Source organism: Arthrobacter sp. lap29, assembly GCF_032458965.1.
Taxonomy (GTDB): domain Bacteria; phylum Actinomycetota; class Actinomycetes; order Actinomycetales; family Micrococcaceae; genus Specibacter; species Specibacter psychrochitiniphilus.
Genome location: NZ_JAUCEK010000006.1, coordinates 171,444 through 229,114 on the forward strand (window position 1 = coordinate 171,444; position 57,671 = coordinate 229,114).

Sequence of the window (57,671 nt, forward strand, 5' to 3'; positions counted from 1 at the left end):
ATTTTCCCGACACCGGAGACGATGGAAACACTGCAGTGTTGTTTCTGGAGCCAGAAGGCATTCTGGAATCGTTTCCCTTGCCGGGCCGCTTGCGCCGCTGGGTTGTCCACACGGATTCGCTGCTCACGGACGCGGACGCAGCAGACCTTGCACAACTTGTTCGTCAGCGCACGGGGGTGGAACTTGATCCCGGGGCGAACAGTATGCTCAGCGCTTTTGAGGTCCGTACCCGGCTGGCCCGGCGCATGGTCCAGGGCAGGGTGGTGCTGGTCGGAGATGCTGCCCACGAGATCAGTCCCATTGGCGGTCAGGGCATGAATCTGGGGTGGTTGGATGCCGCCGCCGTGGCCCCCATCATCGTCGCTGCCCTGCGGGGTGAGAAAACGGGCAGACGGCTGGCGGAATTTGAGCGGGTCAGGATGGGCGCGGCCCGCACTGCAGCACACCAAGCCCAGCTGAACATGATGCTGGGGCGGAAGTCCCCGGCGCAGTTCTTGCAATTGCGCAACGCAGCCTTGGGAGGGCTGTTCACACTAGGCGTTGTCCAAAACTTTGCTGCCCGGCGCTTCACCATGCACAACATCCGTTGATAGCTGCACGGCCCGGACGCGGCCTGTCGCTTTAACAACAGCCACCGCCACCAAAGTGGTGACAGGGATGGCTAGAACCAGACCAATGGAGCCCACCAGAATCCGTACAATCTCCTCAGCCAGTTCCACTCCAGTCAACGCGAGCAGGAGCTCTTGGTCAAAGAGTGAAACCATTAAGAGCACCGGCAGGGCACTGCCTGCGTAGGCGAAGGCAATGGTGTAGACCGTGGAGGCAATGTGGTCGCGGCCAATTCTCATGGCAGAGGTGAACAACTCCCGGGTACTGGTCTCTGGGGCCAGCTCGTAGAGCTCCCAAACGGCGGAGGACTGGGTGATGGTGACATCATTGAGTACTCCCAATCCGGAGATCACCAGACCACAGAGGATCATGCCGGATAAGGACATGCCCTGGGTCATGTTCAGAAGCTGGTAGCCGTATTCTCCCGAGGTGCCGGTCAGGGCGGCGGCGTCCACCGCCCAAGCTGCCAAACCTGCCGTGACACCCAACCCGAAGAGGGTTCCCAGAAGCGCCGTTGAGGTGCGGGCGGAGAAGCCGTGGGCAAAGTACAGGACACCGAACATGATGGCGCTGGAGCCAGTGAGGGCCACCAGCAGCGGCGGCTGGCCCTGGGCGAGTGCTGGCAGGATGAACCAGGCCAGCACCCCGAACGCTCCTATCAAGCCCACGATGGCTCGCAGTCCTCGCCAGCGGGCTACCGCTACCACCACCACGGCATACAACACCGCCAGTAAACCAATGGGGAAAGTCCGGACAAAATCCATGAAGACGTAGGCGGGGCCGTTTTGTTCAACACCCGTAACAGCCGCCAGGCCGGAGAGATTCAAATATCTGATGGAGTCACCCACGTGGACGCCACGGGATTGCACAATGTCAGGGCTGATGAGCACGGGAACTTCAGCCAGCCCGTCAGCGGCGGTGAAGGCGATGAAGCAGCTACTGCCTAGGCTGCCACCTGCACTGAGTGAGCAATCCTCCGTGACCGTGCGCTGCACAGTTCCAGAATCAATACTGGCCCCTGGCGCTGCGGCATAAGGATTGCCAGCCGCTGCGGGAGAGCCTTCAGTGCTGGGCCACATCAAGGCCATGGCAATAATGGTCAGGATGGCCAGTGGCACCAAGATCCAGCTCAGCAGCACCACAGCCCTGCGGCGCATGGCTTTGCGGCGGCGGAGCTCCGGCCGGCTCAGAGCCGATTCATCAGCGTGCGAATGTGAATGGCCCATGGGCTATGAAAGTCCTTGTGGTTGAGTGCGGTGGTTCATACATGCGGTGCTGAGAAAGCACAGAGAAAGTACAGAGGCGGAGCTGGGCTCCCTCGCGGGCAGCAAGATTTCCGCGGTCGCTAAGCGACCTTGAAAATCCATCCCCGCTCCGGGAGTCCAGCTCCGCCTCCTTAGCCAGCCCGCGCTTTGGTTACTCCCCGAGAACCAGGGTTTCGGTGCCGCGCACCTTGGCCGCACCCACGGAAATCATGGGGTTGACCACGGCACAGAGAGCTTCCATGGAATCGTCCAGTTCCAGCAGCACCGGGTACTGGTGTGTGATCAGCGCCAGCAGATCGTACGCCGACTGCACAGCCTCATCGTGTCCCAGCGTTGGCTCCACGCCGAGGAACACCTCGGAGGCCGTAGCAGCAACTTCCTCAGTGGTCTCAATGTGCCCCTGCGAGTAGCTCAGCGCAAACGCCTGGATCTTGCCTTTTTTGCTTGGGGCAACGGCCGCACCGAAGGCACTGGCAGGCTCGGCCCGCAGAACCAAGGCGCCGTGGGCGCCGGTGAGGTCATCAAGGAACATGCGCTGAACCAGTCCGGGGCTCAGCGGACCTGTGGGATCCCACTGGTTCACGGCCTCGTAGTAACGGCCCACTACCTCAGTCAGTTCCACCGAGCCGGTGGCCAGATCCTGTACCCGGGCCCCGGCTTCTTCCTCGGTACCCTCCCCGAACATGGGCAGCTTCAGTGCGCCGGGGCCCACCTCAACAACCCTGTTCCGCTGCAAAATAGCCAGCCCCATCGCCTCGGCAAACGCCGCGCCCGAGGTGCCGGGGGCAACCTTGGTGCGCAACGCCGTCGTGCTTACCAAACCTGCGGCAAGTGCGCCGTCAGCTTCGCGGCGCAACATGGTGACCAAGGTGGCGCCAACGCCTGCGCGCCGGTGATCCTTGGCAACCTCAACATAAGCCCAGAGGCGTGAGGGGTGCAGCTTGGTGGAATAGACCACCGCGGCCGCGACCGGAATGCCCTGGTCCGTAGCAACGATGGTGCGCCGCCACGGATTGGCATCCTGCGCCGGTACCAGCGCGGCACGGAACGCACCGGCTGGGGCGGAATCGGCGTCTCCCCAGATCTCCAGAAGGGTCAGGTCATCGCCGTCTTGCCACGGCCGGTAACTTAGTTCAGCCATGCTTAGGCACCCAGGAGGCGTGTTGCCAGGTATGCCTGGACCTGGTCCAGGGGTACTCGCTCCTGGCTCATGGTGTCGCGCTCACGGATGGTCACGGCGTTGTCCTCGAGGGTCTCGAAGTCAACAGTGATGCAGAACGGGGTGCCGATCTCGTCCTGGCGGCGGTAACGGCGGCCGATGGCGCCGGCGTCGTCGAACTCGATGTTCCAGTGCTTGCGCAGCGTGTTGGCGAGTTCCTTGGCCTTCGGTGAAAGCTCCTCGTTGCGGGAGAGCGGCAGGACAGCGGCCTTGACGGGGGCCAAGCGCGGGTCCAGCTTCAGCACGGTGCGCTTGTCCACGCCACCCTTGGCGTTGGGGGCCTCGTCCTCCACGTAGGCATCCACCAGGAACGCCATCATGGAGCGGGTCAGGCCGAAGGAGGGCTCGATTACGTAGGGGGTGAAGCGCTCGCCCGTGGCCTGGTTGAAGTAGCTCAGATCCGTGCCGGAGCCCTTGGTGTGTGAGCCCAAGTCATAGTCGGTGCGGTTGGCAACGCCCATGAGCTCACCCCACTTGGAACCTTGGAAGCCGAAGTTGTACTCAAAGTCGATGGTGCCGGCGGAGTAGTGGGCGCGCTCGTCGTCGGGCACGTCAAAGCGGCGCATGTTCTCCGGGTCGATGCCCAAATCGATGAACCAGTCCCAGCACAGCTCAACCCATTCCTTGAACCACTTATCGGCGTCTTCGCCGGGCACAAAGAACTCAATTTCCATCTGTTCGAACTCTCGCGTGCGGAAAATGAAGTTTCCGGGCGTGATCTCGTTGCGGAACGCCTTGCCGATCTGGCCAATGCCGAACGGGGGCTTCTTGCGGCTGGTGGTCAGCACGTTGTTGAAGTTCACAAAGATGCCCTGGGCGGTTTCCGGGCGCATGTAGGCCATGCCGGCGTCGCTCTCCACGGGCCCCAGGAACGTCTTCATCAGGCCGGAGAACAGCTGCGGTTCGGTGAACTGGCCCTTGGTGCCGCAATCCGGGCACACAATCTCTTCCATCCCGTTTTCGGGCTGGCGCTTCTTCTTCGCCGCGAACGCCTCGATGAGGTGGTCCTGACGGTGACGCTTGTGGCACTGGGTGCATTCAACGAGGGGGTCTGTGAACGTGGCAACATGCCCGGAGGCTTCCCACACGGCCTTGGGCAAGATGATGGAGGAATCCAGTCCCACCATGTCCTCGCGGCCGCGCACAAACGACTGCCACCATTCACGCTTGATGTTTTCCTTCAGCTCAACGCCGAGAGGGCCATAATCCCAGGCCGACCGCGAACCGCCGTAAATCTCACCGGCCTGAAAAACAAAGCCGCGACGTTTCGCGAGTGAAATAACCTGGTCTAGCTTGGACTGAGGCGCCACTTATTACTCCTAATACTTACGAGGCCGCTGGGTGCGGTCCGTCCCGCGCTCCACATTACCGGTGGGGGCCCGGTTGGGAGCAATTTTGCTCACTGCGCCACACATCCCCCTTGGTTTGCGCTGCCCTGATGGACGACGGCGGCCCTCAGCTGGAGCGGGGGTCTGGCTGGAGCGGGGTCTGGCTGGAGCGGGTGCTTGGCTGGGTGCCCGGGGCCAGACTCTCGGCGCCTCTTCACGTGCCCCATCAGCCCTTTTCAGTGTGGCGTTGTGCGCTTGACCTCCTTCCTTGGAGAAATATTTATAGAATTTTTCTTCGGGTAACTATTGCGTTTTGATTACTTTGGACTTATCCTGAAGATATGAGTATTCGGGAGGACTTCCCCGGGGACCGGGGCGCTGAAGCCACACAGGATGTGGCCTCGATCCTCGCTGCAATTACTCTTCCTTCCATTGAACCCTTTGGGTCTGACAGTCCAGAGCTTTACGGACTGCAGGGACGCCCTGAGTATCCAGTACCCTTCCCACTGCCCATAACGCAGCTGTCGGTGGCACAGTGCGTCTACAACTCGGGGATGGAAGCCCTGAGCCTAATCAAGCGTCTTGAAGATGCCGTTGCCGGATGTAAGGCAAGGCTGGTAGCGCGGATATCTGGGGCATCAGCCGTTGAGGCCCAACTGCTCCAATTGGATCGGTGGCAGAACGGCGTTGCAGCTTCCTCTGCGGCTACAGAAATGGCTTTGACGCTGGGGATCCCGGAACCAACAGCCGCAGCTTTGGAGCATCACAGCACGGTCTTGGTACAGGAGCATCCAGAGGTACTGGAGGCTCTGGAAGCCGGAATCCTCTCGTGGCGTCACGCCACCATCATCAACGACGAAATCCTGACTCTTCAAGAAACAGCCAGCACCACAGCCGAGGATAAGGCCATGCTAGAGGCCCGGCTGCTGGTGCTCTCCGAAAACACCACGGCGGCATCTTTCCTTGGTAAGGCCCGAAGGGCCAGGGAAAAGATGCATCCGGAAACCATCAGCACCCGTACCAAAGAAGCCTTTGCCAAGCGCAATATCAAATGTGATGCCGGCAAGGACGGCATGTCCTGGCTGACCCTCCACCTGCCAACCATTAGTGCCAGCGCCATTTACACGCGCTGCACCAGTCTGGCCCGCACCATCAAGTCCGACGCCGCAGCAGCACAACGGGTCGCGGACCAAGCCACCGCCGGCAACACCGGAACAAACCAAACCGGAACCACCCAACCCGGGACAAACCAACCAGGGACAAACCAACCAGGGACAAACCAACCCGGGACCGGCCAGGATTGCCGGGAATATAGAACCCTCGAGCAGCTCAGGGCCGATGTTGCCACCCTTCTCTTACTCGGCCAAGAGCTACCCAGCAACAACACCACAACCAACACAGCCACTGTAGGTGCAGCGGGGACTCCGGGCGCGGCAGGTACCGCGGGGACTCCGGGTGCGGCGGGTACCGCGGATACTGCGGGCGCGCCAGGTACCCGCCGGGCTAACACCGGCTCTAGCCAGGAACCGAGTACTGCCGGTAGCCATGGAGTTGGCACTACGGCAACCCAGGAACCGAATACGCAGAAAACTGGCACTTCGGGCCCTCTGGCCACTTATCGTGAGCACGAGGCCGTTTATCTTCAGCAGTTGCATGATCTGGCACGGTCAAGAAGCCTGGTTGATCCACCACTGCCGGAGGCCCTGGTGTTGGTAACGGTTCCCTTCCTGGGATTGCTGGGCCTCACGGATGAACCGGCTGAACTGGCGGGACGTGAAGGAGGGCCAATTCCAGAAGAGATCGCCAGAAAACTACTAAAAAACGCCTCAACGTTCCTGCGAGTTTTGACCGATCCCATTACGGGAGCACCGCTGCCGCTGGAACCACAGCGATACACCCTAAGAGCCGCAGAAAAGGTGGTTCTCCAGGCCCTGGCAGGCGGCTGTTACATACCAAACTGCCCCAACCCCGTCATGGACACCGAGTTGGACCATCTACGGGCCTTTGAATTCGGAGGAGCCTCCACCCTGGCCAATGTACGCCCGGCCTGCAAACGCCACCACATCATGAAGCATCTTAAGGATGACAAAGACCGGCATGGGCGCCGGCGCTCCATCAATGAGCCCGAGAGGAACGGCTTGAAAGTGCGTGGCTGGACACCCAAAGTGAACCCGGACGGCAGAATTGGCTGGATCATGCCCAGCGGCACCTATCAGCCACCCCTGAACAACGATCCCCCTGTGCCGCACTATCCAACATGGCTCAAAAAGATCATCGCCCACTCGCTAACGCGCAGCAGAACTCCTCGAAGCAATGATGCCTAGCCCCACCCGCGGCGAGTCTGGAATTTAGAGGATCGGCACCATCGCTTAGAGGATCGGCACAACCGGCACAACGCAGGCGGGGCTGGCAAAGTTCACCATCTGCACCGGACCCGCCTCTGGAAGACCTCGCTCGTCAAGGACAAAGACGGCTATCTGGTCGGAATGCTGGTTGGCCACATAGAGCTTGTGATTACCTTGGCCGGCTCTCACCACAGCGAAGTGCCGTGGCCATCTGCCTCCGCTGGAGACTTGGCGCAGGAACTCAGGAGGCCTTGCAATGCTCCTTATGTCCGGGTTGGCCGGCAGGCCAGTCACGTCCAACACCACTATTGTGTTGGGTCCCCGTACCGCGGCATAGAGCAACTTACCATCGGCTGAGAGCTCAATGTGGGACGGGAAAAACTCCGTGGAAGCCGCAATCTCTGCGGCCGATTCGGCCAGTGGCACCCTGAACAGCCAGCGCCAAGAATGCCCATCCTCGCCCTGCTCCGCCGTTGGCACAGGCGCATCACCAGAGCGTGCGAGAAGGGCCCGCTGCAACACGTGAAGGTGCCCGTCCAACTCACCGGCAACCAGCAGATAGTCCCCCCGGAGCGCAACATGGCGTGGTCCCGTGCCCGGCGGAAGTTCAGCAGATACTATCCGCACCCGGGAACTGGCCGAATATTCATCCACCCTGTCGGCACCAAGATCACTTACCAAGACGGTTCCCCATGCAGTGGCTGTAACCTGGTGGGCGTGCGATTCTCCCTGCCGCCCGGACACCGGACCCCTGCCGGGGTGGGAAAGGAGTTCTGGAACTTCGGCCGCTGTTCCATCCAACAGGCCGGCAAGGGGCACCACGGCGGCAGTTCCTGATGAGTAGTTCGCTATCCATGCAGCATCGTCAACGATGGCTACGTGGCAGCTATCGGCGCCACCGCTGGAAGCCCTGCCCAAAACTTCCAAGGTCTGCATGTCCAGGGCCACGACGTTGCCATGTGGCAGTTCCTCAACAGCGATCACCATGCCTTTGCCGTTGCCCATCACGGAGTGGCCCACGACAGACTGGTCCACGACGGAGTGGGTCATGACGGAGCGCGCCATGAAGGATGGGTTTGTCACAGCTACTGCTTCCGCCTGACGCTCCCCCACAACACCGTCGGCCAGCAGCTCATAGCGAGCAATCCCCGGTCCTGTTCCGGAGCCTGCCTCGGTATAGCCGCTGACAAGAAGTGATGGGACTGCTGTCATGGAGGGCTCCTCAGACGGTAAAAGGTACGTTTCATCCACGGTATCCCGCCCACCCAAATATGTGGTTGCATGACTCAACATCACAAGGTACTGTGCATTGCATGGTACTCAATGACACTGTCAGCACCAATCTTCGCAAGGGGGTTTTGGAGTATTGCGTACTTGCTTTGATCGGCCGCGGGGAAATGTACGGCTTAGACATTGCCAACGGCCTCCAGCGCCGGGGGCTGCTCACCAGCGAAGGAACGCTCTATCCCCTGTTGGCACGGCTGCGCCGCAACGGACTGGTGGAAACCAGCTGGCGTGAATCCGCCCAAGGCGCACCACGGCGCTACTACACGCTGACAGCCACTGGCCAGGAATCGCTCACTGCCTTTGCCAGCATCTGGGAGACCTTCAGCACCGCCGTCTCCGACACACTCGACTCATCAACCGGAGGAACACCATGAAACACGCCACCGACAGTCCGGAAGTCGGCAACTACCTGGCTGCTCTCGAAGCCCGGCTTACCCACCTGCCCGCCGATCAATCGGAGGAAATCCTGTTCGGTGTGCGCGAGCACATTGCCGAAGCAATGGCACGAGGTTCCCAATCGACGGCCGAGGTAATCGCGTCTCTGGGCAGCCCCGATGATGTGCTCACCGGTTACCTTGCGGACACTCCCCCGCCGGTCCTCCAGCAGCCGATAGCCCCGCCTACGGCGCCACAGAACTACCAATCCTCAACTCTCTGGGTGGTTGCGACAGTCATCCTGCTCCCCTTTGGCGTCTTCCTTGCCGGAATCGGCTACCTGTTCGGATTGGCCGGATTGTGGATGGGGACACGGTGGAAACTCTGGGAAAAAATCATGGGAACGTTGCTCTTCCCCGGCGGGATGCTCGGCGCCTTCTACGCGACCTTCATGCCCTTCTGGGTTGCGCCCGTGTCCGTGCGGGAAGATACTGCCGAAGCCACCATGTCGAACCCTGTATTGCCCGGTATGGGCTTGATCGCTGGGGTGGCCATGATGTGCCTCCCAATTATCGTCGCAGTGTATTTGTTGATGGTCGGCTTGCGCCGCGGCGGCAAACAACCATAAGGCACGCCCGAATAAGCAAGGCCCGAATCATCCCCGCGCACATCCCCGGGGACATCACGTCACCGAACCGCCTAGAGATGCGGCACAATTAACCCATGAGTGCACACGAGATCATTGACATCCCCATCCGCGACGACATGATCCGCCTGGGCCAGCTGCTCAAGCTTGCCAGCCTGGTTGAAGACGGTGTGGAGGCCACCGAGCTCATCAAGAACGGCCTGGTCAAGGTCAACGGTGAGATTGACGACCGCCGCGGCCGCCAGCTCCACCATGGTGACACTGTCACCGTGAACGGAGAAAGCGTCCGCATCACCGCGGGCGGCTAGATTCCGCACGGATCCGGTTGCAGAGGAATCCTGCGATCAACCGATCCGTTGACTAATGGATCCACCGCACGCGCAAACGGCGGGCACCCCAGTAGGGTGCCCGCCGTCGTGCTTGGCGGAACTCCTATGTGACGCTCAGCGCCTAGGACGGATTCAGGACCTTGTACTGCAGGAATTCGCCCACATGCGCAATCTCCTGGGCATTGATGCCGTGATACATGCCCGAATACAGGACTTTAGTGAGCTTTGCGTGCCCATGCATCCAGGTGTTCGTGGCCTCGATGGCGCTCTCGGGGATCACCGGGTCAGCCTGATCGCGGCCCCAGAAAATCTCCGGTTTGCGCGCTGCCACGGCGGCATCGTCAAAGAACGGATCGCCCTCCGCATCAACCACAAATCCGGAGAGTCCCACCACGGCGGCATAATCCGCCGGCCGGTGGCGCAGCAAGGACGTTGCCATGCACATCCCCTGCGAGAAGCCCAACAAGCTCACCGAGGTGTGCTGCTCACGCACCGCATCAAGCCACAGTTCGACGGCGGCCGCGGACTCCGTCACAGCGCTCACCGAATAACTCAGATCGTTGCGCAACGGGAACCATGCGTATCCCGGCCCGGCTGCCAGCGGGGCCCTCACCGAGGCAATGGTGAAGTCGGGCGGCAGTTGAGCTGCCAACGAAAACAAATCGGCCTCATCCGCGCCATAGCCGTGGAATATCACCAGCAGGGGAGTTCGCGCACGCTCATTCTCGGGACGGGACCAAAGGACTGTAGGGGTTTCATTCATGGGCCCATCTTTCCATGCCGTGCGGGCGGGCCTTTCTACATCGGGCAGACCATCTCTCCATGTCGTGCCTTCCACATCGGCCGGCACGGCAAAAAAGTAGGGGGTGGCGCCACCGGCATGTTACCGGGCAGTATTAGGGTGTGAATGATTCATTGCATCAGCATCCGTGGTCCCGCTATGTCGCCTTGGGTGACTCTTTCACCGAAGGCATCGGTGACCCCGAACCGAACAGCCCCGGCGGCTACCGCGGCTGGGCGGACCGTCTTGCCGAGGAGCTCAGCCGCGGATCCGATGATTTCAAGTACGCCAACCTGGCCGTTCGCGGCCGCATGCTGGGCCAGGTTCTCAATGAACAACTTGAGCCTGCGGTTGAGCTCAAACCCGATCTGATCAGCATCTCCGCTGGCGGCAATGACCTGATCCGCCCGGGTTCGGACCCCGATGCCCTGGCCGAGAAGCTTGATCGCGCCGTCGCAAAAATGGCGGCTACCGGCGCCACCGTGCTGCTCTTTAACGGCCCCGACATCCGCGATACCCCGGTCTTGGGCATGGTGCGCGGCCGGGTGGCCATCTATAACGAGAACCTGCGCACCATCGCGGCCCGGCACGACGCCGTTATTGCCGACATGTGGTCTCTGCGTGGGCTGTTGACACCACAAATGTGGGCTGATGACCGCCTGCATTTTGCACCATTGGGGCACCACACTGTCACCATGATGGCCCTAAAGGCGTTGAACGTTCCAAATTCGCTTGTGCCTGAGGTCCCCAAGCCGCTGCCCGTGCAGAAATGGCAGACGGCGCGGGCCGAAGACCTTGTCTGGGCCAAGGCATATCTGATGCCCTGGGTGCTGCGTAGGCTCCGCCACCAATCCTCCGGCGACGGCATCACCGCCAAGCGCCCCACCCCGGGACCCGTGTTCGGGCAAGTCCCCGGAAGCATTCACAGGGAGTAAGCGCTCCACGAGTGGCTAGGCGTCCGGCGCCAGTAATGTGGCTAGGCGTCCGGCGCCAGCTCAGCTCGAGATCCTTGGCCAAACCCACCCTCACCGATCCCGCTGTCCGCTTTTTCGTGTTTGCCGTGCAACTCGTGCCTGCCATGCTTCTCAGGAAAAGCGGCAGAGGTGGAGAACGGTTCGAAGGAATCCTCGGGCGTGGTTACGGGAGCAAGGTGCGCACCCGTGTGTTGTGGCTCCGTAGCTTGCGGATTTGTAGGGTGTGCGTCGGCGTGGTGCCGGCGAAAGAGCAGCGCTGACATTAGCGCACCGAATGCGAAGAAACCTGCTGCCCACCAATACGCCACGCTGTAGCTGTGCACGGCAGCCTGGGCCAGAACCTCGGGCGTGACCGGCAGATGCGAGGCGGCATAAGCCGTGGCTGCCGTGGCCGCAAGAGTGTTCAAAAGCGCCGTCCCAATGGACCCGCCCACCTGCTGGCTCGTGTTCACCATGGCCGATGCCACGCCGGCAAAGTCGCCCTCCACACCGTAAGTTGCTGTCTGGATGGAAGTGGGCATGATCAGACCCAAACCAAAACCGACAATCATCAGCGCGGGCAACAACCCGCCCGCATAGCTGCTCTCCAAGCCCAACCGGGTCAGAGCCACCAAGCCAATGCAGGCCACGATCATACCTGCCGGCACCACAATTTTCGGGCCCAGTTTGGGCAGCAGCAGATTCGTGGCCAGCTGCGCGGCCACAATTAGCGTGCCAATCATGGGCAGAAAACCGATACCCGCTTGTATGGGCGAATAATGCAGGGACGTTTGCACGTAGTAGGTCACGAAGAGGAAGATCCCAAACATGCCGGCACCGGCAATCAGGACAGAGATGAAAGCGGCGCCGCGGTTACGGTCCAGCACAATCTTCAGGGGCAAGAGGGGGTGGACGGCCCGGCGCTGCCAGAGCACAAAAATACATAAAAGCACTGCGGCACCCACAAGCATGCCCCAAGTCAGCGGCGAACCCCAGCCGTGGGTTTCGGCGTTGGAAAAGCCGTAAACAATGGAGAAAAGACCGGCTGAGACGAGGATGGTACCGGGCAAATCCAGCTTGGGCCGGGGTCCCCCGCCGCGGGATTTATCAATGAAAATACTCGCCATGATCACGGCGAAGAAGGCAATGACAACATTGATGTACAAGTTCCAGCGCCAGTTCAAATCTTCCGTGACAAAGCCACCCACAAGAAGCCCAACGGCGCCTCCGGCACCAGCAATGGCACCGAAGACTCCAAAAGCACGCGAACGTTCCTTGGGAATGGTGAACGTGGTGGTCAAAACTGCCAGCGCAGTGGGGGCCAGCATTGCGCCCAGCGCGCCCTGGAGGGAACGGGCAAAAATGAGCATCCCGAAGCTAGTTGAAGCGCCACCGAAAGCAGAAGCCGAAGCGAAGCCAACCAGCCCAATGAGAAACATCCGTTTGCGGCCCACCAGATCAGATAACCGCCCACCCAAGAGCAGCAAGCTGCCAAAAGCGAGCGTGTAGGCCGTGATAACCCATTGACGTTCACCGTCGCTGAAGCCCAGATCATGTTGGGCGGAGGGCAGCGCAATATTAACCACCGTAGTGTCAAGAACCACCATGAGCTGAGCCAGGGCCACGGTGCCTAGGGTCCACCACCGCCGGCTCGAGAGGAGCGCGGTAGCGCTGCCTCCGGTGATGGTGCTTTGCAGGTGTGCCATAGCCGCCACAGTAGAGGAAAAGAATGCGCACAGGGATCCTTTTTCTCTGCGAGTTCGCACTGAAAACACGTTCTGTTCATCCCGGGAGTCAAACGGCGTATCTACCAGCTTTCACGGATAGGATGAGTACGGCAACTATCTCAGCTGCCGTACTCGGAAGAGGTGTCACGTGCCGGTCCTATTCGCGTCCGTTGCAGCGGTCAGTAGCGCCGCTTCTTCATCGTCCTCCTTCAATATCCAACCGTTCTTTGTGCTGATAATAGTGGGCATTGCTCTCTTAAGTACCTTCATCAAGGCTGCCGCCCGCAAGCGGAACAACAAACAAAACAACAATCAGTACCCTAATAATCAGCACACCCCGAATTCCGCCGGCAGAACGGGCGTTGCCCACCCGCAAATGAACGCCCCTTACGTGGGCACCTTGCTCAATGGTGTTCCGATGCGCAACTATGACACTGCGCACGGGCACCAAACCACAGGTTTCGCCAACGAGCGCATGAAGGCCGAGGCAGAGCTGAAACGCCAACTCGATGCCTTGGATGCAGCCCGCCGCAATGGCCAGGTCACCGCCGAACAATACGCGGTGCACCGCGAGGCCATCTTCAAGAACTTCTAGCACTTCAAGAACAAAAAAGTTGCTGGTCTCCCTGAACGGGGGACCAACAACTTTTTTTTGTGCCGCTTCGGCTTTGAGCTACTGGGCCCTGAACAGGGATGCCGCTAGCAGGTCACCCACCGCGTCCACTTCGGTCAAGAAACCGTCATGGCCAATGGGTGAATCAATGCTGGCAACCACAACATTTCCAGGCAGCGCTGCCGCGAGCTCCTCCGATTGGGTGGGGAAATACAACCTGTCGCTGTTGACCGCAGCCACCATGAATTCCACCCCTGAGGCCACTTTCAAGGCCTGTTCCAGGCTCCCCCGGCCACGGCTCGCATCGTGACTCATGAGCGCTTCGGTAATGACAATGTAACTATTCGCGTCAAAACGGCCCACCAACTTGTGCGCCTGGTGGTCCAGATAGCTCTCGATCTGGAACTGTCCCCCCACCTCCGGGGCGAGCCGCACGTGGCTGATGGTGCCGCCGTCGTCCTGGGATTTACGGCCAAACCGTTGACCCATTTCAGGCTCAGACCTGTAGGTGATGTGCGCGATCCGCCGGGCCAGTCCCAGACCTGTGGTGGGGGCAGCGCCGTCGTAATAGTCGCCGCCAACAAAATGCGGATCCTGCCGGATGGCCAGCACCTGGGCCTGGGCGAAGGCAATTTGCTCGGCAGTGCTGGAGGCACAGGAAGCGACGACGGCGCAACGGCGCACCTTTTCGGGGTACATGAGCGCCCACTCCAGTGCACGGGCACCGCCCATGGAACCGCCAATGACCGCATGCCACGAGGTGACGCCCAGGCGCGACGACAACCGGGCCTCGGCCTCGACAGAATCACGGATGGTGATGAAGGGGAACCGGGAACCGTAGGGTTTGCCGTCCTCCGCAATACTGGAGGGGCCGGTGGTTCCGTAACAGCCGCCCAGCATGTTGGCGCACACCACAAAGTACTTATTGGTGTCAATAACGGCGCAGGGGCCAACGAGGCCTTCCCACCAACCATCTTCCTCGGACTCGCCCCTGCTGACGTGCGTGCTTCCGGTCAATGCATGTTGGATCAGCACGGCATTGTCACCGGCGGCGTTCAATGTCCCCCAGCATTCAAAAGCCATGGTCACCGAGGGCAGCACGCCCCCGGCCTCTAGGGGAAGGGCGCCGATCTCGATCGAGCGCAACACACCTCCGCCTTGTCCCACAGCTGCACAGAAGTCCTCACCAACAGGTTGCGCCGCGGCAGCAGCGAACCCCGAGGACAACAAGCCCTTACCCACAGCCCGTCCCACGCGGATCACGCCGATTTTGCGGCGCGGAACCCGGCTTCAAGGTCAGCGATGATGTCTGCAACGTTTTCCAAACCCACCGACAAGCGCACCAGACCCGGCCGTACACCTGCGGCCAGTTGCTGCTCCGGCGTGAGCTGGGCGTGGGTGGTGGAAGCGGGGTGGATGACGAGGGAACGCACATCACCTAAGTTAGCCACCAGCGAGTGCAGCTCCAGGCCGTCAACAAAACGCTTGCCAGCCTCGAGCCCTCCCAAGATGTCAAAACCGATGATGGCACCAGTGCCGTTGGGGCCGTACTTGCGACCGCGCTCAAACCAAGGGCTGGAGGGAATGCCCGCGTAGGCCACAGCCTCCACGTTTTCATTTCCTTCCAGCCACTGTGCCACCGTGACGGCGTTGCTGACGTGCCGTTCCACGCGCAGGCTCAGCGTCTCGATGCCCTGAGCGATCAGGAAGGCGTTGAACGGGGAAATTGCTGCTCCCAGGTCACGCAGCAACTGCACACGAGCCTTGAGAATGTAAGCGAGATTGGCACCTAGTGCGCAGCCCACACCCAAGTCACGGGCATAGACCAGACCGTTGTAGCTTTCATCCGGGGTGTTGAAGCCGGGGAACTTCTCCGGGTTTGCAGCGAAATCAAACTTGCCGCCGTCAACTATTACCCCGCCAATGGCCGTACCGTGCCCGCCGAGGTATTTGGTGGCGGAGTGGATGACAATGTCCGCACCCCATTCCAGCGGGCGGATCAGGTACGGGGTGGCCAGAGTATTGTCCACAATCAGCGGCACACCGGCCTCGTGGGCAATCGCGCTGATGTTTTCCAGGTCAAGGACGTCCTGGCGCGGGTTGGAGACCGTCTCGCCGAAGAAGGCCTTGGTATTGGGCTGCACGGCGGCACGCCACTGATCCAGGTTATCGGGATCGGCAACGAAGGTGACCTCAATGCCGAGCTTCTTCAGCGTGTGGGCCAGCAGGTTGAACGTGCCACCGTACACGCTGGGGCTGGAGACAATATGGTCCCCGGACTCGGCAATGTTCAAGATGGCGAACGTGGTGGCGGCCTGCCCCGAGGCCAGCATCAGCGCACCAACGCCGCCTTCAAGGCTCGCGATGCGGTCTTCAACAACGGACGTGGTGGGATTGCCCAGGCGCGTGTAGATGGGCTCCAACTCGGTCAACGCGAAGCGGGCGGCAGCGCTCTCTGCGGACGGGAAGACGAAAGACGTGGTCTGATAAATGGGGAGGGCACGGGCGCCGGTGGTGGCGTCGGGCTCCTGACCTACGTGGATCTGACGGGTTTCAAATGACCAACCGTTGCTCATGGTTGTTTCCTTCACACTAGAGGCCTACGGCAAAGGCCCTCCACCGCGCCATGCGGGAAGGGCCTGAACGGATATGGCCCGCGCTTGCACCTCAAACCGGATGGTTCGGTGCCAGGTCTTCACCCGGGGCACCCCGCCGCGGAAGGAGGGTTGCCGGTCAGCAAGCCGGGGCTATTCGCTGACACTCATGACCTGCCTCCAGTGTGAAAGAATGCCCAAGATTTCGCAAGAATATGACGAGTTTATGACTTTGTGCGAATATCTGCGTGGAATTTGCGCAAGAGAGAGCTTTAGGGCGAATTAGTCACTGATATTGGAGAGATTTTTCTCCCTACATGGCGCCCGGCAGAGTTTTGGGCGCAAATCGGGATCATTTTCCACTGGCTTGTCCGGGCGGGCCGGTAAGCGAGTGGCTACTTTCCTAGGCCTGCCCGGCGCAGGGCTTCTGCCATGGCTGTACTGGCTGTGTTGGCTGTACTGGCTGTGTTGGTGGTATTAGCCGTATTGGTGGAGGTGCCCGTCCCTCTATCCCGGGGCTGCCCGCCTTGGCGGCCCTGCGATCCCGGATTCCCCTGCCGGCGCTGGCCGCTAGCTCCACTCTTCGGAGCCGGGCTGCCACTCTTGGCCGCCGGGTTGCCACTTTGGGGCGCACTGCGCGCAGGTGAGGGACCTCCGGGCGTGCGGGAGCCGGCGTCGGGCTTGGCGTTCCTCTCCCCGGCTTGATCATCAAGGCGCAGCGTCAAGGAGATGCGTTTGCGCTCGGGCTCAACTTCTAGAACCTTCACCCGCACCACTTGACCGGATTTAACCACGGTGTGCGGGTCCGAAACGAAGCTGTTGCTCATGGCTGAGACGTGGACCAGCCCGTCCTGGTGGACACCAATATCGACGAAGGCTCCGAAGGCGGCCACGTTCGACACGGTGCCTTCTAGAATCATGCCGGGGCGCAGATCGGTGATCTTCTCAATGCCCTCAGCAAAGGTGGCAGTCTCAAAACGGGGCCGGGGATCACGGCCAGGCTTTTGCAACTCGGAGATGATGTCAGCAACCGTGGGCAGACCAAAGTCACCGTCCACGAAGTCGGCCGGGTTCACGCCACCCACGGCCCCAACGCCTCCGGCAATATCGTGGGCCCCTGCACCCACTGCAGCGAGGATTTTACGTGCCACACCGTACGCTTCAGGGTGCACACTGGAGGCATCCAGCGGCTCCGCTCCCCCGGAGATCCGCAGGAACCCGGCACACTGCTCAAAAGCCTTGGGCCCCAACCGCGCCACCTTGAGCAGTTCGCGCCGCTTGCTGAAGGGCCCGTGCTGGTTCCTGTGAGCCACAATATTCTCGCTCAACAAGGGACCCACCCCGGCCACCCTCGCCAACAACGCAGGTGAAGCAGTATTCAGGTCCACCCCCACGGCGTTGACACAGTCTTCTACGACGGCGTCGAGGGAGCGGTCCAGCTTGGCCGGCGTCAGATCATGCTGATACTGCCCCACCCCAATGGATTTGGGTTCGATCTTGACCAGTTCAGCCAGCGGGTCCTGTAGCCGGCGAGCAATCGAGACAGCGCCGCGCAAAGACACATCCATGCCAGGCAGTTCGGCACTAGCCAAGGCGGACGCCGAATAGACGGACGCGCCAGCTTCGGAGACCACCAGCTTGGTGACCTTTCGCTCGGGATTGATCCGCTTGAGCTCAGCCACAAGTTCAGTGGCCAACCTGTCAGTTTCACGGCTCGCCGTGCCGTTGCCAATAGCAATCAACTCAACGTCATACCTTTGCGCCAGTGATACCAGGGTTGCCAGGGATTCGTTCCAGCGATTTACCGGTGCGTGCGGGTAAATGGTATCCGTTGCCGCTACTTTGCCGGTCCCGTCCACGAGCGCCACCTTGGTACCTGTGCGCAGGCCCGGATCAAGGCCCAAGGTGGAGCGGTTTCCGGCCGGGGCGGCGAGCAGAACATCGCGCAGGTTTGCAGCAAAGACCCGCACTGATTCCTCTTCTGCACTCTGGAACAAGCGCACGCGCAGGTCCACCGAGAGGCGGGTCAGGATGCGTGTGCGCCACGCCAGCTTGGCACTGGTCACGAGCCAGGAGTCGGCAGCGCGGCCGGATTCGGCAATGCCAAGTGAGTGGGCCACGGCGTTTTCATACTTGGCGCGGGCCTGCACTTGAGCGTCTGCATCGCGGGTATCACCCTCTGCCAAATCCAGTGAGAGCACACCCTCTTTTTCACCGCGCAACAGGGCCAATACCCGGTGGCTGGGCAGGGTGTGCGGCGGCTGTGCGAAGTCAAAATAGTCCTTGAACTTCTCCCCGTCGGAGCTCTTGCCCGCCTTGACGGAGGACCGCAGCCGGCCAGTTTTCCAGAGCCGTTCACGCAGCTCGCCCACCAAAACCGCGTCCTGACCAGCACGTTCAATCAGGATGGCTCGGGCGCCGGCAAGCGCGTCATCGGCTGTGTCCACACCGCGTCCGGCATCCACGAAGGCGTCAGCCTCTACGGCCGGGAACTTTGAGGGGTCCGCCAGCAGCGCGTCGAGCAAAGGCTCCAGACCCGCTTCCCTAGCCGTATCCGCCTTGGTCTTGCGGGTGGATTTGTACGGCAGGTACAGATCCTCCAGCTCCGATTTTGTGGCGGCAGTCTCCACCGATCGGCGCAGCACCGCGCTAAGTTTGCCCAGCCCGTGGATGGTCTCCAGCACCACCATGCGGCGGGCCTCTAGCTCACGCAGATAACGCAGCCGCTCCTCCAGATCACGCAATTGCGTGTCATCGAGGGTCCCGGTGACTTCTTTTCGGTACCGGGCAATAAAGGGCACGCTCGCGCCGTCGTCCATCAAGCCAATGGCAGCCCGCACTTGGGCGGCGCGCACACCCAACTCGGCGGCAATGGCGGTGGCTATACGCTCGGCCACGGTTGCGGCGGTGGGCAGATTCAAGGGTGCATCAGTCTCAGTCACCTTATCAATTCTGCCCCACCGGCAGAGTTCGCGCAGCACCCCAACATCAGACGTCCCATGTGACTTAGGTAACGCTAAGTCGAGCGGAATGGAACAAAGTGCCAAGATGAACTCATGCGAATGGATCATGTTTCTTACGCCAGTGAATCAGATGGATTGGCTGCCACCACGGAGCGAATCGCGACAGCCCTCGGGGTCACCGCGGTGAAGGGCGGAATACACCCGCGCTTCGGCACCCGCAATATGATCATCCCCCTGACCGATCACCATTATTTGGAAATTGTCGAGTGCCTCAACCACCCGGCCTCGGATAAGGCCCCCTTTGGACAGGCTGTCAAGGCCCGCTCCGCAGCAGGTGGTGGCTGGATGGGTTGGTGCGTCGCCGTTGACGACCTAGCCCCCTTTGAGGATCGACTGGGACGCAGCGCGGTCCCGGGCAACCGCAAATTCCCCGACGGCCAGGAACTTATCTGGCAACAGATCGGCATCAAGGGCCTGATTGCCGACCCCCAAGTCCCCTACATGCTCAAATGGGAGGGCGACCCCACCTTGCACCCTTCCCAGGCCCGTGCCGCCACCGTGCGGTTGTCCTCCTTGACCATTGCCGGCAGCGCCGAACGCGTCACAGAATGGCTCGGCGAACCCGTCGAGGCCCCTCTGGAAGACGTCGCTGTGGAATGGATCGCCCCGCGCGGCACCCCCGGCATCATGTCCGTCACCTTTGAAACGGCTAACGGCCAGGTCACCATCTAGCACTCTCACCATCAAGCACTAAGCCAGCAGGGCCCATCCTCCAGTGAGGGTGGGCCCTGCTGGCGTTTCTCAGTTCGCCCGGCGTACCCACGCGTACCCGGCGCACGGTCCACGGTCCTCGGCGCGCCCACGCGTACCCGGCGCACAGTGCACACAGCACGCCGGGCAGAAAACATCAGCCGCCGAAGCCCAGTGCCGGGCCCAGCGTGAAGGCCGCAATGTCCACCAGCGCGTGGGCTATCACCAACGGCGCTACTCGGCCCCACTTTTTATAAACCCAGCCAAAGAGCAGGCCCATGGCAAAGTTGCCAATGAACGGGCCGAAGCCTTGATAGAGGTGATAGCTTCCCCGCAGCAATGCCGCCAGGAAGATGGCAGCCCACCAGCTTAGCCCAATCTTTGTCAACCTCCCCAGCAGGTAGCCGTTGAGAATCACTTCCTCCAGCACCCCGGCCCGGATGGCTGAGAGGATCAGTACAGGGATAGTCCACCAGTACTGATTCAGGGCGCTGGGGATGATCTCGGTGGTGATGCCCATGGCCCGGCCAGCCGCATACAGCCCTAACGATGGCACCCCAATGATGACCAGCAAGCCCAGCGCACCCAGCGCATCACGGAACGGGTGCCGCCAATCGAGCCCGATCTTTTTGAACACTGACTTGCCCGGCTCGGCCAGCAGATAAAACACCAGCATGACCGGCACCAGGGCAAAGAAGATGCCAAGAATCTGGTACGTAAAGTCAAAGAACTCGCGGTTGCTTTGGACAGTATTCAAGGTAGAAGTGCCTTGGGCTATGGGTGCCCGGCTCATTTTGTCCAGCAACGAGACCACCGAGTACACGGCCGACTGCCCCAGTGAGAGTCCCAGGACCAGCAATACTTCAATGATCAGCCGGCGCCGGGACTTACTCCCCCACTCCGCACCCCCAGCAAAATCCGCACCCCCAGCAAAATCAGGGCTTCCCACAAGTCCAGCGCCCCCGGCACGTGAGGGGGTTGGGGCTGGGACAAAAGGGCCGCCGTCGGAAGCGGGAAGTACGGGACGCTGTTCACTCATATACGTAATGATGCACGGCCCAGAGCATTTGTGCACCCGGACCGCACCCCGGCTGGGATAGGGTCAGCAGATGGGTGCTCCTCGTCAAATCATCATGGTCCGTCACGGCCAGTCGGCGGCTAATGTGGACCAGAGCATTTACAACCGGCTGCCGGATTACCGGATCCCATTGACGGAGCTGGGCGTGGCCCAGGCGAAGGCAACCGGTGAGCATGTGCGCCGGCAATTGGATGGCCAAAAAGTGCGCGTCTATGTCTCACCGTATCTGCGTGCCCATCAAACCCTTGAAGCCATGAATTTGGGGGACCTCGTAGAGACCGTCATGGAAGAGCCGCGGTTGCGGGAGCAGGATTGGGCAAATTTCCAGAACCCCGCAGAGATTGCCGACCAAAAGGAACTCCGCAACGCCTACGGTCACTTCTTCTACCGCTTTCGGGAAGGCGAATCGGGCTCAGATGTTTATGACAGGGTCTCCTCCTTCATGGAAACCCTCTTCCGCCACTGGGCCCGCCCCGACTACGCTCCCAACACGTTACTGGTCACGCACGGGCTGACCATGCGGCTATTTTGCATGCGTTGGTTCCACTGGTCGGTGGAGTATTTTGAGTCACTGAACAATCCCTCCAACGCCGAAACTCGCACCCTCATCAAGGACGGCCAGCGCTACATCCTGGACGCCCCCTTTGCGCAATGGACGGCCGCCGAGCCCACCAAAACAGTCATGGACGCTCCCGAACACATTTGGTGACACAAGTGCCGCAATAGGCCACACTCCACTGGCCTAATTATATTTTTTTGTCCTTCAAAGGGTAACCTTGCCTAAGTACAGGGGCAGACCCCAGTCGCACCTTCGACGGACTCCGGAGCAACACGTGCTCGCAACATTTGTCATTGGGCTTCGTGAAGGCCTCGAAGCCGCTCTCATAGTGGGTATGATCGCAGCATTTCTGCGCCGTAATGGCGTATCCCTTCGGCCAATGTGGCTGGGTGTGGGTGCCGCGGTGCTCCTGAGCGCCCTCACAGGAATTGTGCTGGAACTAGTCTCAGCGGCGCTGCCACAACAGCAGCAAGAAGCCATGGAGACGCTCATTGGCGCCGCGGCCGTGCTGATAGTGACCTACATGATCCTGTGGATGAGCAAGAATTCGCGCTCCATGAAATCCGTTCTCGAGACGCATGCTTGGTCGGCCCTCAAGGGCGGCTCCGTCACTGCACTGGCGCTCATGGCGTTTCTGGCCGTGCTGCGAGAAGGCGTGGAAACCGCCGTCTTCATGGTTGCCGCCTTCCAATCATCCCTGAGCCCGCTGGCAGCCGGATTGGGCGCCGTGCTGGGTTTGGGCATTGCTTGCGGCATTGGCTTCCTGCTCTTTCGCGGCGCCATCAAGCTCAACCTGGCCAAGTTCTTCAAAGCCACCGGCATATTTCTGGTGTTCGTGGCCGCCGGTCTGGTCATGAAATCCCTACGGACCGCGCACGAGGCCGGGTGGCTTAACGTAGGCCAAGGCACCACGATCGATCTCACCTGGCTGGCACCCAACGGCTCCGCCCGGGCCGCAATCCTCACCGGCGTGTTCGGCATCCCGCCGGATCCCCGCGTTGTGGAGCTCTTGGGCTGGGCCCTGTACCTGATCCCCATGCTGGCCTTCATCCTCTGGCCGCGAACCTGGCGACCCAGCCCGGCAGCCCTGCCGCGCGTGTACTTCGCCACTGCCGGAGCCATGGGCATTGCTGCCCTAACCCTCGCCATCGCCGCACCTCTGGCCATCCCCGCGAACCCTCTTGCTACCAGCACGACGGCGGCCATCACCTCCTCCGGTGACCCGGCAGCCACGCTGCGCGTTGCGCAGCAAAGAGACGCTTCCGGTGCCACTCTCGGAGATCTCTTTGCTTCTTGGTCCGCGCCAGCATCCCTCTCCCTCGTAGAAACATCTAGCAACGGCACCGAAATTTCGCATGAACTCACGGGACACGGCACGGAATCTCACGCCGGGCGCACCGTCTCGGTCTTCACGAGCAAGAGCGCACCAGGCCAGAGAACTGCCGGCCTGCGTGCACCCGGCGGCACGGCTGGCCAGAGAACTGCCGGCGAGAGCACCGAATCTGCCACCCTCACGGCCAAGGAACTGGCCACTCTCAACGGCGGCCGCATGCCGGTGGGTATCAGCGCCTCAGCCAACCCGGGCCCGTTCACCGCCTCGTGGAAGCACCAGGGCCAGATCACGCTCTGGATGGCCCAAGGGGTCATAGTGGACGCCGTCAACACTCAGGCCAGCACCCTCACCCTCACCGGGGGCGGGCTTGGCTCACCACGGACCATTGCCGTGCACAACGGGCAAGGCTGGCACGTCCCGGACGCCCAGGTTAGTTCCACCGTGGCGGCACTGAACAGTTACGAATCCGCCGCCTCAGAAAACGTTCTGTGGGCGCGGTATCTGCCAGCGCTCTTGGGCATCACCGCACTCTTCCTGGCCGTCGCAGGTCTGCGAAAGCTCCGGGCAGCAGGTACCAGCACAGCACGCGCTACCAAATCCGAAACCACCCCGCAGCGCTCGGCAGCAGCATCTTGAAAATCAGCATGTTGAAACAGCCGCTGGACGCCATGAAATCGATCCTTTTGTAGACACCACGTTTTAGACCAGCCTTTTGCAACACACCTCATATAGACCACCAGCTTGATCTAAGGACCTCAATGACTTCCTCCCGAATCACCCGCCCCGGAGTTCCTGCCCTCTTCGCCGGAGCGGCAGTGCTAGCGCTTTCGCTGGCAGCATGCGGCGCCGCTCCCTCCTCTGGAAACTCCTCTGAGAACTCCTCTGGAAAATCGGCAGAGAGCACTTCTCAGGAGGGCGCTGCTCCCGTCAGTAATGGCGCAGCCCAGATCAACGTCAGTGTTGAGCAGGTCAACGGTGAAGAACAATGCGTGCCTGACTACGCTTTTGCACCGGCTGGCCCAGTCACCTTCACCGTAATGAACAAGGATGCCTCCGGCGTCAGCGAAGTAGAACTGCTCAGCGACAAGCGAATCCTGGGCGAGCGTGAGAACGTCATCCCCGGCCTGAAGCCTGTCAGTTTCACCGTGACCTTGGCTGGTGGCCAATACCAGCTCTACTGCCCCGGCGCCAGCACAGAGAATGTCCCCTTCACGGTGACCGGTAGTGCTGCCTCAGCCGCAGCCAACGGTGTCAGCGAACTACTCAAAGAAGGCACCAGCGGCTACGCAAAGTACGTAACAGGTCAGGTGGAGAACCTTGTCAGCGCCGTGGCGGCGCTGCAAACCGCAGTGGATGCCGGTGACGTGAACGCCGCCCAAAAAGCCTACGCAGCGGCGCGCCCCTTCTTCGAGAGGATTGAGCCCGTGGCAGAGAGCTTCCCCGATCTGGATCCGGCCCTGGATTTGCGTGTGGCCGATGTTGAACCAGGCACCGAGTGGACAGGTTTCCACCCCCTCGAAAAGGACCTCTTCGAAGCCAAAGCCATCACTGCCTCCACCAAAGCGCTGGCTGCCGGGATCGTGAAGAATGTTCACACGCTGGCATCCCTGACCAAGGAATTGGAAAACACCGGCGCCTACAAGCCCGAGGAACTGGCTAACGGCGCCAGCGGACTGCTCGAGGAGGTCCAGTCCTCCAAAATCACCGGCGAAGAAGAAGCATACTCCAAGCTGGATCTGCTGGACTTCGCCGCCAACATTGAAGGCTCACAGCAGGCATTTGAATACCTTAAGCCCGCCTTGGAAGAGATTGACGGGACCCTGAGCGCCCAAATTGAGGCCCAGTTTGAGAATGTCAACAAGGCCTTGACAGGCTACCAGGATGAGGCGGCCCTGGGCGGCTGGAAGCCCTACACGGACGAGCTCAAGAAGAGCGACGGCGCCAAGCTCACCGCACTGATCCAGGCCTTGCAGGCACCGCTGGCCAAGATCTCGGAAAAGGTAGCCACCGTCTAATGAACGAGCCCACAGCCGCCCCGGACCAACAACCCGCCCAAAAACCTGCACAACAAACACAACAGCCTGAACAGCCTGCTACACAGCAGCTTTCGCGGCGACGATTCTTTGGCGGCTCGGCAGCCGTTGCCGGTGCCGGCGGGCTGGTTTTGGGTGCTGGTGCTGCTGTGGCACTCACTGGCGCCAAGGCACCCACGCCGCCCACCGAGCTTGAACTGGTGGAGCAGCGTTCTGCCCTCACGGAACCTTTCTACGGGGAACACCAAGGCGGGATCGCCACAGCCCCGCAGGACCATCTGGTATTCACCAGCTTTGATCTGACCGCCACAACCGCCGTGGAGTTGCAGCTGGTGCTGGCCAAGTGGTCTGCGGCCATGGCACAAATGACGGCCGGGCGCCCCGTGGGAAAAGTTGAGCCCAGCCGTGAGCACGCCATTCCCGTTGACACGGGTGAGGCTACAGATTTGGGTGCCCACGGACTGACCTTGACACTGGGTTTTGGGCCCTCGCTCTTTGACGAACGGTTTGGGCTGGAGAAGTTCAAGCCCGTGGACTTTGCACAGCTGCCCGCCATGGCCGGGGAATCGCTGGATCCCGCCATGACAGGCGGTGACTTGTGTATCCAGGCCTGTTCCAACGATCCGCAAGTGGCGTACCACGCGGTACGGAACCTGGCACGGATGGCCCGGACGTCCGTGCGAACAAAATGGACTGTCCTGGGCTTTGGCCGCGCCTCGGCCGGGGCGAATCAAACCACGCCGCGAAACCTCATGGGCTTCAAGGACGGCACCCGGAACATCACCAGCGACGACGATTTTGCGCAGCACGTGTGGGTCGGGGACGAGGCCGGACAACCATGGATGGTAGGCGGCAGCTACTTGGTGGCCCGCAAAATCCACATGCTCATTGAGACCTGGGACGAGGACCCCATTGGGGACCAGCAAAGCATCTTTGGCCGCACCAAGGCCGAGGGCGCACCTCTGTCAGGGGCCAAGGAACATGATGTCCCAGACTTCCATGCCGTGCACGGCGGCGCCCCTGCCATTCCAGGTGATTCACACATGGCCCTGGCCGCGCATGAAAACAATGGTGGCACCAAGATCCTGCGCCGCGGCTACAACTTCACCGATGGACTGGACTCCGTAGGCAGGCTCGATGCAGGCCTGATGTTCTTGAGCTTCCAGAAAGACCCGGAACAATTCATCTCGCTGCAGCGCAAGATGGGAAAATCGGACCGGCTCAACGAGTACATCCGGCACGTGGGCTCAGGAGTATTTGCCGTTCCGGCCGGGCTACCCGCCGCGGGTAGCTACTACGGCAAAGAATTCTTCGCCTAGACGGCTCCCGCTCAGCTATTCCCAGATCGACCCGTGAGCTAATGCCTCTTAGACACTTCTAAGCGGCATTAGCTCACGGATCGATTCGTTGGTGCGGGCTGAAACTAGACGTTTACGGGGACGCGGTTGTCCTTTTCCAAGATAGCGGAACCGTCAGCAGCACCCGGGGTAACCTCAGCACCAGCCGAAGAGCCGAAGCCGTGATCGTCGTCGTCCATATTGATTTCATCGAACGGGTCACGGCCGGCTAGGACTTCGCGGGCCTTGTCCATATCAAGCTCGTGGGTCCACTTGCCAATCAGCAAGGTGGCCACGGCGTTGCCGGTGAAGTTGGTGAGTGCGCGGCACTCGGACATGAACTTATCGATCCCCACAATCACGCCCATGCCATCGAGCAGAACCGGCTTGTGAGCGGCCAAACCGGCAGCCAGAGTTGCCAGACCGGCACCGGTGACACCGGCAGCACCCTTGGAGGCAATGACCATGAAGACCAGCAGGCCAATCTGCTCGCCAAGGTTCATCGGCAGGCCCATGGCAGTGGAGATGAACAAGGCACTCATGGTCAAGTAGATGGCGGTACCGTCAAGGTTGAAGGAGTATCCGGTGGGGACGGTGATGCCGACAACGGGCTTGGAAACACCGGCGTGTTCCATCTTGGCCATCAGTCGCGGCAGGGCCGACTCGGAGGAGGAGGTTGCGAAAATGAGCAGGTATTCGCGGCCCAGGTAACGCATCAGGGTGAAGATGTTCAGGCCAGTCACTAGACGCAGGATGGAACCCAAGATCACCACGATGAACAGTGCACACGTCAGGTAGAAGGCACCCATGAGGATGGCCATGGAACCAATGGCGGCCCAGCCCGTGGCACCTACTACTGCGGCAATGGCACCGAAGGCGCCTACCGGAGCCAGCCACATGATCATGGTCATCAGCTTGAACACTACTTTTTGAATGTGCTTGACGCCGTTGAGCACCGGCTCGCCGGCCTTGCCCAGGGACTGCACTGCGAAACCAACCATGAGGGCCAGCACCAGGGTGGGCAGTACGGGGATATCCCCGGGGATCATTTCCATCAAAAACTTCACAGTGGAGTTCTCCTCGGCGCCGCCACCGGCCTTGTAAGGCTGCAAGTGCAAACCGGCTCCCGGGTGGATGATGTTGCCCACCAGCAAACCAATAGCCAGCGCCACGGTGGACATGGTCATGAAGTACAGCAGCGCCAGGCCACCCACCTTGCCCACGGTGGCAGCCTTGGCAATGGAGCCAACACCAATCACCAAGGTGCAGAAAATGATGGGTGCAATGACCATCTTGATCAGCGCAATGAACATGGTCCCGAGCGGCTTCAGTGACTTGCCCACTTCGGGAGCAAGCAGGCCGATCGCCGCACCAAAAACCACCGCGGCGATGACCGCAATGTACAGCCAATGGGTTTTATCCAGCCGGCGTTTTGCCGGCTTGGCCGTGCTGAGGGTCCCTCGTCCTTGAGAGCTCATAGTGACTCCTTGCTTATGCGTTTTTGCTTTGCAGGTCTGCGCGGCTGGTGATTAGCATTGGTAGGTAGGGCGTGGCATCCGCCTCACATAAGATTGCCCCGCAACGTGACTTATCTCACCGTTGTGTTCATATTGGTCGCACGAAAGGTTGTTCATGGTGTGGCGTGGCTGGAGTATTGCCCGCAGGTTGTTCGTTGCCAACCTGATTTTTGTGGTGCTCTTGACCGCCGGGCTGGCCACGGTGATGGTGCACGACGCCGGCTCCCGCACTTATGAGCAGACCAGCGCGCGGCTGCTTGCCGTGGCCACCGCGATCGCCGATTCCCCCGCCGTGATAGCTGCGGCTAAGCAACCCAATCCGAGCGCCACGCTGCAGCCGTATGCAAAGTCCGTGATGGCTGATGCGCACGTAGATTTCGTCACCATGATGAACCCCGCAGGTATCCGGTGGACTCACCCAGATCCTGCAGAGATTGGCAAGAAATATGTGGGATCCATCGCCCAGGCACAGGCCGGAAGCACTTATTTTGAAACTACGGCGGGCACTCTCGGGCCGTCGGTTCGCGTGATTGTTCCCGTCAAGGACACTAACGGGACAGTGCTTGCCATGGTGGCAGCTGGAACCACCGTGGACAATGTCCAAGTGCTGGTAGCCAGCAGGCTCCCCACAGTTCTGGGGCTGGCTGCAGCGCTGTTGATGGCCGGTTCCTTGGCAGCTTGGGCATTGGGCAGATACCTCAAACGCGTCACCCTGGGTTGGGGCCCCGAAGAACTGGGCCAGCTGTTCACGTACTACGAATCCGTGCTCCATTCAGTGCGTGAAGGCTTGGTACTGGTGGATACGCGCGGCACCATAGTGCTCTACAACGACCACGCGGCATTGCTGCTCGGGATCACGGCGCTCGGGAACAAGTCATCAGAGCACACGTCACTACGGCACAAGTCACTAGGGCACACGGCTCCCACTGCCGGGCAGACGCCAGCAGCGCAGCCTAGTTTGAATTCCTTGGGACTGCCGGATTCACTGCGGGAACTGTTGGAAAGTGGCCGTACCGCCACCGATGAGGTTCATCTAGCCGGCGATCGGCTCTTGGTGGTGAGCCAGCGTCCGGCGCTCGCCCCGGGGAACAACGCTCCAGCAGGGACTGTGACAACCTTGCGTGACCACACAGAATTGACGGCCCTGGCGAGCAGCCTCAGCAGTACCCAGACGTTGGTGGAGGCCCTGCGTTCCCAAACCCACGAACATGCAAACCGGCTGCACGCCATCATTTCCTTGATCGAACTGGAGCGGCCCCGTGAAGCCTTGGACTTCGCCACGGCTGAACATCGTGACACCGTGCGCCTGGGCGGGAAGTTTGTCGAAGCACTCGATGAGCCATTCCTGGCCGCGCTGCTGCTGGGCAAACGCGCCCAGGCTGCTGAGCGCGGCGTGAGCCTGGAGCTGACCGCCGCCGGAATACTGCCACCGGACACCTTGGATCCGCGCGAACTGGTCACGCTGCTGGGCAACTTGGTGGACAACGCCATGGACGCCGCCGCTAGTTGTAGCGACAGTCCCACAGTGTGGGTGGATCTGCTGGTGGCCGACGGCGAGCTCACCATTACAGTTGCCGACAACGGTCCCGGCCTGCCCACTACCGATTTGGATATCCTTGGCAGAATAGGCACCACAGATAAATCCTCGGTCTCCCCGGGCGGTCGCGGCTACGGCATGGCACTGATTCGCCGCGCAACCACCGCTCTCGGCGGCACCATCACCGGTGAGAACGACGGCGGTGCCCTCATGACCGCGGTTTTTCCGGTGGACGCCCTTGAAGCCCATTCGTCATCAATGAACGGAACACCATGAGCGTACCTGCCCCCATCAGGGTCCTTGTGGTGGACGATGACGCCATCGCGTTGACCGCGCACGCAGAGTATGTGCGCCGCTTGGACGGTTTTGAGGTGGTGGCCCAAGCCCATGGCATGCAGGCCGCGTTGGCGGCCTTGCATGATCCCGCCATCCCTGCCGTGCAACTGATTCTGTTGGACATGAACCTCACAGATGGGCACGGTCTGGATTTGTTGCGGCGCATTCACGGACTGGGACTGGTCCCGGATGTTGTGGCCATCACGGCGGTGCGCGATGTCCAGGTGGTGCGGTCAGCCATTGCGCTGGGCATTACGGCGTATCTGATCAAGCCATTCACTTTTGCTGCGTTCCGGGAAAAGCTGGAGAATTACCGCAGCTACCACTCTGTTCTGGCGGACAGGACCCAAACCTCCCAGGATGCCATTGACCGGGCACTTTCACAGCTGCGGCCCACAGGGAAATTGGTGTTGCCCAAGGGCATGCTTCCGGAGACGCTTCGAGCAGTAGCTGATTGGCTCCGTTCCCACCAGCATCCAGCATCGGCCACAGAGGCCGCTGCCGAACTAGCCATGTCCCGAGTGACAGCGCGCCGGTATATGGATCATTTGGTGGAAACTGGTTCCGCCAGCAAAGCGCCCCGGCATGGTTCCCCAGGCCGCCCGGAACTGGAATACCACTGGCTACTCCCCCGCTGAGCAACTACTCAACGCTCAAGCGGCGGGGCCACAATCACGTTGGTACCGGCTTCCCGGAACGCTGCAAGCTGCTCATCGGTGATGCGGGCATCAGTGATCAGGTTCCGGAAATCATGCTCTTCCATGGTGGCGAAGCCGCGCTTGCCGATTTTTGAGGCATCCGCCAAAATGTAGGCTTCCGAGGCGCGCCGAGCCATCCTGGAATTCACCGAGGCCTCCCCCTCATCATTGGTGGTGGGACCGGCACCGGGCTCGATCCCGTTGACACCAATGAAGGCAAAATCCAGTGCCACGCGCTGCAAAATACTGTCGGCGTAGGGACCCACCAACTCGTACGAGCGCGGGTTGACGATCCCACCTGTCACCATGATCTTAAAATTGGGGCGGATGGCCAGCTGCGCCGCAATATTGATGGCATTGGTGACAACCGTCAGCGTGGGCCTGTTGGAATGCACCATCAGGTCCTCGCGGGTGGAGAGCACCTGTGCCAGAGCTGTGCTGGTGGTTCCGCCGCACAAACCAATAACAGCGCCCTTGGGAATCAACGCGCTGGCAGCGTGCGCGATCAGCTGCTTTTCTTCCGCATGGTCATCACGGTTGTAGCGCCCCGGCAGGTCATAGGAAACAGAACCACTGGTGGCACCGCCACGGGTTCGTGTCAGCAGCCGCTCATTGGCCAACGAGTCCAGATCGCGGCGGGCCGTGGCCGGGGAGACCCCGAGCTTTCCCACGATCTCATCGACCTCTACATGGCCGTCGGCCGCCAAGATGTCCAAAATGGCTGTGAGCCGTTCAGTTCTGTTCATGTCCACTCCTTGGCGGCCCACAGGCCTTGAGAATTAGCTTTCCGTTGCGGCAATTCCTGCAAACATGCTCAATAGCCGTGAAACTTCCGGGATCAAAGCATCGCGGCCAGCGCCAAGATACTTGCGTGAATCCACCACGGCAGGGTTGTCCTGCAAATATTCTCGCACCGCCCGGGTGAAGAACCCGTTCAGGTGTGTGGAGACATTGATCTTAGTCATGCCTGCCGCAATGGCTGCCACTATGTTCTCATCCGAGACGCCCGATGAGCCGTGCAACACGAGGGGCACGCTCAAGGCGGCCTTCAGCTCCGCTATACGGGTGAGGTTCAAGGCTGCGGAACGTTCGGTCATGGCATGTGAGGAACCCACCGCTACGGCCAGCGCATCCACGCCCGTGGCAGCAACAAAGGCTGCCGCTTCAAGAGGATCGGTCAACACACCGGGGGCATGCGCACCGTCCTTGCCGCCCACCTTGCCCAGCTCAGCCTCAACATATACGCCGCGCTCATGGGCGTAGGCGGCCACACGGGCCGTAACCTCAACGTTTTGCTCATACACAAAGTGTGCGCCGTCATACATGATGGAGCCGAATCCCAAGTCCACGGCCTGGTAGGCCAGGGTTTCATCCTCGGCGTGGTCCAGGTGCACGGACACCGGCACGCTGGCCTTTCGGGCCGCTGCCAGGGTGGCTGCCGCAACGGGTTCCAGCCCACCGTGGAACTTGGCGCAGTTCTCCGAGATCTGCAGGATCAGAGGGCGCCCGGCCCGCTCCGCTCCGGCAATCAGCCCTTCAAGGGTCTCCAGGTGGATCACGTTGAACGCGCCCTGTCCCACCCCTGTTTTGACGGCCAGGTCCATGATCTCGCGGGTGTTTGTCAATGCCATCTTAAAAAGGTCCTTAATGTTCTGTGATGATGAGTTGATCGGCGAGCTCCGCGTACCGTGGGGATATTTCCCCTGCACCGGGCATTAGAACGGCGGCGGCACTCCAGGAGGTGGCCCGGCGCAGGATCTCCCGCAGGTCCAAGACTCCCTGGGCAAGCGCGACGGCGGCCGCACTCACCGCCGCGTCTCCGGCCCCCGTGGGGTTCCCACTCAGGGGTGCTGGCAGTTTCGCTTGCAAAAAAGTACCCGGGCTCTCGGCGCTGAAGGCCAGCATGCCTTCCTCGCCAACACTGACGAGCACCCGTTTGGCACCGAAGTCCATGAGTTTGCGGGCGGCACTAACCAGGTCCTTTTCAGCGACGGCTTCCATGAGCTCGTGGTTATTGGGCTTGAGTAGATCGGCTCCGGCCTTGGCAGCAGCCACAATGCCGGAACCCGAGGTGTCAATGATAGCCGGAACCCCGGCAGCGTGAGCCAGAGCCACCAGTGCCGGATAGAAATCATCCGGCGCAGCTTCCGGGAGGGAACCCGAGCCCACCAGCACGCCCGGCTTGCGGACACCGGTGGATGCTTGGCTGCCAGCCAAGCCATCCACCACCGCCGCAGCCAGACGCTGCCACTCTTGTGCGGTGAGTGCTGGGCCGGACTCGTTGAAAATACTGGTGCAATAATCCGCGGCGGTATCCACCAAGGCGATGCTGCTGCGGGTGGCAGCAGCCACGGGTACCAAGTGGTGCGGTATGCCGGAGGATGCCAGGTCCGCACGGAACCGCTCCCCCGACAGTCCGCCCACCGTGGCGATGGCCAGGGTGGGAAAGCCCAGCTGGTGGGCAACCCGTGAGACGTTTAAGCCTTTTCCGCCGGCCCTGTACAACGGGGTGGGGACACGGTGGGAGGAACCCAATTCCACGCCGTCAACGGTGTAAGTGACATCAACGGCCGGGTTGGGGGTGAGCGTCAGGACCAGGTTGTTCAAATCAGAGTTGTTCACGTCAGAGATGTTTACGTCAGAGTTGTTCACGCCAGGGTTGTTCATGCTGTCCCTTCCTCGGCCGAGGCGGCGTGAAGGCTGCGAGCCTTCAGTGCCGAACCTATGAGGCCGGCGTTCTCGCCCAGGGCTGCGTGTACATAGTGGGGGCGGCGGTGGAACGTCAGGAGTTCATCAACCCGTGCCGCCAACGGTTCAAAGAGTGCCGCGCCAGCCATGGACAAGCCACCACCAAGAACAACTGTTTCGGTACCTAGGATGGATACGCACTGAGCCACACTAAAAGCCAAGGCGTCTATGGCATCAGCCCAGACGGTCTTGGCCGCAAGGTCACCTTCGGCGGCCAGCGCCAAAACATCGCGGGCCCCTGCCACAGGTGTGCCGGTGGCAGCGGTGTAGCGGCGGGCAACAGCCCCTGCCGAGCCCAGGGATTCCATGATGGCCATGCCGCCATCCGGAGAAGGCACCATGGCGTGGCCAATTTCACCTGCGTAGCCGCCACCGGCAATACGTTTGCCATCACACACCACGGCCCCGGCAATTCCCGTGCCAATGACCATGACCAGCACATCCGTCTTGCCCACGGCGGCACCTAGCCGGAATTCAGCTTCACCAGCCATGCCGACGTCGTGCCCGAATCCCACAGGCAGGCCAAGGGCTTGTGTCAGTGTTGCTGTGAAGGGGAAGTTCTTCCAGCCCAAGTTGGCTGAAAACACGCCAATACCGTTCTCTTCATCCACAATGCCGGGCACTGTGACGCCAACGGCGGAGATTTTCAGCTCGGGATGGGCGCTACGGTACTGTCCCGTGAGCTCAACAATCCGGGCGCAAACGCTGGCCCCCGAGCGCTCCCCGTCAAGAGGTGTGGGGTGGCGTTGGAGGTCACGGACCTCAACCTCACCGCCTAGCCCAACCTCACCGCATAGCCCACCCTCACCGCCTAGTCCACCCAGGACAATCCCGGCCTTCATGTCAGTGCCACCAATATCAAAAGCCAGGACGGCATCCTGGACAAGAGAGGTGTTGCCTACACCGCTGTCATCAGCAGCACCAGTTTCTCCAGCGCGGTTCATCAAGGTGTTCATGAATAAGTCTCTTTCGGCGTTCAGTGCGTGCAAACTTGGGAAGGTTGCGGCTCAAAGGGTGGCGGCAAACAGCAGGCACCCCACCTCGGAAGAAGTGGGGTGCCTAACATTTTAGCCGGACACCGGTGTGACTAGTCGTCCAGGATGACCGAGCGTGAGAGGTTACGCGGCAGGTCAGGGTTCATGCCGCGGGCGCGGGCACGTTCCAAGGTGACGCGGTGAATGCGGGCCAGCTCGGCCAGCGGGTGCGTGGTGGTGTTCACGTACAGCGCACCGGTCTTGGCAACGTCGCGGTCCAGGCCTTCGGGCTGGTCGCCGAACATCCAGGTGACACGGTTCGGGGCTGCGATGGAGATGGGGCCGTGGCGGTATTCCTTGGCCGGGTAGGATTCGGTCCAGCCCTGAACGGCTTCGCGCATCTTCAGGCCAGCCTCGTGGGCCAAGCCTACGGTCCAGCCGGTTCCCAAGAAGGTGAACTGCTCAGCGTCAATAAGTTCCTGCTCAACGGGTGCGGTGACGGTGATCTTGGCGTCCTCAACGGCGGCGCTCAGATCCATGCCAACACTTGTCAACAGGTAGCTCAACGCGGTGGTGGCGAAGCGGGTCTGCACCACTGATTGCTCGTCAGCGTAGGGAAGCTCCACCACGGCGTCAGCCAAGGTCATGATCGGTGAGTTGATATCGCCCACCAGTGCAACGGTGTGCACGGTGCCCTTGATCGCGGTGAGGATTTCCAGCACCTCGGTGGTGGTCCCTGAGCGGGTGATGGCGATGACAGCGTCATAGCCGCGCTCGGCACCCAAGAAGGCTTCGGATGCGGCGAAGGCGTCGGTTACACCCTTGCCGGCGGCTTCACGTGCCGTGGCGTAGCTCTGTGCCATGAACCAAGAGGTGCCGCAGCCAATGACAGCAACGCGTGCGCCGTCGGCCGGTAGCAGGTTCTCACTCTTAGCCTGGGCAATTGCTTGGGCCCACACTTCGGGCTGGCTGGTGAGTTCGGCATCCATGAAGGGGCCAAGCTGGGTGTTCTCGCTCATGCTACTTATTTCTCCTCAAATAGGGCCCCGAGGGCAAATTCTCAATACCTTCGGGTATCTTCTGCTGCCTCAACAATAGCACAACTTGATTGCTTACGTCTTGAAAACGTCAGATTCAATCACTAACCATCACGCCGGTTAGTCCTGGCAGGAAGGGCGTGGGTCGCTCAGGGCCAGGGCCTCGCCAGGGCGCGCGCAGCGCCCTCATCAAGCAAAAAAGTGTTGCCGAAACGAGGCGTCACACAAGCGCTGGACTGCTACAGTGTTATGGATAACAGAGTGAGGCGGGCCACAATCCTTAAGCTCACCCTCATCAGCGTCACCACCAACAAGTGCGCAAATTGCCACTTGCACCTGCAACAAAGCTGTTCAAGGAGTTCTTGATGTCATTGACCCGACACCACCGAAAGTGGTTGGGGATGGGAATTGCCGGGGCCGTCATGGCTGGCACCATTGTCCCTATCGCCGCCGCCCTACCTGCCTTCGCGGCTGATGGAACGGCGGTGATTACCTCAGGAACCATGTCCGTCGAGGTTTCTACGGCCTTCCCGCAGGCGCTGAAATACACGCTGGGGACAAAAACCATGACGGGCGCCACCGCCGTCGCCACCAAGATGAAGATCAACGGCGCGGATCAGGCCGTCACCGTGACTTCCAAGGTCAATGTCGATGGCAAGTCGATCGAGTACGCCATTGCCGTTCCCGGTATGGCTGGCGTGAGCATGAAAGCCAAACTCGCTGTTGAGAAGAATGTGCTCACATTCAACATCACCGAGATCACTGAAACCGGGACCGCCAAGGTCGAACGCCTCCAGATCATGGACCAGGACCTCATCACACTGTCCTCAGCTCAGGCCGGGGCGAGCCTTGCCACCGCAGTGGTTTCCGTTGACCGAGCCAAGAGCGGTGACAACATCACCGCGCTGACCGCTGACACTGCTGTTGATGCTGAGGCTAAAACCTCCATGGTGGCTATCGCCAACACCAATGATTTGGCAGCCAGCTTTGAGTCCAACTCAATGTATGACGGTGCCTTTGGGGCCCCGGATAACGGGCTCGCTGGCGCCGACAAGGGCAGGATCTGGCGTCAAGTCAAGGCCGACGGCGCCAACAAGTTGGTAGGCTTCTCCTCCGGTGCCTGGCTGTACCGTGCCAAGAACTCCACCGAAACTGAGCCACTACCCATGGCCAAGGTCATCATCACCGGCGACGTCAACGCCGATGGACAAGTCAATTGGCAAGATGGCGCCATTGCCTCGCGTGATATTCAGATCAAACCTTATGGTTGGGAGGATGTGAAGAACCGTGTAGTTCAGAGCATTCCCTTCAACTTTGCCAGCCAGGCAACCAACCCGTTCCTGCGCACCCTCGATGACGTCAAGCACGTAGCTCTGGCCACTGATGGACTGGGCCAGTACTCCTTGGAGAAGGGCTTCACCTCGGAGGGACACGACTCCGCCAACACCGACTTTGACGGCAACTTCAACGTCCGCGCTGGCGGGCTTGCCGACATGAACACCATGCTGGAGCAGGCCAAGAAGTTCGGTGCCACGTTCACTGTGCACATCAACAACACCGAGGCCTACCCTTCTGCCCATTCATTCAATGAGCAGTTCATTAAGCAACCGCCGCAGAAGAACTGGAACTGGCTGGAACAGGCTTACATCATTGACCAACGCCACGACGTGCTTTCTGGAGATCAGAAATCCCGCCTGGATGGCATGGCCGAATCTGTCAATGACAATCTGACGGCCAACTATGTTGATGTGTATTACGAGTCAGGATGGGTGGGCGAGCGCCTCCAGCGCAACCTCATCGATGCCGGGTACTCGGTTTCTTCTGAGTGGGCTGATTCCTTGGTCCGCAACAACACCTGGTCACACTGGGCTGTGGATGAAAACTACGGTGGCAGCACCAATAAGGGTTGGAACTCAGAAATTCTGCGTTTCTCCCAGAACACCCAACGCGATACGTGGAACCCGGATCCGCGCCTAGGCACACCACACTTGGTGGAGTGGCAGGGCTGGACGGGACAGAACAACTACAACAATTTCCTCAAGAACGTCTGGGACAACAACGTCCCCGCCAAGTTCCTCCAGCAGCAGGAAATCACCACGTGGACACCCGAGGCCATCACCCTCGAGAATAATCTGCGCGTCACGGGCACCACGCTGGAGAATCGCATCATCACTCAGAACGGTGCCAAGGTTCTGGAGGGGCACAATTATTTGCTCCCCTGGTCCAGCGATTTGGTGCAGTTCGGTGAAGAGGCCGTCAATGACACCAACAACCAGACCAAGCTGTACAACTACAGCCGTGATGGCGGCGCCCAGACATGGACTCTGACCCCAGCCTTCGCCACACAGAGCACCTTGAAGCTCTATGAGCTCACCGATCAGGGCCGTAAGTTCCTCAGCGACGTTCCTGTCACAGGCGGCAAGATCAGCCTGTCCCCGAAGGCCAATACCGCCTACGTGCTGGCACCGACCTCGGCACTGGCAACAGTTCCGGCGAACGCTGACGCCGCCTGGGGCTTTGGCACCGGCATCAAGGACCCGGGTTTCAACTCCGGCGCCCTGGCCAATTGGGCACCAACAGGTGATGTCACCGTGAACAACTCTGCCAAGGGCCTGAACAGCGTCAAGTTCGGGGCTGCCGCCTCCAGCATCTCGCAAAAACTGGCTCCCTTGAATAAGGGCACCTACTCTGTCAGTGCCTGGGTTGAGATTGACCCAACCGTGAACAACCAGGAGAAGTTCCCGCGCGGCAAACGTGAAACCACGCTTGAGGCAACGGTTTCGAATAAGCCCGCGGTGAAGAACACCACAAACTCCTCTGCCTTGTTCAACACTGTTGCAGCAGATCAGAAGAACCGCACCTACACTCAACGCGTCCGCGTGCTGATTGACGTGGCGAACAACGGCGATGCACCTACCGTGAAGTTCTCCGCCCCGGCAGGCAGCACCGCCGTCTTGATTGATGATTTCCGGGTCATCAAGACCGAGCATGTCAGTGCCGCTGATGTGGTTTCCGGTTCACCGACCGGTGTGGTGTTGGCTGAAGACTTTGAAAACGTTGACCAGGGCTGGGGCCCGTTTGTGAAGGGCAACGCCGGTGGTATCACCGATCCGCGTACCCACCTGGCCCCAATCCACGCGCCTTACACGCAAAAGGGCTGGAACAACAAGCCCATTGACAACGTCCTTGATGGCCAGTTCAGTTTGCTCTCACACGAGGAAAATGGGGGCCTGGTGTACCGCACCACCCCCGCCACCATGGCCTTTACGCAGGGTCACGACTATGAGATTTCCTTCGATTACCAGTCTGCCAAGGCTGGCGAATACACCTGGGTAGGCGGCTATGACGGGGCAGCAGGGGCAGTACAGACTGTGTCAACTCCTGTCCCGCTCATGCAAACAACTGAGCGTTGGGTGCAGAACTTCACTGCTTCGGCCTGTGGGGATAGCTATGTTGGCTTGTTACGCAGCGGAACCACGGCAGCGGATTTCTCTTTGGATAATCTTCTGATCCGTGACCTGGGTGAGTCCAGCAAAACTCCGGCCTGTGCGCAGCTGTCCCTTGCACAAACCGGACCCATCATTGAGCAGGGAACTGATAACGAGTTCACCACCACGTTGGTCTCCAATGAGCCCGCCGCCGTCGCTAACGCCAAGGTTTCACTGCAGTTGCCGGAGGGCTGGACTGCCACCGCAACAACCCCCGCGACAGCAACCTCCTTGGCTCCGGGCGCATCACTAGTCACCAAGTGGAATGTGGTGGCTCCGGCCACGGCAGATGGCAATTACAACATCAAGGCCACGTCCACTTACACCACCACGGTGGCTCCGATCGGGGCTCGCGTGGCGGAAACCACACTGGGCGCCTACACCATGCCCCACCCGCCCACCGCAGATACCTATGCCTCAGACATGCAGTGGATTGGTACTCCTGATAACGGTTGGGGTCCTGCAGAAAAGGACCTGAGCAACGGCGAGCAGGGAGAAAAGGATGGCAAGGCAATCACGCTGGACGGCAAAACGTACAGCAAGGGCCTCGGCGTTCACGCAGCCTCCAAGATCAAGTACTTTGTGGGTGCACAGTGCTCCGCTTTCACCGCCCTCATCGGCGTTGACGATTTCCAGGGCACCAAGGGCTCGGTCATCTTCAAGGTGCTCGGCGATGGAACGGAACTTTACAATTCCGGCATTATGACAGGCGCAACACCTGCCAAGAACATTGACGTCAAGCTCAACGGCGCCAAATATATTGAGCTGGTTGTTGACCCCAACGGCAGCAACGGCAATGACTGGGCCGACTGGGCCGACGCCATGTTCCGCTGCTCGGATGACTCCCCCGCACTCGAGCTGGCCCCCGTGGTCAACCCGGCCGGTCCGCTGGAGCAGGGCAAGACCTACACCGTCACCGTTGGTGACTTGAAGGCCAACTCTGAGGCAACCTTCTCGCTGGGAACCGCCGAACTGGGCAAGGCAACCGCCAACGCCGCAGGCATGGCAACCTACAGCTACAAGGTTGCCGCGGATGCAACCGAGGGCGAGTCAAGCATCAACGTGGCTGGTACCGACAGCAACGGCAAGGCAGCCACCGGCTCCGTCGCCGTGAGCATTGTTGGCACTCCGCCGGCAGCTCCCACCCAGGACGTCTTCGCAAGCGACCTGGAGTTTGTGGGCACGCCCACCAACGGATGGGGCCCTGTTGAGCGTGACTTGAACAACGGTGAGGACGCCGAAGGCGACGGTGCTCCGATCACGATCGATGCCACCGTCTACAAGAAGGGTCTGGGCGTTCACGCCGATTCCAGTGTTCGCTTCTACTTGGGCGGACAGTGCACCAGTTTCACCGCCATGGTAGGCATCGATGATGCCAAGCTGCCCAAGGCACACCGCGGCAACGTGGTGTTCACCGTGGTTGGCGATGGCGAAACTCTTGCCACGTCCCCGCAGCTGACAGTTGATGACGAGGCGCTTAAGATCACTGCCGATGTCACGGGTAAGAACTACGTGGACCTGAACGTTGCCAAGATCAATGTGGGCGGCACGAATGGCGACGAGTGGGCTGACTGGGCGGATGCCAAGTTCAGCTGTGGCGATGAGGCCCCGGCCTTGACGCTGGTACCCGTTGTTGACGGTGGCAACGCCGTTGCGCAGGGCTCCACGCATAAGGTTACGGTTGGCGACTTGAAGGCTGGCTCCACAGCCACCTTGAAGCTGACCACCGGTGCCGTTGCTGCCTTGGCAGCCGGCGATGACCTCACGGCCGTGGTCAACGCTGATGGTGTGGCTACGTTTAGCTTGGTTATTCCGGCTGACGCTCCTGTTGGCACAGCAACGCTGACTGCCACTGGTACGGATAAGTTCGGCAAGGAAGCAAGCGGAACCGTCAACCTCGCGATCACTGCCAAGGCAGTGGACCCGACGGACCCGCCCACCACTGAACCCCCCGCCACCACGGACCCGACGGATCCGGCCACCACTTCGCCGGCCACTACTCCGCCGGCCACCACGGGACCCACAACTCCGGGTGCACCGGGGGCTACCACCCCGGGTGCAACTACACCTGCCGCAAGCACACCGGGAGCAACCACACCGGGCGCTACCACACCGGGCGCAAGTTCGGGAGCAACCACTGCTCCCGCCGGCGGGGATGAGCTCTCCCACACTGGCGCCAACGGAGTGCTGCCGATCCTCGGCATTGCCTTGCTTGCCCTATTTGGGGGTGCGGGGACCATGTTGGTCCGACGCCGCCGGCGCCATGGTTAGGTTCTAGCCACTGTCACCACGGCAGTAAGCAGTAAGCAGTGAGCAGTGAGCAGTAAGCAGTAAGCAGTAAGCAGTAAGCAGTGACTAAGAAGGGGTGCTGGCTTGAAGAAATTCAAGCCAGCACCCCTTCCTTTTGCGCTCCTCCAAGAAGTGCTGTGAGATGCCGCCATACCAGGTAAGGACAAAAGCAGCCCAACACATCTTGGCCATGCGGTAGAAGGAGCCACTTTTCGCACGCCCATGCTTGAGGCGTGCCCGCTGTGTGCATGAGCCAGTGTGGGCATGAGCCAGTGTGGGCATGAGCCATTTCCTTCCCTCTGGTTGCTCTGCCGCTCGGGCAGTATGCTTCTGCAATGACACACATTACGGGGCGCCAGCGGTGGGCAAGAATTGCTGCCTGGACAGTATCCCTCGGTGCAACGATTTGCGGCATCGTTCTGGTGGCTATGGGGAAGATAAGCATGTGGGTCAGCGACCCTAGTACACCAAATACCTATACAAACCAGAACGTTCAAGTGGGGTTGCTGGGGATTGTTCTCCTCGCCGTTGGTCTGCTCTCGGTCATGGCTGTTCTGATCGCAGAGGGGTACACCCGGCGGGTAGAAACAAAGAATCAATCGCTTGAGCCCCCGCAAACCCATGAGGTTCAGGTGCATGAGTCTTCGATATGATCGGTGATCCCGCTGTACTCACGTCCAGCCCCGCAATGAACAGGCTGGTATTGAACGGGCTGGTATTGACACCGATCAGCCGTGCCTTACCGCTCCGACCACAGCCGGGAAGCGGGCAACGGGTAACAGGCATCACGAACGAGTCTTGCCGTGTATCAATGGGGAAAAATCTGCGGCTTTCACATAGCGGGTTGTTTGAGGGCCAACGCTAGTGAGCGCTGCGCTTCCTGGTGCAGTGCAGGCACCGCGCTGTCCTCAATAATCCCGCGCAGGATCGATAAGGAGTCGGGATGGTTGAAACTCTCCAGTGCACGCACAATTTTCCACTGCATTAGCTCATCATTCGGACTGCCCTGGAGCCTTTTGAGCAGCGCTCGCAGCGCAACCAAGCGATGAGCTTCGGTCGCTGAGGAATAGAAGCACATGAAGCCAACAGCATCAATGACCTCCACTACCTGTGCCCGGGTCCCGCTCTGAATGACCGATGTCATGGTGGGCAAAATTGCGGGGTCCATTCGAGCAAGAATTCGCGCCACAATGTCCCTTGGGAGCGGATAGCTAGATTTTCTGAACGCATCAGTGGATGGCTGCTTGTGTTGATTTCTGCCGATTGTACCTAGCAGTGGAATCAGCATCTGAGCGGCTTCTTCACCACCAGTTTGGAGTGCTTCACAGAGCTCAATCTTGGTGTAAAGCTTGGTTTCGCGCTTGAGCCGATCCGCAAAGAGCCGGTTCGTCGAAGCATCCGGTTGTGCTTTTTGTGCGAGCAGGCGAATGGCAGCGGATCGCTCCAACGGATCCTCAGAGTCCAGCAGTTGAGCCAGGTCCGCCGTTGACAGATGGCTGAATACGTCAAGATCTTCGATACCCAGGAATCCACGATCACGCAATTGACTTCTCGAGCTCTTCATTTGCTCGCCACTCTACCTTGGCCGGGGTATCTAGAACTGGCCAGATCCACCCCTACCATTAGGCTTCCCGCACCTTATACTTCCCGCACCCTAGATTTCCCGCACGCCGGCTCGCCACACACCGGATGTCAGTGGCATGCCGGGGCGGTAGGCAAGATGCGTTGCGGACGGCGCCCGGAGCATGTGCAGATCAGCCCTGTGTCCCACGGCAAGGGTGCCAACAGCCCGCTTCCCATCCTGGTCAAGCCCGGTTTCCCGACCCAATGCCAGTGCTCCCCCATACGTAGCAGCGCGCACAGCCTCATGTACGCTCAGACCCATCTGCAGCACGGCCGTTGCAACGCAGAATGCCAGGGAGGAGGTGTAGGAGGTACCGGGGTTGGCATTGGAAGCGATGGCCACTGGCACCCCGGCATCGAGCAGCTGGCGGGCGGGTGCCAGCGGCGCCCGGGTGGAAAGATCACAGGCTGGCAGCACGGTGGCGACCGTGCCACGCTCACCCGCCCCGCGCCCCGCATTGGCACCGGCCTGCCAGCCTGACCACGACTGCGCAAGCAGGGCCACATCGGAATCGGTCAGAAAATTGACGTGGTCCACGCTTGCGGCCTTGAACTCCACGGCTAGCCCAACCCCGGCTCCGTGGCCCAGCTGATTGCCGTGCACGCGCAGCCCGAGGCCGGCGGCACGGCAGGCGTTGAGCACGGCACGTGACTGCTCTTCCGTGAAGGCGCCGCGCTCACAGAACACATCGGCCCAGGAGACGTAAGGGCGGACGGCGTCGAGCATGTCCGTGCAAACTAGCGCGGTGTACTCATCGGCGTCCATGCCGGCCGGGACCAGGTGGGCACCCAAGTACGTGACCTCGTCCACCACGGTGGAGGCGATCCGGGCGCAGCGGGCTTCGTTATCCACATCCAGACCGTAGCCTGTCTTGGTCTCCAGATAGGTGGTGCCCTGGGAGACTGCCTCGCCAACGCGGCCCAAGCCCATGCGGGTGAGATCGTAGTCGCCTGCGTTGCGGGTGGCTTCCATGGTCACCGCAATGCCTCCGGCACTGTATTTCTCCCCGGCCATACGCGCCTCAAACTCGGCCGTGCGGTCTCCGGCGAAGATCAGATGCGTGTGCGAGTCCACCCAGCCGGGAAGCACCGCCCGGCCCTGGGCATCCGTATGGGTATCCGCCGCGGGCGCCTGCTCGCTGGGACCGATCCATGAGATGCGCTCCCCCTCAAGCACAATGGCGCCGTTGTGCAGCGTACCCAGCTCGCCATCCTGGGTCATTAGTTCGCCAATATTGGAGATCAGTTCGCTCATGTTCTTAGCGTACGGCGCCATGGGGCGGCCCGGGCGCCACGCCCCAGAGCCGCGTCTGGAATAACAGACATCAAGATGGCCGAGCAGGCCACCTGCATTTGCCGCACCGGCTTGCCCCCGGCGAGAATTGAACTTATGACTTTTGTTTCACTCCTGGGCTTTGCCGGACTGTGCCTGATGCTCGCCCTCATTCCCGGACCGGATACCTTCATGGTGCTGCGTATTTCACTGAACCGGGTGGGGGCAGGCATTGCAGCAGCAGCAGGCTCCGGCGTGGGCGCGCTGCTCTGGGCGGCCCTGGTGGGCTTTGGACTGGCCGCCATTTTGGAACAGTCAGCGGAGGTGTTCCGGTGGATTAAGATTGCTGGCGGCATCTACCTGCTGTACTTGGGAGTTTCCTCGTTCCTGAAAGCGCGCAAGGCTGCCAAGGCAGGCCTGGCGGCAGCCCATGATGGTGCGCAACCGCTGGTCTACAGCAAGCGTGCAGGGTTTGGTGCCGGCATGATCTCCACTCTTCTGAACCCCAAAGTTGGCCTGTTTTATCTAGCCGTGGTGCCCCAATTCATCCCCCAGGGCGTGAACACACTGGCCATGGCCATGGTGTTGGGCCTGACCCTGGCCGTGATCGGCTTCCTCTATTTGACTGTCATTGCTTTTGTGGCGAACCGGGCCATGAAGTGGTTGCGCAAGCCCAAGGTCAATTCCATGATCGAGCGGATCAGCAGCGCCATTTTGGGCGTCTTGGGTGTTGGCGTCATGGTTTCCGGCGCCGCCAGTTAAGACCGCCAGTTAAGACCGCCAGTTAGGGCTGGCAGTTAAATCTGCCAGCTACAGCACGCCGGCCCGTTGCGGGCTCAGTTCGCCAGCCAGTTCCTGATCTGCCGCCGGCAGTGTCCCGGTGATCATCGCGGCCGCGAGCGTGGCCAGCGCGGCCGAGGTTTGAATCCCATACCCGCCCTGCCCGGCGAGCCAGAAGAAGTTGGGCACAGCCGCATCGAAGCCCACCACCGGAATGCCATCCGGGGCTTCCGTACGCAGCCCCGTCCACGCCCGGACGACGCCGGTGATCCCCAGGGTGGTCACGGCGTCAATGCGCTCGATCAGTGCCCTAATATCGGCATCCACCACCTGCGCGTCACCCGCCGGAGCAGGCACTGACTCACACGGTGAGATCAGGAGGTTCCCGCCGTCGGGCCTGAAGTAGTAGCTTTCATCGAAGGGCTCCACCATGGGCCCCGCCGGATTCACAGGCCGTGCCGTGGAAACTATGGCCACGCTGCGCCGGTACGGGATCAGGCTCTGAGATGGCACGCCACAGAGCGTGGCCACCTCCTGCGCCCAGGCACCCGCAGCATTGACCACAACTGAGGCCTTGATTTCATGCTCCCCCGCTGTCAGCGTGAACCCCGTGTCATCATGGTGGACCGTGGTCACGGGGGCACTCAAGAGCACGGTGGCACCTGCCGCCAGACCCTGCCGGCGGTAGTACTCCAGCAGGGCCGGCACATCCACCTCCTTGGCGGAGTCATCCAGGGCTGCTGCAAAAAATGTATCGGGGCGCAGATCCGGGCTCAGCGCCATGGCCTGGGTGTGGCCCAACAATTTCAGGCCGGGCTGGCCCGCCAACAGCTCCGCTACCTCAGCGTGGTTGCCCAGCGTGATGAGCGGGCGAGGTATCAGGATGGGCGCCGCCAGCGTGGCTGAAATATCCTCCACCATGGCGATGCTGCGCCGGGTCAACTCTTGAATGACGGCCGGGCCATAATGTGGCTGCATCTGCCGGGCCGAGCGGGCGGAGGTGTGGAACGCCAAGGCCGGCTCCGCTTCCACCAACACCACTGTTCGTGTAGGGGCCAGGGCCCAGGCTAGGGACAACCCGGCAATTCCGCCGCCAATGATCACTACGTCAGCTTTCACCACGTCACTATTTACCCCATTAGCATTCACCACATCAACATCCAGTGCATCAACATTCATTGCGTCAACATCCATGGCGCCATGCTGGCACATCCAGCCATGAAAATTCCACCATCCCACCCGCCATCTCACCAGGGCGTGTCACCAGGGCGTGTCTCACTCCTTAGACTGGTAGGAGTACTTTGATCCCTGTGTGAAGAGAGTCCATGTCTAGTTGTTGCAGTCCCGAAGGCCGTGCGCCGGGCCATGCGGAGCATTCCTCCGCCACGAACCAGGTGTTTTCTCTGAGCGTCCCCGCCAAAACCGGGAACAGCTCATCCACAGATTCCTTTCATGCGCAGCAGGCGAACATCCCGGCAGGCACGTTCGCCATGGGCGATCCCTTTGACGAGGGCTACCCCGCCGACGGTGAAACGCCCGTCCACCAAGTTTTTGTCTCAGACTTCGAAATTGATGTCACCGCCGTCAGCAACGCCGCATTCGCTGCCTTCATTGCAGCCACCGGCTACCGCACGGAGTCGGAAATCTACGGTACTTCTGCCGTTTTTCACCTTGCCGTCCAGGCGGATCAGGCCGATATTCTCGGCACCGCAGCTGGCACTCCCTGGTGGCTAAACGTGCGCGGTGCCAGCTGGGCGCACCCAGCCGGGCCGCTCTCACACTGGCAGGACATCCCGGAACACCCCGTCACCCAGGTCTCGCACACGGATGCCTTGGCATATTGCGCGTGGGCGGGCCGGGTCCTGCCTACCGAGGCACAGTGGGAATATGCTGCCCGCGGCGGATTAGCCCAATCACGGTACCCCTGGGGAAATGAGCTCCACGGGACAGGAGCCGACGGCGAGACCCTGCACCGCTGCAACATTTGGCAGGGCACTTTTCCCACGGAAAACACGTGCGACGACGGATTCCTCACCACCGCTCCCGTGGCCAGTTTCGAACCCAACGGGTACGGCCTGCTCCAGACCAGCGGCAACGTCTGGGAATGGTGCGCGGACTGGTTCTTACCCAAGTACTACAAGAGCTGCCTGGCCGCAGGAACTGTGGAAGATCCGGCGGGCCCCACCATTGGGCGCGGCCGGGTGATGCGCGGCGGCTCCTACTTGTGCCACGATTCTTATTGCAACCGCTACCGGCTAGCGGCCCGCAGCTCCAACTCCCCCGAATCTGCCAGCGGAAACCTCGGATTCAGGACCGTCGCCGCCCAGCACTAATCCAGCCACTAGCGCAGCCACGCGCACACAATCTGCCCCTGCCTTCTTTGGCTCTCCCGCTACGTGGGGATGCCCGGCGGGTCGGGGCGCCGGGACATGTCCAGGAAGTATCCAGCCCACCCTGCCATCACGGCGTTGATCGAATCCTCCGCTACGGAATCCTCCCCCACTGCGGCGAATACGGGGTGTGTGGTGAACCAATGATCCAGCGCCGCCTCGGGGTTGAGCGTCTTGACGTTGATCAGCACGCTGAGCGCGTCCACCCAGGACGCCCCGCTGGCAGCCCAGGACCAGTCCGCAACTTCTCCCAAGCCATGAAGGCGCCCTTGAGCGCTTCTTGAGAGTGCGGCAACGGCAGTTCCGTCCTGAGTGGGACACGGCCAATCTTCTCCAGTGCGTCAAGTACCGCGAGAAGTTCGCTCTCCTGCCAGGGCTCCTGCGGATGGTGACCCGCTACATCGGCCAGTACCAGCGCAACCCAGGTGCCGTCGTCGTACATTCCCAGAAGTCGTACATTCCCAGAAATTCAGGCGCCGGAATGTCTTGTGGCAGGGCCAAAGCGCCGGCGGCTTCGCGGCGGTGCAGCACCGGAGTTGTGGCATTCTCAAGCGCACTGGCAGCCTTCACAAACGCCCGCCGCCCCGAGGCCAGCAACACCCGGTCCGCCGACCCCGGGGAAAACCCGCCTGGGGCAGACACGGCAGCCACCACCGGCTCAGTCAAGATACTCTCGACGCCGTCGCGCACCGTTTGCGGCAGCTGCTCCCAGGTGATGCGCCGGGTCATGGCTGCGCGGCTGAAGTTCGAGAGGTTGGGTTCTGCGCGGCTCAAGCCTGCGGGGCTAGGGTGAGGATGGTTGCGTCATCGGCCACCTCACCGATCTTCTGCTGGTGCATGCGTAATTCATGCAGGAGCCCCAAGGCATCAAGGGTGTTGCGGCTCCGGTCCAGGAACTCGCCCGGTCCGCTGACCAGGCCAAGATCGACTGCGCGCCACGCCCCATCGCTGGCCATCACCAAAAGCTCGGGACGCCCAATCTGGACCACGTGGGCGTGATCAGCCGCTTCCGGCTCCCGCCGCGCCACCCACAACCGGCCCGGGGTGTTACGCAGTTCGCGATCCTGTTGCAGCAGGCGCAGCCGGGCCTGGGCCGTTGCCTCCGGTGGGATGCGGGAATCGGCAAGTTCGGCCCGGATCAGGAGGGTTTCTCCGTCTGGCATTCTGGCAACAACAGTACAATCGGCCAGACTGGCGATCTCAACTCCGCTGCTGTTCAGCTGGGCTACGGAAACGGCAGCGCTGGGAAAGCGCACCTTTTCATTTCCCACGAGTGCCGTTGCCTCATGATCAATCTCTTCCAGCGCACGCGCAAGCACGCCACGAACACCGCTGTCATCGGGTTGCGCGGACCCACGCTGGTGTTCCCCGGTTCCTGCGGAGGCCTGGGCAAATTTCATGCTCAAAAGCTGGGCCAGCCATTGCGGGTCCGAGGCGGATGGCAGGTTCAGAGGTTCTAGGAGCGCTGTGGCGCCGTCAATGATCCACGCGTTGGGGCCGTAGTGGCCACAACTGTCCTCCTGGACATGGGCGCCTCCCTCAGATTGCACACGTGCACGGATGTCCCAAGCGTAAGTCATGGTTTCATGATGCCACGGGTACCCTCACGAGCACGTGACATTAGTTGCCGGATCAACATTGTTTTCCAGCCATTCACCAGTGGCGTCATACGCCTTCATGGCGGCACAGACATCGGATTTGCTCCCCGGCACGGCCTTGATGACAGCGTAAATGGAATTGCCATTGCTATTAGCCTTGGACGGGCCCCGGAAGTTATCGCAGGACAGGTCCGTGCGCAGGTACATGGATCCTGGGTTGGCCCGTAACGCCTGTTCAATGGTGGCCGCATTGGTGGCTGGTTCGAATGCTGTGGCCAGCACAATGACCCCGGTACCATCGCACGCCGGGTAGGAGATGGGCTGGCTCAGGCCCAAGTCCCCTGGCAACTTCAACTCTGGGGCACTGGGAGTCCACCACGAAAGCATTTTTTCTTCCGCAATAACATCATTATTTGCCGAGATGGTGAACGTTGAGGCGTTCAAGGCATAGCTGTAGTTGCCGTTTCGGGCTTGGGCTGAGTTGGAGGTTCGGCTCGCCGGTAGCACTATCGTGGAGCCTGATTTCTTATCCAGACCCAGGTAAGTGGTCTCGCCGTTGATCTCGCAGATCGCAGCACGGAAGGAGTCCGAGGCCCCCACAAACACCACTTTCCCCTGCCACTTGCAATACGCCTTGTCAGCATTGGAGTAGCCGGAGTTATCTACTGTGTTCAGGCGCTGGGGTGCGGACTGCGACTCGGGTTGGCCCTGTTGTGGCGCAGAGTCTTGTTCCCCGGTGGCGTCTTGCATCTGTGACGAGGAGTTGGGCGAGGCGCCCTGGTTCTGGCCGGCCGTGCCAGCAAGCGGCGGCTGGGCCGGGACACCCAAGAGGGTATTTACCGCAAAGACCGCGCCCACAATGATGGCGCCCAGAAGGACGGTTCCAGCCGCGATCCAGGCCGCGATCTTGCCCTTGGACTCTCCGCTGGGCGGGCCAGCGGGTGGCCCGGCAAATGGTCCGCTGGGTGACCCGGCAGGTGGCACATTTGGTGGGGGTGGAACGTTGCTCCCTGACGGCTTTCCGTTCGGGCCCGGCCAGGGTTGTGGTCCACTCATTGCTTGGTCCCCCTCGAGACAGATACTGGCCCCATTCAGTGCCCGTTCACAGGCTACACCCGGGCTCAGACACTCCCCCTGTGCTTGCAGCATTGTGACAGTCCCTCAGAAAAAAACTGCGAGCCGTGACCTCACGAATAGGAAGTCACGGCTCGAAGAGGAAGAACGGGAAAGAGGGTGTGGGTGGGCCCACACACCCGAGGGCCCCGAAGTGCGGCTCGCTTGCGAGCCACACGTTGGCAAAGCGTGGGAGGGTGTGGGTGGGCCCACACACCCGAGGGCCCCGAAGTGCGGCTCGCTTGCGAGCCACACGTCGGGAGGGTGTGGGTGGGCCCACACACCCGAGGGCCCCGAAGTGCGGCTCGCTTGCGAGCCACACGTCGGGAGGGTGTGGGGACTAGCCCTCCACGCCCAGGGTCTTGAGGATCAGCTCGCGCACGCGAGCCGCATCGGCCTGTCCACGGGTCACCTTCATGACGCCACCAACAATCGCACCAACGGCCTGCACCTTGCCGCCACGGATCTTCTCGGCAACATCGGGCTGGGCTGCCAGGGCCTCGTCAATCGCACTCTGCAGGGCGCCGTCGTCGGAGACAACGGCCAGGCCGCGCTTGGCCACGACCTCTGTGGGTGTGCCTTCGCCCTCAAGGACGCCGTCCAGCACCTTGCGGGCCAGCTTGTCATTGATGGCACCCGAGGCGATGAGCTTCTCAATCTCCACCACGACGGCGGGGCTGACGCCCAACGCGGCGGGATCCACGTCTGCCAGCTTGGCGCGGCGTGCGATTTCACCCATCCACCACTTACGGGCCGCAGCTGCTGTTGCGCCAGCGGTGACGGTTTCTTCAATCTCGTCCATGAGTCCGGCGTTGACCACGTCGCGGAATTCCATGTCGGTGTATCCCCAGTCCGCCTGCAGGCGCTTGCGGCGCTCGGCCGGCGGCTCGGGCAGAGTGGCGCGGAGCTCCTCAACCCAGGCGGCGCTGGTGACAATGGGGACCAGATCCGGCTCGGGGAAGTAACGGTAGTCATCAGCATCTGACTTGGGCCGGCCCGAGGTGGTGGACTTGGTGTCCTCATGCCAGTGGCGGGTTTCCTGCGTGATCAGCACACCGGAATCCAAGACGGCGGCGTGGCGCTGGATCTCGAACTTCACGGCGTTTTCGACGGCGCGCAGCGAGTTCACGTTCTTCGTCTCGGTGCGGGTGCCGAACTTTTCCTGCCCGTAGGGGCGCAGGGAGACGTTGGCGTCGCAACGGACATTGCCGCGCTCCATCTTCGCGTCTGAGACACCCAGGTTCTTCACAATCTCGCGGATGGCGGCAACGTAAGCCTTGGCCAGTTCCGGCGCACGTGAACCGGCACCTTCGATAGTCTTGGTCACGATTTCAACCAGGGGCACGCCCGAACGGTTGTAGTCCACGAGGGAGTAATCAGCACCCTGGATGCGTCCCGTGGCACCTCCCATGTGGGTGAGCTTGCCAGCATCTTCTTCCATGTGGGCGCGCTCAATTTCCACGTGGAAGACGGTGCCGTCCTCAAGTTCAATATCGATCCAGCCGTCGTAGCAGATGGGGTCATCGTACTGGGAGGTCTGGAAGTTCTTGGGGGTGTCCGGGTAGAAGTACTGCTTGCGCGCAAACGTGCTGTGCGGGGCAATCTTGCAGTTCAGCGCCAGGCCGATCAGGATCGAGGACTCGACTGCCTTCTTGTTGACCACGGGCAGCACGCCGGGCAGACCCAGGCACACCTCATTGACGTTGGAGTTTGGCTCATCACCAAAGACGTTCGGTGCCGAGGAGAACATCTTGGTCTTGGTGTTCAGCTCAACGTGCACCTCAAAACCAAGGACTGGATCGTACTTTTCCAGGGCTTCGTCGAAGCTCAGAATGGTTTCGTTGCTCATTAGTTTGCCTCCTCGGCTGCGATCTTGGCGGTGGCCTCGACGGCGGTGGATGCCAGTGCCGGGGCTTGGTCCAGCATGGGGCCGCCCCACTTGGTCTCCAACAGGGATTCCAGCACGGCACCAACACGGTAAACGCGGGCGTCCTCGCGGGCCGGGGCCAGCAGCTGGATACCCACGGGCAGGCCGTCTTCATCGGCCAGGCCACCAGGCAGGGTCAAGCCGGGGATGCCGGCCAGGTTAGCCGGAATCGTGGCAATGTCCAGCAGGTACATGGACAGCGGGTCATCAATCTTTTCACCCAGCTTGAACGCCGTGGTGGGCGTGGTGGGCGAGATGAGCACATCCACCTGGGCGAAGGCGGCCTCGAAATCGCGCTGCACCAAAGTGCGCACACGCTGCGCGGAACCATAGTAGGCGTCATAGTAGCCAGCGCTCAGGGCGTAGGTGCCCAAGATGATGCGGCGCTTAACCTCATCGCCGAAACCGGCGGCGCGGGTGGCAGCCATGACACGCTCAATGGTGAGCGGAGCATCGGTGGGCAACGTGCGGTTGCCGAACCGGACGCCGTCGAACTTGGCAAGGTTGGAAGATGCCTCACTGGGCATGATCAGGTAGTAGGCACCGAGGGCGTACTTGAAGTTGGGGCAGGAAACCTCAACGATCTCAGCCCCTGCTTCGCGCAACAAGTCCAGGGATTCGTTGAAGCGGTTTTCAACGCCGGCCTGGAAACCTTCGCCGTGCAGTTCCTTCACCACACCGATCTTCATGCCGGCAACGTTGCCCAAGCGGGCGGCGTCGGCCAGGCCCGTGGAGGGATCCGTCAGGGACGTGGAATCAAGGGGATCGTGCCCGCCAATGACTTCCTGAAGCAAGGCTGCGTCCAAGACGGTGCGGGATACCGGGCCAATCTGGTCCAGCGAGGACGCCATGGCGATGGCACCGTAGCGCGAAACCGCGCCGTACGTGGGCTTGACGCCTACGGTACCGGTGACGGCGCCGGGCTGGCGGATGGAACCGCCAGTGTCAGTGCCCAAGGCCAGGGGTGCTTCGAAGGCTGCCACGGCTGCAGCCGAGCCGCCGCCGGAGCCGCCGGGAATCCGGTCCAGATCCCACGGGTTGCGGGTGATGCCGTACGCGGAGTGCTCGGTGGAGGAACCCATGGCGAATTCGTCAAGGTTCGTCTTGCCCAGCATGGGCATGCGGGCGGCGCGGATCTTCTTGATGACGGTGGCGTCATAGGGGCTCATCCAGCCCTCAAGGATCTTGGAAGCAGCCGTGGTGGGCTGGCCCTTGGTGACAATCAGGTCCTTGATGGCGATGGGCACACCGGCAAGCTCATGGAGCTCTTCGCCGGCGGCGCGGCGGGCGTCGACGTCGGCAGCCACGGCCAGCGCTTCCTCGGCGTTAACGTGCAGGAACGCGTGGATGCCGCGCTCACCGCCGTCGACCTCGGCAATACGGTCAAGGTGAGCCTGAACAAGCTCAACGGAGGTGATCTCGCCTGAGGCGAGTTTGGCGGCCATCACGGCGGCGCTGGAACGGATCAATGCAGATGCACTCATGGATTAGCTCTCCTCCAGAATTGCGGGAACCTTGAAGCGGCCATCGGCGGCATCGGGCGCCCCGGACAGGGCTTCTTCCACGGTAAGCACATGGCCCACTACGTCCTCGCGCATGACATTGGTCAGCGGGATCGGGTGTGAGGTGGCGGGAACATCTGCCCCGGCAGCCTCGCTGACGCTCTTCACTGCATCCACAATCACTGCCAGTTCAGTGGCCATGCTCTCCAGTTCTTCGTCGCTCATCTCGATGTGAGCCAGTTGCGCCAGATGCGCCACGTCGTCACGGTTGATCGCAGCCATGGATCTCCCCTACAAAAGTAAATAAGTGTGTACCCCTAGCTTATCTCCCATGGCGGGCGGCAAATCCCGCCTGGCATTTCCTACTGACGCGTTTCCTGCCCGCGCATTTACTACTGGCGCATGGTCATTCAACGCTCGGAGCAGGGCTCGCTTCCCGGCGCGAGAACGTACTTGAGTTCTGCGCGGACAATGCCAGCAGCACCAGGATATCCACGGGCAGGCCGAACAGATCCCCGCGCAAGGTGACGCAGGTGCCACTGAAGAAACCCAGGGCCGCACCCGCCAACAACAACACGCTCAAGCCCATGACCGTGACCCGAGCCCTATTGCTGCCGCGAAAAACCAGGGCCGAGAGCGCCGCATACAGGAGTATGGAGGCGGCCGTGACGGCCATGGCAATGTTCACGAACAGGGCAGCTAGGGAGGCGTTACCACCGGGAAGTGAGGCCGCTACCTCGCCAATAATGCTGACCCTGTCCCCCAACGCCAGGCTCAAGGTGAGAACACCAACCACTACCCGGATGCTCATGAGGACCACTCCAAGCACAATCGAGAGCGGGCGGCGCCGTTCCCGCGCAGCCACACGCGCCTCCGCACTCTGGTCCGCGGCCAGGGCGGCGCCCGTCACCTTGCCAACGTCCACCACGGGCAGGTTTCCGTCAGTTTCAATGCTGTCCCCGCCACCGTTGCGTGAGTGGTAGCCGGTGGAGAAATCCTCAATAATGCGCACCGATACCTCTGGGTGGCTCTCCGTCAGAGTTGCCACGATGTGATCCCGCTCAACGTCGGTGTCGGAATCGATCTTGTGGGTGATCTGGAGCGTGAAAAGTGAGAAGCCCACAGCCCTATCAAAGGTGCCCGCGGCGAGCCACTGAACCTTATGCCCGCCTGGCAGCAACCAACCATCGGGGCATTTCCAAAACCGCACGTGGTGGCGTTTGGCGGGATTGCCAGCCACTTCCTGCTGATAGGCCAGGTCCTGTTGCCGGCCAAAGAGCAGCAAGGGGCTCACGGGCGCCTTGTGGTAGCTGCGTTTGAACACCGTGGAGGTGATGATGCGCCAGCTTGAGCGCAAGGTCACCGCATCGGCGCGGATCCAGCCGGCACCACTCATAGCCGCGATCAGTTGGGCTTCACTGCCCTCCGCGGCAAGGTTAATGGGGTCCCCCAGCAGCCCGTCACTGGTGCGGGCCCGGCCAATGAAGTAATCAGGGACATAGATGGAGGTCAAAATCTTATGCACCCGTGGCAACACCAGGTAGGCCAAGATGAGCCAGAACAGGACGAAGAACGGCACAAGATACCAGCCCACGTGCAACGATTCACTCAATACCAGCCAGGCCAGCCACAAAGCCGCAATCCCGCTGAAGGCAAAGACGAGGTTGTCCACCAGCGAGTTAAATGAGCTCCGCTGCAGCAGATGGTCATGGCTGCCCACTTTATGCTGGCTGCCCACTAGCGCGGCCGGTACTGGCGCGGCAACAGGTGCGGCCGGTACTGGCGCGGAGTGCTCCCCGGGTCCCATGAGGCCATCCTATAGCGGAGGCTTTTTGGTGGCACCTCCTCATTAAAGCTCCATCCGGTACACACGCAACATCTTGCCGTTTTCCGGGATGGGCCAGTCACGCTCGGGTGCACGGGAAAATCCCAGCCGCTGATACAGGGCATGGGCGCTGGCCCAGTCCTCGCCCGTGGTCAGGCTGAGCGCATTGATCCCGGGCAGGCTTTTGGCATGGGCCAGGATGTATTCCACCATGGCCCGCCCGGCACCACTGCGCTGCACGGCAGGGTCCACCACCAGAAGCCGGAATTCCAGCTCATCGGGCAGCGCTACATCCGCCCATTCATCGCCGCACACCGCTAAGGTGGCTGAGCCAATGACGGCGCCATCCCGCTCTGCCACAATCATCTGCGCCACAGCTGCCCGTTCGGCCACCTGCAAGATCTTGCGCATGTACGGATGGTCCACGTTCTCAAAATACCGGGCACCAAGGTAGGCGTCGGCTGTAATACAAGCGATGGCGTCATAATCGGAAGGAATTGCAGTGCGGATGCTTAAGTTCATGGCGGGAAATTTCTCCGTTTTCTGTGCTGGCGTGACGTATTTTCTCAATTCTCGCTCCCCTACGCCTCGCACTTGACACCAAAAGCACCGCAGACCGGCTTCGGACACAGTCCGGTTCCCCTGTCTTTCCAGCCGGTCTCGTCCGGCTTTCCCTCGTGACTTGCACGGGTATGGTGCCGGGCAGTTTCTGCGGTCCGAGCCTGCCGGGCCCCGGAATCGAGACGGATTGCCGCTTGTTTACGGCTTGTTTACGCGCGCTGCGAAGTGCCAGTGTGCGCTTTATTGGTGCGCAGAGGACGGCCACGCGCCGCGGACGAGGCAGCTCAGCAGCAATGCACGGCCCTCCCGTTACTGGCAGCGTCCGCGGGTGCGTGAATTTCACGCCGTTGAGAGTATTATCACACTTGGGACCATTGAGACAAGTTTGCGTAAAAGCTTTACAAAGAGTTTGTTAGTACAGTTTACTAACATTCATGATCACTCCACGGCCCCGCATCAGGACGGGCCCAGACCGCGCAGGCAGCCTTCCCTCCGACGTCCGCGCCTACAACCTCTCACTAGTGCTGCGCACCCTGCACGCCGCCGGTGCCATGAGCCGCGCCGATCTCTCCCGCGCTATTGGCCTGACCCGTGTCACCATCTCTGACCTTGTCACCGAGCTGATCGCCCGCACTCACGCCGTAGAGCTGGGCCCTTCCGAGGCAATACGCCCCGGCAAGCCCTCCATCCTCGTCGACATCAACCGGCACGGCCTGCAGATCGTTGGCCTGGACCTGACGGAAAACAATGTCCTGCGCGCCGCCGTCATGGACCTGGACGGCACCATCTTGGCCCGCACGGATTGTGCCATCACCTCCGAAAGCGGTGCCGAGCTGACGGCACTCGTTATTGGTCTGGCCCGGGACGCCGTGGCGCTGGCCACCGAGCCGCTGCTGGGAATCGGCGTGGGCAGCCCCGGAATCGTGGACGCTGACGGCGTGGTCATCACCGCTCCCAACCTGGGTTGGGCCAATGTGCCGCTGGGCGCCACCATCCAGGCCGCTACCGGCCTGCCCACCCTTGTCCATAACGATGCCGACGCCGCCCTGCACGGTGAATACACTTTCGGCACTGGCAGTGATGACATGATCCTGGTCCGGGTGGGCCGCGGCGTCGGTTCCAGCATTATGGTGGGCGGGATCCGTGCCAGCGGTGTCCACCACGCCGCAGGAGAAATCGGCCATGTCACAGTAGGTACCGACGGCGGCGCCACGTGCCAGTGTGGCCGCACCGGCTGCCTGGAAACCTGGTTGGCCGTGCCCGCCCTCGAGACGGCCCTCGCCGCCGCGGCGCAAAGCCCGGACCCCGAGGCCGCCGCTCATGCTGTCCTGCGTACCGCCGGCGAACGCCTAGCCATTTCCCTAGCCCCGATCGTGGCGGCCATCGACGTCGCGGAGGTTGTCCTTTGCGGTCCGGCCGCCCTCCTGGACGGGACGCTGATTGAGAGCGTCCGCGAAACACTCGCCCAACGGGTGCTCCCCCTCTACCCACCCCCAACAACTGTTCGACTCGCGGATGAACCCGAAAAAACGGTGCTCCGCGGTACGGCCGTCATGGTTCTGTCCAGTCAGTTGGGAGTGGACTAGGCGCATTCCGCCAGGCACCACACACCTTTGAATAAGCACCACATCGTTCCCTTGCGGCCCACCCGAGGCCCCTTGTCGAAAGAGGAAATTGCATGAAGAAGTATCTGGGGATCGCAGCTATTACCGCTGCAGCATTGACCCTGTCAGCCTGTGGTTCCGGCACTTCCGCCGAGTCCGGGAGTAACCCGTCAGATAACGCCGACCGCTCTATCACCCTGTGGCTCGCAGGAGGGGACACCTCTGATGAGCTGCGCGGCTACTTGAAAGACACCTTCAAGGCCAAGACCGGCGCCACGTTGAAGATTGAAGAACAGGGCTGGGGGGACCTTGTCACCAAGATGACCACGGCACTGCCCGATGCCAACAACACCCCGGATGTGGTGGAAATGGGCAACACCCAGTCCCCCACCTTCACCAACGTCGGAGCCTTTGCCGACCTCTCCGACATGTACGACGAACTCGGCGGCGACAAGCTCCTGCCGTCCTTCGTCGAGGCAGGTTCGGTGGACGGCAAGAAGTTCGCGCTGCCCTACTACTTCGGTTCACGCTACATGTTCACCCGTAAAGACATCTGGACAGAAGCCGGCGTTGCCACGCCCACCACGCTGGATGAGTTCAATGCAGGTATGAAGAGCATTGCTGATAAGAATCCGCGCGAGATCAAGAACTTCTCCGGCTTCTTCCTGGGTGGCCAGGACTGGCGCAACGGCGTTTCCTGGATCTTCGCGAACGGTGGGGATCTGGC

At 61.1% G+C, this 57,671-nt stretch carries 48 protein-coding genes and 1 riboswitch (2 of these 49 cut by a window edge); of the genes, 20 read left to right on the forward strand and 28 right to left on the reverse strand.

The features are described from left to right. A protein-coding gene (locus tag RY113_RS12150) for an NAD(P)/FAD-dependent oxidoreductase (RefSeq protein ID WP_315914762.1) crosses the window boundary here: on the forward strand, window positions 1–590 show its end. 736 nt of this gene lie to the left of the window's left edge; only the last 590 of its 1,326 coding nucleotides appear in the window; its start codon lies beyond the left edge, outside the window; it ends in the stop codon at window positions 588–590. On the opposite strand, the gene RY113_RS12155 is transcribed toward RY113_RS12150, so the two are convergent. From RY113_RS12155 to RY113_RS12165, 3 genes are all read right to left on the reverse strand, one after another. Continuing rightward, window positions 534–1,835 (reverse strand): YibE/F family protein, encoded by a 1,302-nt coding sequence (locus RY113_RS12155; RefSeq protein ID WP_315914763.1) that lies wholly within the window; start codon window positions 1,833–1,835, stop codon window positions 534–536. The two genes, RY113_RS12150 and RY113_RS12155, sit on opposite strands and share 57 nt — an antisense overlap. 190 nt (window positions 1,836–2,025) lie before the next feature. Further along, the gene (locus tag RY113_RS12160) at window positions 2,026–3,015 is read right to left on the reverse strand and encodes a GNAT family N-acetyltransferase (RefSeq protein WP_315914764.1); all 990 of its coding nucleotides are present in this window, start codon (window positions 3,013–3,015) and stop codon (window positions 2,026–2,028) included. 2 nt (window positions 3,016–3,017) lie between these two features. Continuing rightward, window positions 3,018–4,403, reverse strand: a complete 1,386-nt coding sequence (locus RY113_RS12165) for a glycine--tRNA ligase (protein ID WP_110104440.1) — start codon at window positions 4,401–4,403, stop codon at window positions 3,018–3,020. Between the two features lie 359 nt (window positions 4,404–4,762). Between RY113_RS12165 and RY113_RS12170 the strand changes: the two genes are divergently transcribed. After that, complete coding sequence (locus tag RY113_RS12170; RefSeq protein ID WP_315914765.1) at window positions 4,763–6,745, forward strand: DUF222 domain-containing protein; 1,983 nt, start codon at window positions 4,763–4,765, stop codon at window positions 6,743–6,745. A 45-nt stretch (window positions 6,746–6,790) separates the two neighbouring features. Here the strand turns inward: RY113_RS12170 and RY113_RS12175 are convergent, their stop codons facing one another. Continuing rightward, the gene (locus RY113_RS12175) at window positions 6,791–7,978 is read right to left on the reverse strand and encodes a beta-propeller fold lactonase family protein (RefSeq protein ID WP_315914766.1); all 1,188 of its coding nucleotides are present in this window, start codon (window positions 7,976–7,978) and stop codon (window positions 6,791–6,793) included. A gap of 101 nt (window positions 7,979–8,079) precedes the next feature. Here RY113_RS12175 and RY113_RS12180 point away from each other — a divergent pair, with 101 nt between their 5' ends. The 3 genes from RY113_RS12180 to RY113_RS12190 all read left to right on the forward strand — a co-directional run bounded on the left by RY113_RS12180 (window position 8,080) and on the right by RY113_RS12190 (window position 9,382). Beyond that, entirely contained in the window at window positions 8,080–8,427 is a 348-nt protein-coding gene (locus RY113_RS12180) for a PadR family transcriptional regulator (protein WP_179442382.1), read from the forward strand. Beyond that, a complete protein-coding gene (locus RY113_RS12185) occupies window positions 8,424–9,056 on the forward strand; it encodes an HAAS signaling domain-containing protein (protein ID WP_315914767.1) in 633 nt (210 codons plus the stop codon). The genes RY113_RS12180 and RY113_RS12185 overlap by 4 nt, the downstream gene beginning before the upstream one ends. 95 nt (window positions 9,057–9,151) lie before the next feature. Then, window positions 9,152–9,382 carry an RNA-binding S4 domain-containing protein gene (locus RY113_RS12190; RefSeq protein WP_110104445.1) on the forward strand — a complete coding sequence of 77 codons (231 nt, stop codon included), beginning with the start codon at window positions 9,152–9,154 and terminating at the stop codon, window positions 9,380–9,382. Window positions 9,383–9,524: 142 nt separating this feature from the next. Here RY113_RS12190 and RY113_RS12195 read toward each other — a convergent pair whose 3' ends face one another. After that, complete coding sequence (locus RY113_RS12195) at window positions 9,525–10,166, reverse strand: alpha/beta hydrolase (protein WP_110104446.1); 642 nt, start codon at window positions 10,164–10,166, stop codon at window positions 9,525–9,527. 140 nt (window positions 10,167–10,306) lie between these two features. Here RY113_RS12195 and RY113_RS12200 point away from each other — a divergent pair, with 140 nt between their 5' ends. After that, a complete protein-coding gene (locus tag RY113_RS12200) occupies window positions 10,307–11,119 on the forward strand; it encodes an SGNH/GDSL hydrolase family protein (protein ID WP_315914768.1) in 813 nt (270 codons plus the stop codon). 41 nt (window positions 11,120–11,160) lie between these two features. Here the strand turns inward: RY113_RS12200 and RY113_RS12205 are convergent, their stop codons facing one another. Then, window positions 11,161–12,843 (reverse strand): DHA2 family efflux MFS transporter permease subunit, encoded by a 1,683-nt coding sequence (locus RY113_RS12205; RefSeq protein WP_315914769.1) that lies wholly within the window; start codon window positions 12,841–12,843, stop codon window positions 11,161–11,163. A gap of 169 nt (window positions 12,844–13,012) precedes the next feature. Here RY113_RS12205 and RY113_RS12210 point away from each other — a divergent pair, with 169 nt between their 5' ends. Then, window positions 13,013–13,459 carry a hypothetical protein gene (locus RY113_RS12210; protein WP_110104447.1) on the forward strand — a complete coding sequence of 149 codons (447 nt, stop codon included), beginning with the start codon at window positions 13,013–13,015 and terminating at the stop codon, window positions 13,457–13,459. A 78-nt stretch (window positions 13,460–13,537) separates the two neighbouring features. On the opposite strand, the gene RY113_RS12215 is transcribed toward RY113_RS12210, so the two are convergent. The 3 genes from RY113_RS12215 to RY113_RS12225 all read right to left on the reverse strand — a co-directional run bounded on the left by RY113_RS12215 (window position 13,538) and on the right by RY113_RS12225 (window position 19,013). Continuing rightward, complete coding sequence (locus RY113_RS12215; protein ID WP_315914833.1) at window positions 13,538–14,644, reverse strand: homoserine O-acetyltransferase; 1,107 nt, start codon at window positions 14,642–14,644, stop codon at window positions 13,538–13,540. A 92-nt stretch (window positions 14,645–14,736) separates the two neighbouring features. Then, the gene (locus RY113_RS12220; RefSeq protein WP_110104448.1) at window positions 14,737–16,053 is read right to left on the reverse strand and encodes a bifunctional o-acetylhomoserine/o-acetylserine sulfhydrylase; all 1,317 of its coding nucleotides are present in this window, start codon (window positions 16,051–16,053) and stop codon (window positions 14,737–14,739) included. A 75-nt stretch (window positions 16,054–16,128) separates the two neighbouring features. Beyond that, a riboswitch (SAM riboswitch) is annotated at window positions 16,129–16,246 on the reverse strand. A 220-nt stretch (window positions 16,247–16,466) separates the two neighbouring features. After that, the gene (locus RY113_RS12225; RefSeq protein WP_396334239.1) at window positions 16,467–19,013 is read right to left on the reverse strand and encodes a Tex family protein; all 2,547 of its coding nucleotides are present in this window, start codon (window positions 19,011–19,013) and stop codon (window positions 16,467–16,469) included. A 114-nt stretch (window positions 19,014–19,127) separates the two neighbouring features. On the opposite strand from RY113_RS12225, the gene RY113_RS12230 reads away from it, so the two are divergent. Then, on the forward strand, window positions 19,128–19,766 hold the full coding sequence (locus RY113_RS12230) for a VOC family protein (protein WP_110104450.1): 639 nt from the start codon (window positions 19,128–19,130) through the stop codon (window positions 19,764–19,766). 175 nt (window positions 19,767–19,941) lie between these two features. Here RY113_RS12230 and RY113_RS12235 read toward each other — a convergent pair whose 3' ends face one another. Continuing rightward, window positions 19,942–20,823 carry a CPBP family intramembrane glutamic endopeptidase gene (locus tag RY113_RS12235; protein ID WP_110104451.1) on the reverse strand — a complete coding sequence of 294 codons (882 nt, stop codon included), beginning with the start codon at window positions 20,821–20,823 and terminating at the stop codon, window positions 19,942–19,944. Between the two features lie 70 nt (window positions 20,824–20,893). Here RY113_RS12235 and RY113_RS12240 point away from each other — a divergent pair, with 70 nt between their 5' ends. The 4 genes from RY113_RS12240 (at window position 20,894) to efeB (ending at window position 26,106) form a co-directional block, all read left to right on the forward strand. Next, window positions 20,894–21,571: a histidine phosphatase family protein gene (locus RY113_RS12240; RefSeq protein WP_110104452.1), complete on the forward strand. Its 678-nt coding sequence runs from the start codon at window positions 20,894–20,896 to the stop codon at window positions 21,569–21,571. Window positions 21,572–21,695: 124 nt separating this feature from the next. After that, complete coding sequence (efeU, locus tag RY113_RS12245) at window positions 21,696–23,390, forward strand: iron uptake transporter permease EfeU (protein WP_315914770.1); 1,695 nt, start codon at window positions 21,696–21,698, stop codon at window positions 23,388–23,390. A 122-nt stretch (window positions 23,391–23,512) separates the two neighbouring features. Then, window positions 23,513–24,769 (forward strand): iron uptake system protein EfeO, encoded by a 1,257-nt coding sequence (gene efeO / locus RY113_RS12250; RefSeq protein WP_315914771.1) that lies wholly within the window; start codon window positions 23,513–23,515, stop codon window positions 24,767–24,769. Next, window positions 24,769–26,106: an iron uptake transporter deferrochelatase/peroxidase subunit gene (efeB, locus tag RY113_RS12255; protein WP_315914772.1), complete on the forward strand. Its 1,338-nt coding sequence runs from the start codon at window positions 24,769–24,771 to the stop codon at window positions 26,104–26,106. The genes efeO and efeB overlap by 1 nt, the downstream gene beginning before the upstream one ends. 104 nt (window positions 26,107–26,210) lie before the next feature. Here efeB and RY113_RS12260 read toward each other — a convergent pair whose 3' ends face one another. Continuing rightward, entirely contained in the window at window positions 26,211–27,602 is a 1,392-nt protein-coding gene (locus RY113_RS12260) for a cation:dicarboxylate symporter family transporter (RefSeq protein ID WP_110104456.1), read from the reverse strand. 154 nt (window positions 27,603–27,756) lie between these two features. Here RY113_RS12260 and RY113_RS12265 point away from each other — a divergent pair, with 154 nt between their 5' ends. Further along, complete coding sequence (locus RY113_RS12265; RefSeq protein WP_315914773.1) at window positions 27,757–29,454, forward strand: sensor histidine kinase; 1,698 nt, start codon at window positions 27,757–27,759, stop codon at window positions 29,452–29,454. Continuing rightward, window positions 29,451–30,152 carry a response regulator gene (locus tag RY113_RS12270; protein WP_110104457.1) on the forward strand — a complete coding sequence of 234 codons (702 nt, stop codon included), beginning with the start codon at window positions 29,451–29,453 and terminating at the stop codon, window positions 30,150–30,152. Before RY113_RS12265 ends, RY113_RS12270 begins: the two co-directional genes overlap by 4 nt. An 8-nt stretch (window positions 30,153–30,160) precedes the next feature. Here RY113_RS12270 and RY113_RS12275 read toward each other — a convergent pair whose 3' ends face one another. From RY113_RS12275 to RY113_RS12295, 5 genes are all read right to left on the reverse strand, one after another. Beyond that, window positions 30,161–30,958: a DeoR/GlpR family DNA-binding transcription regulator gene (locus RY113_RS12275; protein WP_315914774.1), complete on the reverse strand. Its 798-nt coding sequence runs from the start codon at window positions 30,956–30,958 to the stop codon at window positions 30,161–30,163. Between the two features lie 33 nt (window positions 30,959–30,991). Further along, on the reverse strand, window positions 30,992–31,843 hold the full coding sequence (locus RY113_RS12280) for a class II fructose-bisphosphate aldolase (RefSeq protein ID WP_315914775.1): 852 nt from the start codon (window positions 31,841–31,843) through the stop codon (window positions 30,992–30,994). A gap of 13 nt (window positions 31,844–31,856) precedes the next feature. Then, window positions 31,857–32,879 carry a 1-phosphofructokinase family hexose kinase gene (locus RY113_RS12285; RefSeq protein WP_396334240.1) on the reverse strand — a complete coding sequence of 341 codons (1,023 nt, stop codon included), beginning with the start codon at window positions 32,877–32,879 and terminating at the stop codon, window positions 31,857–31,859. Beyond that, entirely contained in the window at window positions 32,876–33,916 is a 1,041-nt protein-coding gene (locus RY113_RS12290; protein ID WP_315914776.1) for an ROK family protein, read from the reverse strand. The genes RY113_RS12285 and RY113_RS12290 overlap by 4 nt, the downstream gene beginning before the upstream one ends. Before the next feature lie 131 nt (window positions 33,917–34,047). Next, a complete protein-coding gene (locus RY113_RS12295) occupies window positions 34,048–34,953 on the reverse strand; it encodes an SIS domain-containing protein (protein ID WP_315914777.1) in 906 nt (301 codons plus the stop codon). A gap of 383 nt (window positions 34,954–35,336) precedes the next feature. Between RY113_RS12295 and RY113_RS12300 the strand changes: the two genes are divergently transcribed. Together RY113_RS12300 and RY113_RS12305 are read left to right on the forward strand one after the other, a co-directional pair. Beyond that, entirely contained in the window at window positions 35,337–40,730 is a 5,394-nt protein-coding gene (locus RY113_RS12300) for an endo-alpha-N-acetylgalactosaminidase family protein (protein ID WP_315914778.1), read from the forward strand. Window positions 40,731–41,047: 317 nt separating this feature from the next. Next, window positions 41,048–41,401 carry a hypothetical protein gene (locus tag RY113_RS12305; protein WP_315914836.1) on the forward strand — a complete coding sequence of 118 codons (354 nt, stop codon included), beginning with the start codon at window positions 41,048–41,050 and terminating at the stop codon, window positions 41,399–41,401. 179 nt (window positions 41,402–41,580) lie between these two features. Here the strand turns inward: RY113_RS12305 and RY113_RS12310 are convergent, their stop codons facing one another. Next, entirely contained in the window at window positions 41,581–42,195 is a 615-nt protein-coding gene (locus RY113_RS12310; protein WP_315914779.1) for a hypothetical protein, read from the reverse strand. A 207-nt stretch (window positions 42,196–42,402) separates the two neighbouring features. Then, a complete protein-coding gene (locus RY113_RS12315) occupies window positions 42,403–43,626 on the reverse strand; it encodes an amidohydrolase family protein (RefSeq protein ID WP_315914780.1) in 1,224 nt (407 codons plus the stop codon). 135 nt (window positions 43,627–43,761) lie between these two features. Here RY113_RS12315 and RY113_RS12320 point away from each other — a divergent pair, with 135 nt between their 5' ends. After that, window positions 43,762–44,406: a LysE family translocator gene (locus tag RY113_RS12320; RefSeq protein ID WP_315914781.1), complete on the forward strand. Its 645-nt coding sequence runs from the start codon at window positions 43,762–43,764 to the stop codon at window positions 44,404–44,406. Window positions 44,407–44,454: 48 nt separating this feature from the next. Here RY113_RS12320 and RY113_RS12325 read toward each other — a convergent pair whose 3' ends face one another. Then, window positions 44,455–45,618, reverse strand: a complete 1,164-nt coding sequence (locus tag RY113_RS12325) for an FAD-dependent oxidoreductase (RefSeq protein WP_315914782.1) — start codon at window positions 45,616–45,618, stop codon at window positions 44,455–44,457. Window positions 45,619–45,749: 131 nt separating this feature from the next. Between RY113_RS12325 and RY113_RS12330 the strand changes: the two genes are divergently transcribed. After that, window positions 45,750–46,757 carry a formylglycine-generating enzyme family protein gene (locus RY113_RS12330; RefSeq protein WP_315914783.1) on the forward strand — a complete coding sequence of 336 codons (1,008 nt, stop codon included), beginning with the start codon at window positions 45,750–45,752 and terminating at the stop codon, window positions 46,755–46,757. Window positions 46,758–46,816: 59 nt separating this feature from the next. Here RY113_RS12330 and RY113_RS12335 read toward each other — a convergent pair whose 3' ends face one another. The 9 genes from RY113_RS12335 to RY113_RS12375 all read right to left on the reverse strand — a co-directional run bounded on the left by RY113_RS12335 (window position 46,817) and on the right by RY113_RS12375 (window position 55,301). Next, the gene (locus tag RY113_RS12335) at window positions 46,817–47,068 is read right to left on the reverse strand and encodes a hypothetical protein (protein WP_315914784.1); all 252 of its coding nucleotides are present in this window, start codon (window positions 47,066–47,068) and stop codon (window positions 46,817–46,819) included. 142 nt (window positions 47,069–47,210) lie between these two features. Beyond that, window positions 47,211–47,588 (reverse strand): hypothetical protein, encoded by a 378-nt coding sequence (locus RY113_RS12340; RefSeq protein WP_315914785.1) that lies wholly within the window; start codon window positions 47,586–47,588, stop codon window positions 47,211–47,213. Continuing rightward, window positions 47,585–48,394 carry a hypothetical protein gene (locus RY113_RS12345; protein WP_315914786.1) on the reverse strand — a complete coding sequence of 270 codons (810 nt, stop codon included), beginning with the start codon at window positions 48,392–48,394 and terminating at the stop codon, window positions 47,585–47,587. Before RY113_RS12345 ends, RY113_RS12340 begins: the two co-directional genes overlap by 4 nt. 24 nt (window positions 48,395–48,418) lie before the next feature. Next, complete coding sequence (locus tag RY113_RS12350; protein ID WP_315914787.1) at window positions 48,419–49,468, reverse strand: hypothetical protein; 1,050 nt, start codon at window positions 49,466–49,468, stop codon at window positions 48,419–48,421. Between the two features lie 397 nt (window positions 49,469–49,865). Beyond that, window positions 49,866–51,374 (reverse strand): Asp-tRNA(Asn)/Glu-tRNA(Gln) amidotransferase subunit GatB, encoded by a 1,509-nt coding sequence (gatB, locus tag RY113_RS12355; protein ID WP_315914788.1) that lies wholly within the window; start codon window positions 51,372–51,374, stop codon window positions 49,866–49,868. Then, entirely contained in the window at window positions 51,374–52,936 is a 1,563-nt protein-coding gene (gene gatA, locus RY113_RS12360; RefSeq protein ID WP_315914789.1) for an Asp-tRNA(Asn)/Glu-tRNA(Gln) amidotransferase subunit GatA, read from the reverse strand. Before gatA ends, gatB begins: the two co-directional genes overlap by 1 nt. Before the next feature lie 3 nt (window positions 52,937–52,939). Next, window positions 52,940–53,236, reverse strand: a complete 297-nt coding sequence (gatC, locus tag RY113_RS12365; RefSeq protein WP_110104472.1) for an Asp-tRNA(Asn)/Glu-tRNA(Gln) amidotransferase subunit GatC — start codon at window positions 53,234–53,236, stop codon at window positions 52,940–52,942. A gap of 124 nt (window positions 53,237–53,360) precedes the next feature. Continuing rightward, the gene (locus tag RY113_RS12370) at window positions 53,361–54,761 is read right to left on the reverse strand and encodes an LssY C-terminal domain-containing protein (RefSeq protein ID WP_315914790.1); all 1,401 of its coding nucleotides are present in this window, start codon (window positions 54,759–54,761) and stop codon (window positions 53,361–53,363) included. A 42-nt stretch (window positions 54,762–54,803) separates the two neighbouring features. After that, entirely contained in the window at window positions 54,804–55,301 is a 498-nt protein-coding gene (locus RY113_RS12375; protein WP_315914791.1) for a GNAT family N-acetyltransferase, read from the reverse strand. Between the two features lie 473 nt (window positions 55,302–55,774). Here RY113_RS12375 and RY113_RS12380 point away from each other — a divergent pair, with 473 nt between their 5' ends. Both RY113_RS12380 and RY113_RS12385 read left to right on the forward strand, forming a co-directional pair. Next, the gene (locus tag RY113_RS12380; RefSeq protein WP_315914792.1) at window positions 55,775–56,926 is read left to right on the forward strand and encodes an ROK family protein; all 1,152 of its coding nucleotides are present in this window, start codon (window positions 55,775–55,777) and stop codon (window positions 56,924–56,926) included. A 92-nt stretch (window positions 56,927–57,018) separates the two neighbouring features. Continuing rightward, window positions 57,019–57,671, forward strand: partial view of an extracellular solute-binding protein gene (locus RY113_RS12385; protein ID WP_315914793.1) — the 5' portion only. The gene runs 700 nt beyond the window's last position; only the first 653 of its 1,353 coding nucleotides appear in the window; the start codon lies at window positions 57,019–57,021; the stop codon falls past the right edge of the window.

Bases quoted from the DNA above. Each gene is read 5' to 3' on its own strand.
- RY113_RS12370 (WP_315914790.1), bottom strand. From the start codon at position 54,761: ATGGGACCCGGGGAGCACTCCGCGCCAGTACCGGCCGCACCTGTTGCC.
- RY113_RS12160 (WP_315914764.1), bottom strand. From the start codon at position 3,015: ATGGCTGAACTAAGTTACCGGCCGTGGCAAGACGGCGATGACCTGACC.
- RY113_RS12375 (WP_315914791.1), bottom strand. From the start codon at position 55,301: ATGAACTTAAGCATCCGCACTGCAATTCCTTCCGATTATGACGCCATC.
- efeO (WP_315914771.1), top strand. From the start codon at position 23,513: ATGACTTCCTCCCGAATCACCCGCCCCGGAGTTCCTGCCCTCTTCGCC.
- RY113_RS12325 (WP_315914782.1), bottom strand. From the start codon at position 45,618: ATGGATGTTGACGCAATGAATGTTGATGCACTGGATGTTGATGTGGTG.
- RY113_RS12295 (WP_315914777.1), bottom strand. From the start codon at position 34,953: ATGAGCGAGAACACCCAGCTTGGCCCCTTCATGGATGCCGAACTCACC.
- RY113_RS12180 (WP_179442382.1), top strand. From the start codon at position 8,080: ATGGTACTCAATGACACTGTCAGCACCAATCTTCGCAAGGGGGTTTTG.
- efeB (WP_315914772.1), top strand. From the start codon at position 24,769: ATGAACGAGCCCACAGCCGCCCCGGACCAACAACCCGCCCAAAAACCT.
- RY113_RS12260 (WP_110104456.1), bottom strand. From the start codon at position 27,602: ATGAGCTCTCAAGGACGAGGGACCCTCAGCACGGCCAAGCCGGCAAAA.
- RY113_RS12285 (WP_396334240.1), bottom strand. From the start codon at position 32,879: ATGAACAACCCTGGCGTGAACAACTCTGACGTAAACATCTCTGACGTG.
- gatB (WP_315914788.1), bottom strand. From the start codon at position 51,374: ATGAGCAACGAAACCATTCTGAGCTTCGACGAAGCCCTGGAAAAGTAC.
- RY113_RS12175 (WP_315914766.1), bottom strand. From the start codon at position 7,978: ATGACAGCAGTCCCATCACTTCTTGTCAGCGGCTATACCGAGGCAGGC.
- RY113_RS12320 (WP_315914781.1), top strand. From the start codon at position 43,762: ATGACTTTTGTTTCACTCCTGGGCTTTGCCGGACTGTGCCTGATGCTC.
- RY113_RS12270 (WP_110104457.1), top strand. From the start codon at position 29,451: ATGAGCGTACCTGCCCCCATCAGGGTCCTTGTGGTGGACGATGACGCC.
- gatA (WP_315914789.1), bottom strand. From the start codon at position 52,936: ATGAGTGCATCTGCATTGATCCGTTCCAGCGCCGCCGTGATGGCCGCC.
- RY113_RS12290 (WP_315914776.1), bottom strand. From the start codon at position 33,916: ATGAACACCTTGATGAACCGCGCTGGAGAAACTGGTGCTGCTGATGAC.
- gatC (WP_110104472.1), bottom strand. From the start codon at position 53,236: ATGGCTGCGATCAACCGTGACGACGTGGCGCATCTGGCGCAACTGGCT.
- RY113_RS12205 (WP_315914769.1), bottom strand. From the start codon at position 12,843: ATGGCACACCTGCAAAGCACCATCACCGGAGGCAGCGCTACCGCGCTC.
- RY113_RS12345 (WP_315914786.1), bottom strand. From the start codon at position 48,394: ATGACTTACGCTTGGGACATCCGTGCACGTGTGCAATCTGAGGGAGGC.
- RY113_RS12280 (WP_315914775.1), bottom strand. From the start codon at position 31,843: ATGGCATTGACAAACACCCGCGAGATCATGGACCTGGCCGTCAAAACA.
- RY113_RS12265 (WP_315914773.1), top strand. From the start codon at position 27,757: ATGGTGTGGCGTGGCTGGAGTATTGCCCGCAGGTTGTTCGTTGCCAAC.
- RY113_RS12350 (WP_315914787.1), bottom strand. From the start codon at position 49,468: ATGAGTGGACCACAACCCTGGCCGGGCCCGAACGGAAAGCCGTCAGGG.
- RY113_RS12275 (WP_315914774.1), bottom strand. From the start codon at position 30,958: ATGAACAGAACTGAACGGCTCACAGCCATTTTGGACATCTTGGCGGCC.
- RY113_RS12380 (WP_315914792.1), top strand. From the start codon at position 55,775: ATGATCACTCCACGGCCCCGCATCAGGACGGGCCCAGACCGCGCAGGC.
- RY113_RS12300 (WP_315914778.1), top strand. From the start codon at position 35,337: ATGTCATTGACCCGACACCACCGAAAGTGGTTGGGGATGGGAATTGCC.
- RY113_RS12195 (WP_110104446.1), bottom strand. From the start codon at position 10,166: ATGAATGAAACCCCTACAGTCCTTTGGTCCCGTCCCGAGAATGAGCGT.
- RY113_RS12315 (WP_315914780.1), bottom strand. From the start codon at position 43,626: ATGAGCGAACTGATCTCCAATATTGGCGAACTAATGACCCAGGATGGC.
- RY113_RS12220 (WP_110104448.1), bottom strand. From the start codon at position 16,053: ATGAGCAACGGTTGGTCATTTGAAACCCGTCAGATCCACGTAGGTCAG.
- RY113_RS12240 (WP_110104452.1), top strand. From the start codon at position 20,894: ATGGGTGCTCCTCGTCAAATCATCATGGTCCGTCACGGCCAGTCGGCG.
- RY113_RS12155 (WP_315914763.1), bottom strand. From the start codon at position 1,835: ATGGGCCATTCACATTCGCACGCTGATGAATCGGCTCTGAGCCGGCCG.
- RY113_RS12230 (WP_110104450.1), top strand. From the start codon at position 19,128: ATGCGAATGGATCATGTTTCTTACGCCAGTGAATCAGATGGATTGGCT.
- RY113_RS12190 (WP_110104445.1), top strand. From the start codon at position 9,152: ATGAGTGCACACGAGATCATTGACATCCCCATCCGCGACGACATGATC.
- RY113_RS12330 (WP_315914783.1), top strand. From the start codon at position 45,750: ATGTCTAGTTGTTGCAGTCCCGAAGGCCGTGCGCCGGGCCATGCGGAG.
- RY113_RS12185 (WP_315914767.1), top strand. From the start codon at position 8,424: ATGAAACACGCCACCGACAGTCCGGAAGTCGGCAACTACCTGGCTGCT.
- RY113_RS12235 (WP_110104451.1), bottom strand. From the start codon at position 20,823: ATGAGTGAACAGCGTCCCGTACTTCCCGCTTCCGACGGCGGCCCTTTT.
- RY113_RS12170 (WP_315914765.1), top strand. From the start codon at position 4,763: ATGAGTATTCGGGAGGACTTCCCCGGGGACCGGGGCGCTGAAGCCACA.